The sequence below is a fragment of the Legionella navarrensis genome (assembly GCF_052527415.1).
On the sequence record NZ_JBNVZR010000022.1, the window covers coordinates 1 to 42,089 of the forward strand.

Sequence of the window (42,089 nt, forward strand, 5' to 3'; positions counted from 1 at the left end):
TGAACCTGTCCATAGCATCAGGTGCCGGCAGTCTGGTGGATAACCTGGACGGCACCTGGACCTATACGCCGGCGCTGAATGATGAGAGCAGTGTCAGCTTTGACTTTGACATCAGCGACGGCAGCGCCAGCGTTGCTTCCACAGCCAGTCTGGATATTACGCCGGTGAATGACGCACCGGTTGCCGGAACGGCTGTTGTTCTCACAGCGATAGCAGAAGACAGTGGTGCACGCCTGATCACTCAGGCTGAACTGCTGGCCAACGCCAGTGATGTGGATGCCGGCAGCAGCCTTGAGGCGCTGAATCTGTCCATAGCGTCAGGTGCCGGTAGTCTGGTGGATAATCTGGACGGCACCTGGACCTACACGCCGGCCCTGAATGATAACAGCAGCGTCAGTTTTAATTTCAATATCAGCGATGGCAGCGCCAGCGTTCCTTCCACGGCGAGCATGGATATCACCCCGGTTAATGATGCGCCCGTCGCCGGCGGGAACGTTGTTCTGAGTGCGGTACTGGAAGACAGCGGTGCACGCGTGATCACCCAGGCTCAACTGCTGGCCAATGCCAGTGACGTCGACGCCGGCACGACGCTGCAGGCGCAGAACCTCACTATCGCCTCCGGTTCTGGCAGTCTGGTCGACAATCTTAATGGCACGTGGAGCTATACCCCTGCGCCCAACGATGACAGCAGCGTCAGCTTTAATTTTAATATCAGCGATGGCAGCGCCAGCGTTGCCTCTACAGCCAGTCTGGATATTACGCCGGTTAACGACGCACCCTCTGGAACAGATAAGACACTCACCGTAATAGAAAACAGTTCCTATCAGTTCAGCGCGGCTGATTTTGGTTTTAGCGACAGCGATGCCAACAGCCTGCTGTCGGTCAGGATATCGTCTGTGCCACTGGCGGGCAATCTGGTTCTGTCCGGCTTAAATGTGACCGTAGGACAGGTTATTGCGCTGGCCAGCATTCCCAGTCTGTCGTACATACCGACTGCCAACACGACCGGTAATAATTACGCCAGCTTTACCTTCCAGGTTCGCGATAATGGTGGCACAGCGAACGGCGGTGTTGATTTGGATCCGACGCCCAATACCATGGCGATTAATGTCGAGACACGGGCAACGCTGTCGGCCGCCACTCAAATAGACACCCTCAACCCTGCCGGTGTTGCAGACAGCATTTCCCTGAATATCGATGTCAACGCCAGTACCAACTACGTACAAATCAAGTTGCCGTCCAGTTTCACTCTCAGCGCCGGCAGCTATGACAGCGTCAATGATCTGTGGACAGTTGCAACAGCCGATCTACCCGGCCTTAGCATGACCGGTGACGTCGCTGATGGACTGGTGTTTCAGTTCCAGGCCTTTAGCTCAACAACCAATTTTTCCAGTGTACAAAGCATCACGTATAGCCTGAGCAGCTCCACGGATATTGCCGATATCCAGTTAAACAGCGTCGGTACTCTGGGATTTCGTATTATAGGCGAGGCCAATACCGATCAGGCGGGATACAGCGTAGCCAATATTGGTGATATCAACGGAGATGGTATAGATGATCTGCTGCTGGGAGCGCCACAGGCGGATACGTCAAATGGTACAAACTCAGGCGCGGCGTACGTCGTTTACGGCCGCGATACAGCGTCTAATTTTGACACCATCAATTTAGGCAGTCTGGGCAGTAACGGATTTAAGATAAGTGGCCCCCCGCTGACTGTCAGCGCTTCTCAATCGGGCTACAGCGTATCGTCTGCAGGCGACATTAATAACGATGGTTATGTTGATCTGATGGTGGGCTCGCCCTTGGCAGGAGGCTCTGGAACGGCCAATACCGGAAGGGTCGCAATCATCTATGGTACGGGTTCGGGCACAGACATGGCTGATGTGGATCTGAACAACCTTGGCGCAAGCGGATTTAATATTACAAATTCCTCTATCGCCATCAGTCGTACGTACTTTGCTGGCTCCAGCCTTGCGGAGGTGGGGGATCTCAACGGTGATGGCCGCAGCGATATTGCGATTGGTGTGCAGGGTGCTTCGGGATCTGTCTCTAATACAGCCGTTGCCTATGTGGTTTATGGAACAACCGGTGTCGCGGACAGGGCCGACTTTGATTTGAGTGCTATCAGCACATCGGGTTTCCGTGTCATCATTAATGATCTGAACACAACGCCGGCGACGGTTTCGTCAGCCGGCGATATCAATGGCGACGGTCGCGCTGATCTGATCGTTGGCATCAGCTCTCTGGATAAGGCTTATGTCATTTACGGCCGTTCGTCAGGCGGCGATGTCACAGACATCAATTTGAGCAGCCTTGGAACCAGCGGGTTTGTTATCACAGGCCCTGCTGGATCGCTGACAGGTCGTTCTGTTTCGGCCATTGGTGATATCAATGGTGATGGCCTGGGCGATCTGGTGGTGGGCGCTCCCAATAATGTCACGAACAGCAATGGTGTGGCCTATGTTATTTATGGCACGGCAGGGGGCGGTGATGCAGCCGATGTTGATTTAAGCAGCATTGGCACACGCGGCTTCAAAATCACGGGTGAAACAGGACAGGCAGGCTGGTCCGTAAGCGACGCTGGCGATATAAATGGCGATGGTCTTACGGATATGCTGGTAGGGGATTATATCACTGGAAGCAGTGCAAGTGGTGCGGTCTATGTTGTTTATGGTCAGGCGTCCGGCGGCGATCTGGCCAACATCAATCTGTCCAGCCTGGGCACAGATGGATTTAAAATTTTCGGCCCGGAAAATAGTGCCTATGCCGGATGGTCGGTGTCGGCTGCGGGCGATTTGAATAACGATGGCATGGATGACCTGCTTGTGGGCGCCCCTTCTACTGGCAGCGCCGCATCTCCAGGGTCGGTCTATGTTATTTATGGCAGCAACCCAACAGGTATCCCACAACAGATTGTAAATGGTGGCAGCGGCGCTTCGATTATGACCAGCAGTGCCATGAACGACAGTCTGGTCGGCGGTAACGGAAATAACACTTATCGCTTTGATGCCGACACCATGCTTGGCCGGGATTCAATAACGGATACGGGTGGAACGGACACGCTGGATTTTTCATCCACCACAGGCCGTGGGGTAACGGTCGATCTTAGCCTGTCGACTCAGCAGAATGTCAACAGTAATCTTGATTTGACGCTGGGCAGCGCGGTGATAGAGAGGATCGTTGGCGGTAGTGGCAATGATACGCTCAGCGGAAACAGCGCTAAAAATGCCCTTATTGGTGGTGGCGGTGATGACATACTCACGGGTGGCGCCGACAGAGATACCTTCGATTACAATGCGCTGTCAGATCGCGGTACGGGAAACGAGGTTATTACCGGGTTCAATACCTCGGCCTTTATTGGTGACATTCTGGATCTGCGCGATCTCCTGAACACGTTTAGCGGCTACAATGGCAGTAATGCCTTTTCCGCAGGTTACATTGTCTTTCAGGCCAGCGGGGCCGATACCATCGTACTGGCAGATGCTGATGGCAGTGCCGGTGCGGGAGCCGCCGTGACACTGGTAACCTTGACTAATGCCACCCTGCTCTCAACAAATACGAGCAACCTGGTCACCCCCATCTTGCTGGATTTGAACGGCGACAATCAGATAAGCCAGCGCTCTCTGGCCGATAGTAATGTCTATTTTGATGTGAACGGTGATGGTCAGCTGGACAGACTGGCCTGGACAGGAGCCGCAGATGGCGTATTGATTTACGACCAGAACAGCGATGGCCTGGTCAGCAGCGTCGATGAATTTGCACTCAGCCGTTACCTGGGCGATTCTGCCACCGATCTGGAGGCCTTGAGCGTGTTCGATACGAACGGCGATGGCAGACTGGATGCCGGCGATGAGAATTTCTCAAAATTCAAGGTCTGGCAGGACAGCAACGGCAATGGTGTGAGCGATGCCGGAGAGATGAGCAGTCTGAGCCAGCGGGGTATTGCCTCCGTTAATCTGGCCAGCGACCATCAGATATATCAAAGTGGTGATACCATGATTTACGGCAGCGGCAGTTTCACCTACGTCAGTGGTGCCAGTGGCCTGCTGGTCGATGCCGGTGTGTCTTATGAGCAGCTCCCGCTCAACTCTGCCATTGCCACGCAGGCCGCCCATACCGAGACGGATGCGCTGGATCTGGTGAATCATTTACTGGGTTATGGCGCCCTGATGCCGGGCATGCTTTATGACTTGCCGGGTGTCGGGCATACGGATCTGGCTGCCTTGTTTAACCCGCTGCAAAGCATTTTTGAAACGGTTCACCATGTGATTACGCAGGCCGTGGCCGATTCTGGCAGCGGGCTGACCGAATTACAGGGAGAGGCAGTTGCTCAGGCACTGGATCATTTGCTGACCACAGTAGATCCGCAGCATTCGCTGTTTTAAAAGGTATCCGATAATTCTTTTATGAGCCATGCAAAAAATTTACTGACTTTACAGAATTTTATCGATATTGGGTCCGACGTGCTGTGTTTTTACTGTTTTGTGTTCTAGAATTATACATTATGGCTTTTTACATATAACTAATGTTGGACAATCAAATGCTGTTTGGTTCTTCACGTGAAAGCAGTCTCACTCGTGGCCACATCGCTGACGTCACGCCGTTAGTTTCACGTAATCGTGCAAAATATTACGGGGTATTGTATGGCTGATATACAAGGTGATGACAACGACAATATCATACTCGGTACTTTATTGAGTGACCGAATCATGGGCGGTCTGGGTAACGATAATATCAACGGTCGAGACAGTAACGACAGCATCAACGGCGATGAGGGTAATGATCGACTGGTTGGCGGGAGTGGAGACGATACCGTTTCAGGTGATGCCGGTAACGACAGCATCAGTGGTGGTCTTGGAAATGATACGCTGGACGGTGGTCTGGGTGACGATTGGATCAGTGGTGATGATGGGAACGACAGTATCAGCGGTGGCGATGGGCACGATCGACTCTATGGCGGCGTGGGTGATGACAGCATCAACGGCGATGTCGGCAATGACCGCATCGGCGGTGGAGCTGGTATTGATACACTGTCGGGTGGTTCTGGCAATGACATCATTGATGGTGATGATGGTAACGATCTTATTAACGGCGGAGACGGCAATGACCGTCTGGCGGGCGGCCGGGGTGATGACAGCATCAACGGTGATGCCAACAGGGACAGCATCAGTGGTGGCATTGGTAACGATACCCTGAGCGGTGGCTTGGGTGATGACTGGCTCAGTGGTGATGATGGTAACGACACCCTCAGCGGCGGCGATGGCGATGATGTCATGTACGGCGGCCTCGGCGATGACACCATTAACGGCGATGCCGGTCAGGACAGCATCAATGGCGGCGCTGGTATTGATACACTGTTCGGTGGTTCTGGCGATGACACCATCAATGGTGAGGACGATAATGACATCATCAGCGGTGGCGATGGTGTTGATCGTCTGGTCGGTGGCGCCGGCGACGACAACATCAGCGGCGATGCCGACAATGACAGCATCAGCGGCGGCATTGGAAACGATACCATCAACGGTGGTCTCGGTGATGACTGGCTCAGCGGCGATGATGGCAACGACATCATCAATGGAGGAGATGGCAATGATCGCCTCCACGGTGGTCGGGGTAATGATTCCGTCTATGGTGGTGATGGTGATGATGTCATCTATCACAACGTCAGTCAGAATGCGGGCAATATCGATGTCTATGATGGCGGAGCAGGCAATAACACGTTTATTCTCCAGGTCACCAAACAGCAGTACGCGGCCATTATCGACGCTGGTCTGACGACTGATTTTGCCAGCAATCCAGCGGGAAACAGTTTTGACTTCAACCCCTATTCCGCTGCTCTTGGCTTTGACCTGAACATCAGTGTCGCTGGTTTTGACGACCTTGTGTTCATTCAGGCGGATACCAACACCAATGACGTAGCGCCGGTTATTACTTCTCCTGATAATTTTTCTGCTCTTGAAGACATCAACGATACCACGGTAATTGGTCAGGTCACGTTTACGGACCAGGACACGGTCAACGGAACAACCACCTACCGCATCGTCAACGACGTGGATAACCTGTTTGAAATCAGTGCCAGTGGCGAAATCAGCCTGCAGGCCGGTAAACAACTGAATTTCGAATCGCAGTCCAGCCACAGTATCAGTGTCGTGGTCAACGACGGTGCCTATGATTCCGCCCCTCAGATCATCACAATTGGTGTTCAGGATGTAAACGAGGCACCCACAGCCGGAGCAGCTGTTGCGCTGAGCGCCATAGCCGAAGACAGTGGCGCACGTCTGATTACTCAGGCCGATCTGCTGGCTAATGCCGGTGATGTGGACGCCGGCAGCAGCCTGCAGGCGCTGAACCTGTCCATAGCCAGCGGCAGTGGTACGCTGGTTGATAACCTGGACGGCACCTGGACCTACACCCCCGCACTGAACGATGACAGCAGCGTCAGCTTTGGTTTTGAAATAAGTGATGGCAGTCTGAGTACCGCTACCACGGCAAGCCTCGATATCACCCCTGTTAACGACACACCTGTGGCCGGAGCCAGCGTTGTTCTGAATTCGATAGCGGAAGACAGTGGCGCACGTCTTATCACCCAGGCAGAGCTGCTGGCCAACGCCAGTGATGTGGACGCCGGCAGCAGCCTGCAGGCTTTGAATCTCTCGATAGCCTCCGGCAGCGGCAGCCTGGTCAATAATAATGATGGCACATGGAGCTACACCCCGGCGCTGAATGATAACAGCAGCGTCAGCTTTGATTTTGCAATAAGCGATGGCAGTTCAAACGTTTCCTCCCATGCCACACTGGATATTACACCGGTTAACGATACACCGGTGGCTGGAGGCCGGGTAAATCTTACGGCGATTCTTGAAGACAGCGGCTCACGGGTGATAACCCAGGCCGACCTGCTGGCGAACGCCAGTGACGTAGATTCCGGGAGTCTACAGGCTTTGAATCTGTCGATAGCTTCCGGTAGCGGTACTCTGGTGGACAACCTGAATGGTACCTGGTCGTACACCCCCGCTCTGAACGATGACAGTCGCGTCGACTTTGATTTTGACATCTCGGATGGCAATTCAAGCGTTGCGTCGACGGCGAGAATGAACATTAACTCGGTTAATGATGCGCCCTCAGGAGGCTATTTCGGGGTTATCATAGACGATATCACGACTTACAATTTTACAGGATCTGAATTTGGATTCAGCGATGTTAACGATGCGCCAGCCAATAATTTTCAGTCCGTTATAATTGTCAGCATACCTACCGCTGCAGGAACGTTATTTTTTGATGGTCAGCCGGTGGTAGCAGGTCAGGAGATCGCCGCCAGTGAGCTCAACAAACTGAGTTATACCAAGTCGTCAAATATGACCATATCCTTCGATTTTCAGGTCAGGGACGATGGTGGCACGGCCAATGGCGGTGTCGATACCGATCCGGGATTAAAAACCGTAACGTTTCTTTCGCTTGGTGGTTTTGGGTTCCCAGTGGCACTGGATTTGGACGGCAGTGGCCACATTGATGTCGTGAGTCAGGCCAGCAGTAATCTGCGTCTGGATGTGGACGGAGACGGTGTTCTTGATCAGCTCGCGTCCATCGGATCTCATGATGGTCTGCTTGTATACGACAACAATCATGATGGCCTTGTGACACAAATGGACGAAATCTCCTTTGTCGGTTACCACGAGGGCGCAAAAACAGACCTGGAAGGCTTACAGGCATTTGACAGCAATCATAATGGTCAGCTGGATGCCGGTGATGCCCGGTTTTCCAGCTTCTCAGTATGGCAGGACAGCAATGGTAACGGCGTCAGCGACGCTGGCGAGATGAAAAGTCTGTCGGCCAGTGGTATCGCTTCCATCGGCTTGAGCAGTAACCACCAGGTTCAGGCAGGCGCTGATTCGGTTATCTTCGGTGAGGGTCAGTTCAGCTACAGCAACGGAGAGACGGGGATGCTGGCCGACATGGGACTGCGCTATGCGGCAGTCGGCAGCGCACAGAGCAGTGTCAATGATCTGAGCTTTACGCCCGGTGAGCTGTTGAGCTTCCACCCGCAAGATACCCTGATGCAGGATATACTGAATACCCTGTCTGGCACGGAACATGTCGATCTGGCGGCCGTACTTAACCCTCTGCAAAGCGTTTTTGAAACTATTCAGCACGTGATTGTACAGAGCCAGGCCGATGCCAGTGGTGGAGTGGATGGAGCCCCGGGGGTAAGCGTTTCCTCGGCTCTGGATCAGTTGCTGACCACAATAGATTCTCAGCATTCGCTGTTTTAACCGGTATCGGAGTAAGCATCTTATGACTTGCTCCGAAAACTTACATTATTTACATAATTTTATCGATATTGAGCCTGGTCGCCTATATTTTTAGCGCTAATTGTCCTATGCTTATACAAAATGACTGTTATAAATAACTAATATTAAGTGATTACCTGTCATTTGATTTGTTCAAATGAAGTAATTTTCACTCACGTCCACATTGATGACGCTGCGCAGTTCATTTCAATTTATCATGCGAAATATGGCGGAGTATTGTATGGCTGATATACAAGGCGATGACAACGACAATATCATATTGGGTACTTTGCTGAATGACCGGATTCTGGGTGGTCTGGGCAATGATAATATCAACGGCAGAAGCGGTGACGATAACATCAACGGTGATGACGGCGATGATCGCCTGATTGGCGGGAGTGGAAACGACACCATTTCTGGCGATGCCGGCAATGACAGCATCAGTGGTGGTTTGGGCAATGATACTCTGAGCGGCGGTCTGGGTAACGACTGGTTAAGCGGCGATGATGATAACGACAGCATCAGCGGTGGCGATGGTAACGATCGACTCTATGGCGGCATAGGTAACGACAGCATCAGCGGTGATGCCGGTAATGACCTGATGAGTGGTGGAACCGGTATCGATATTCTGTCGGGTGGCTCTGGCGCAGACAACATCAGCGGTGATGATGGTAACGACATTATCAATGGCGGAGACGGCCTTGATCGTCTGGCTGGTGGCCGGGGTGATGACACCATTAATGGGGATGCCGACAGGGACAGCATCAGTGGTGGTATTGGGAACGATACTCTCAACGGCGGCCTGGGTGACGACTGGATCAGTGGCGATGATGGTAATGACATTATCACCGGTGGAGACGGCAATGACTTAATGTACGGCGGCCTGGGGGATGACGCGATTAATGGCGACGCTGGTAACGACCGTCTTTTTGGTGGGGCTGGTATCGATACACTGCTCGGTGGTACTGGCATTGACACCATCAATGGTGATGATGGTAACGATATTATCAGCGGCGGCGATGGTGTTGACCGTCTGCTCGGCGGCCGGGGTGACGACAGCATCAACGGCGATGCCGGCAACGACAGCATCAGTGGCGGGGCTGGAAACGATACTCTAAACGGCGGCCTGAATGATGACTGGCTCAGCGCGGAAGACGGCAGCGACATCCTCAATGGTGGGGATGGCAACGATCGACTGTTTGGCGGCGTCGGTAATGACACCGTCAAGGGCGATGCTGGCAATGATCTCATCTATCACAACGTCAGCCAGAATCTTGGTGACATCGACGCATATGATGGCGGTGCAGACAACGACACGCTGTTTCTGCAGGTCAGCAAACAGCAATACGCGGCCATTGCCAGCACCAGCCTGATTGCCGATTTTGCCAGCAATCCGGTTGCTACGCCCTTCAATTTTGGTTCTTATTCCAGCGCTCTTGGCTTTAACCTGAACATCAGTGCCGTGGGTATTGAAAATCTGGTTTTTGTTCAGGCGGCTACCAATACCAATGACGTAGCGCCGGTTATCACCTCTCCCAATAGTTTTTCTGTACTCGAAAACATCAACGATACCACGGTGATTGGTCAGGTCAGATTTACGGACCAGGACACAGTCAACGGAACAACCACCTACCGTATCGTCAACGATCCGGGTAATCTGTTTGAAATCAGCGCCAGTGGCGCAATCAGCCTGCAGGCCGGTAAACAGCTGAATTTCGAATCGCAGTCCAGTCACAGTATCAGTGTCGTGGTTAAAGACGGTGTGTATGATTCTGCTGCTCAGGTTATTACGATTGCGGTTCAGAATGTGAATGAGGCACCAACTGCTGGAGCCGGTGTCGTTCTTTCGCCGATAGCGGAAGACAGCGGCGCGCGTGTGATAACCCAGGCCCAGCTGCTGGCCAACGCCCTTGACGTGGATGCCGGCACCAGCCTGCAGGCGCTGAACCTGGCAATAACGTCAGGCGGTGGCAGTCTTGTCGATAATCTCGATGGTACCTGGACCTATACTCCGGCGCTGAATGATAACAGTGGCGTCAGCTTTGCTTTCAATATCAGTGATGGCAGCCTGAGCGTTCCCTCCACGGCCAGTCTGGACATTACCCCGGTTAATGACGCGCCGGTGGCGGGAGCTGCTATCAATCTCGGCACGATACTGGAAGACAGCGGCGCGCGTGTAATAACCCAGGCCCAGCTGCTGGCCAATGCCAGTGACGTGGACGCCGGCAGCAGCCTGCAGGCGCTGAACCTTTCCATAGCCAGCGGCGGTGGCAGTCTGGTGGATAATAACAATGGCACCTGGAGCTATACGCCCGCGCTTAATGACAGCAGCAGCGTCAGCTTTAACTTTAATATCAGTGATGGCGGCCTGAGCACGGCCTCCACGGCAAGCCTCGATATTACGCCGGTTAACGATGCACCCTCTGGAACCAATAAGACGCTGGCCATAGTAGAAAATGGCTCCTATCAGTTCAGCGCGTCTGATTTTGGTTTTAGTGACATCGATGCCAACAGTCTGCTTTCTGTCAGGATAGCCTCTGTGCCCGTGGCCGGCAGTCTGGTCCTTTCGGGTCTTAACGTAACAGCTGGGCAGACTATCGCGCTGGCGAGCATTCCCAATCTGACGTACATACCCTCTGCCAATACAATTGGTAATAATTACGCCAGCTTCACGTTTCAGGTTCGGGATAACGGCGGCACAGCCAATGGTGGTATTGATTTGGATCCGACTCCCAATACCATGACGATTGATGTCGAACCCAGGGCAACGGTATCGGCCAGCACCCAGATAGACAATCCCACGGTTGCTGGTATTGCTGACAGTATTACTTTGAACATTGATGTCAGTGCCGGTACCAGTTACGTGGAAATCAAATTACCGGCCAGTTTCAGTCTCAGCGCTGGCAGCTACAACAGCGTCAATGATAAATGGACGGTTGCAACAGCCGACCTGCCCGGACTGAGCATGACTGGCGATGCAGCCAATGGGCTTGTGTTCCAGTTTCAGGCCTTTAAATCAGCAACCAATTTTTCCAGTGTGCAAAGCATCACCTACGACATGACCGCTCCCCCTGACGTTGCCGATATTCATTTAAACGCGCTGGGCAATCAGGGATTTCTTATCGCAGGCCGGGTCAACTTTGATCAGGCAGGGTACAGCGTAGCCAATATTGGTGATATCAACGGAGATGGCCGGGACGATCTGCTGCTGGGGGCGCCTCAGAACGATGTGAAAGGTTCAGGCTCAGGTGCCGCCTATGTTGTTTATGGCCGAACGGCAGGGAATGATTTTAGTACCATCAATCTGAACAGCCTGGGCAGTGACGGTTTCCTGATAAACGGCGTAACACCCACATTTAATTTGTCTCAATCGGGTAACAGTGTGTCGTCAGCCGGCGATATTAACAATGATGGCTATGCTGACCTGATGATAGGCTCCCCCGGCGCAGGAAATTCTTTCGCAGGCTCGGTATCCATCATCTATGGTACAGGTTCGGGCGCGGATATGGCCGATATTAATCTGGACAATCTCGGGTCGAGTGGATTTCAGATTACGAACAGCTCTGGCAGTTCTACGAATGGAGCCTTTGCTGGTATGAGAGTGTCGGATGCTGGTGATATTAATGGTGATGGCCTGAGCGATTTACTGGTGGGAACAACCGGTACCACCGGCGTTGCCTACGTGGTGTATGGCAAGACCGGTGTTGCAGATATCGCCGATCTGGATTTGGCAAGCCTGGGAACCGCGGGCTTTAAGATGTCGGCCACAGGTCTTTACCCTACGAATATGGTAGGTTTCACGACGGTTTCGTCGGCCGGGGATATCAATGGTGATGGATATGCAGATCTGATCGTGGGCTTTGAGACGGCGAGTAAGGCTCAGGTCGTTTATGGCAGCTCATCAGGCGGTGACATGCCTGATATCGATCTCAATAATCTTGGAGCCGGCGGTTTTAATATTACTGATCCTTCCGGTTCGAAGCTGGGTCGTACGATGTCCTCCCTGGGAGACATCAACGGTGATGGCCTGGATGATCTGGCAATAGGCGCTCCCGTCAATTCGGGTTTGGGTAAAGCCTATGTTATTTATGGCACTGCTGGTGGCGGCGATGCCGCGGACATTGATGTCAGCAGTCTGGGAACAAGAGGTTTTGTGATAACAGGTGAGTCGTCTGGGGCCGGCTGGTCAGTCAGCGAGGCCGGTGACATTAATGGCGATGGCGTGGGTGACATCCTGGTGGGTGACTATAAAATCGACGAAAGCGGTGCATCGATTACGGCAGGCGGCGCGGTTTACGTTGTGTATGGCCGTTCATCCGGCGGCGATCTGACCGATATCAATCTGGCCAGCCTGGGTGCGAATGGATTTAAGATTTTTGGCGCGGAAACCAATGCTTATGCCGGCTGGTCGGTTTCGGCAGCGGGCGACATCAACGGCGATGGCATGGATGATTTGATTTTAGGTTCTCCCTACGCCACCAGCTCAGCAAATCCGGGAGGAGCCTACGTTATTTACGGCAGCCATCCAGCCAGTGTTCCACAGCAAATCATAAATGGTGGCAGCGGCCCAACGATTCTGACCAGCAGTGCCCTGAACGACACGCTGGTCGGCAGTACCGGTAATAACACCTATCGTTTTGATACAGATACCAGTCTTGGCTCGGACAGCATAACGGATACGGGCGGCACGGACACGCTTGATTTTTCGTCCACCACAAGCCTTGGTGTAACGGTCAATCTCGGCCTGTCGACCCTGCAGAACGTTAACAGCAATCTCAGCTTGACGCTGGGCAGCGCGGTGCTGGAGAACATCGTTGGCGGCAGTGGTAATGATACGCTGACCGGTAACACGGCCAACAACATCATCAGCGGCGGAGCCGGTGATGACACCCTGACTGGTGGCGCCGGTTCGGATACCTTCGATTACAATGCGCTGACTGACCGTGGTACGGGAAATGAGATTATCAGCGGTTTCACCGTTGGTGCCGGTGGTGACAGGCTGGATCTGCACGATCTGCTGACCACGTTCAGTGGCTACAATGGCAGCAACGCCTTTTCCGCAGGCTACGTCAGCTTTCAGGCCAGCGGTGGCAATACCATCGTACGGGTGGATGCTGATGGCAGTGCCGGTGCAGGAGCCGCTGTGACCCTGGTGACCCTGAGTAATGTTACCCTGCTCGCAACGGATACAAGCAATTTAATCACCCCCGTCATGCTGGATTTGAATGGCGATGGCAAAGTCAGCTCTCTTTCGCTTGCCGAGAGCAAGGTCTATTTCGATGTGACGGGAGATAATCAGTCAGAGCGCCTTGCCTGGGTAGCCAGACAGGATGGTGCGTTGATCTATGACCAGAACAACAATGGTGTGGTAGACAATGTGAATGAATTCGCATTCACCCGACTTGCAAGTGGGGCGGCCACAGACCTGGAGGCTCTGCGTATTTTCGACAGCAACAATAACGGCAGACTGGATGCCGGCGATGCCGAATTTTCAAAATTCAAAGTCTGGCAGGACAGCAACGACAATGGCGTGAGTGATTACGGGGAAACGCGCAGCCTGGCCGAGCGTGATATTACATCCATCAACATAGACGGCTCTGTTCAGGTATCACAAAACGGCGACATGATGATTTACGGCGAGGGCAGTTTTACCCGCGCCGGCGGCAGCTCAGGTGTGCTGGTTGATGCGGCTGTATCGTACCAGCAGACAAATTATAAAATGTCCACGACTCTGCCGACTGATCATTCGGATTCGGATGTTCAGAGCCTGATTAATCAGTTGCTGGGCCATGAAACCCATGGCGGTCTTATGCAGGTTATTCTGAACAGCCTGCCTGAGGCGGAGCATGCGGAGCTGGCAGCATTACTGAACCCTCTGCAAAGCATTTTTGACAGCGTTCAGCATGTGCTGGCACAGAGTCTGACTGACACCGGCACCGGAGCGGCCGGGGCTCAGGGCGTGAATATTTCCTCGGCTCTGGATCAGTTGCTGACCACAATAGATCCTCAGCACCCGTTATTTTAAGGGGGCCATGCTGAGTATTGTATGAACGGCAATAAGGTATTAGTGAACTGAGTTTGACTGGAGCGCCGAATGATTTAACAATGTACCTGAATTCAGGTAATAATTGCATCTGTAGGCTGGGCCTTGGCCCAACAATCAGCTTAGGCGCCAATGCCATGTTGGGCCAAGGCCCAACCTACGTCATATCAAGCGTATTGTGATGGATATTGATTCCATGTAGCCGGCATTGGAAGCACGTGTATTGTTTTCAATTATTCGGCGCTCCAGGACGTTGAATTGTCAAGAGACCTGGATGAAATACCGCTTGATTGTTTCACGTGAAAGCAGGCTCACGCATGGCCACATCGGTGACGCCGCGCTGCTGGTTCTCTTTTAATTGAATAATAATTCGCCTCAAAGACCGTCCTTTTAATGTAAATCACTGGCTATATCAACCCGAGCAACTACACTTTCAGAATAACAGCTGGAGATATCGTGTACGTTTCAGCAGAGAACAGGAAAAAGCTTACGCTATGCGCGGTGCTTATCGCACTGTCAACCATGTCGCTTGTTCTTGGTCGAACCTTATCCAACACCCTGCTGTTAACTCAATATCATCTCCGTATTCTGCCGTGGTTTTACATTGGGCAATCGGCATTCTTTATTTTGGTTATGTTCGCTATCAGTATCTGCCAAAATAAATACCCTGAGCGGTTTGCCCTCATCTATAAGACCGTGGTGTCCGCCATCCTGGTCCTGCTCATGGCTGGTCTGCATTTCCCCTTCAGCGAATTAGCCTTTATTACCGCCGTCATACTGTGGACATTCAGCGGTATCAGTTCCATCATTGCCTTGAATTATGCGTCCAGATGTTTTGATGTGCAGGAGTTCAAACAATATAACTGGGTGCTGCAGCTGACAGGTACCCTTGGTGCGGTGGGGATAGGTCTTATCATGGCGCGTATCCCCTTGAGCTATGACAGGATAGGCATTCTCAGCCTGATGCTGCTGGTCGAGCTTCTCAGTATCCTGTGCATTTTACCTCTCAGCATTTACCAGCATGGCATTACGCAAGACAGCCATAAAAGTTCTCCCGGATTGCTTGCCTCTGTCCGCCAGAATACCCTGTTCAAATACCTTGCATTGATCATGATTGCATCCGCTTTTTTGAGCGTACTCATCGATTACAATTTTAAGCTGGCTCTGGCCACAGAAATTGAAGAAAAAAATCTCACGAATACGGTCAATCTGATTTACGTGACCAGCATCGTCTGCACGCTGATGGTTCAGGTATTTCTGCAGGACAGGCTTGTGCAGAAAATGGGTAGCAAGAAGATAGTGATTTTTTTCCCTCTGGCGATGCTGATAAGCGCACTGGCTGCTGTTTTTTATCCAGGATTTACCATGATTGCGGTATTATTTATAATCAATCAGGTTGCAAGCAGTTCCGTATTCACCCTGTCAGAAGGCTTGTACATCAGTATTCTCCCGCAAGGTATTCGACATGTGGCTCATTATTATCTTGACGGAAGCATCAAATCGTTTGGCATCATGCTGGCGGGTCTGGCCGTCTTTGTTCTGGTTTATTTCGGTAACCAGCGTGCCGGACTTATATTCGTTATTGTTGCCGGTTTATATGCTGTTTATCTCTGTCGGCACGCCATCACAGCCTATACTGTCCAACTCACCGAATCCGTGTATCTGCGGCGTTTTAATCCTGATTTGATCGAGATCACGGAACGTGATGATCGGGAGATTGAACACATCTTCAGTCAGTCTCTGCAGAGCCAGAGTCTCGATGCGCAATTCTTTGCCCTGCAGCTGCTGAGCAATTACACGCACAAACGCCTGCCTGCGTCCCTCGAGACGCTGCTGCTGTTAAGCCCTAATCCCGATATCCAGAAAGGAACGGCTCGTCTGCTTGCCGCTCACCGGGATCAACGAGAGTTTGAAAAAAGTGCCAGCGAGGTCTTTATCCACTCCCACGATGACAGTGTGCGCTGGTTTCTCTGCCTGTATCTGCTCAACAGCCGACCTGACTTTCTGATGCAGTATGCCGCCGGCTCTCAACATCAGAACAGTCTGGCCTCAACCTGTATTCGAGCCTTGATTTATCTAAAGCTGGGCAATATTCAGCAGCACATCACCGCCCTGCAACAGATTCTGGCTTTGTATCAGTCTGACGACTACGCCAGGAAAAAATGGTTTCTGCGCCTGTTGCGAGAGATGCCCGATTTACATGATGATGTTTATCTCATCAAAATCATCAACGAAGGGGAGTTGTCACTGAAAGTGCTGGCTATCCAGCAGATTGGCTCCACGCCCAGCCCAGCTCTGGTTGCCTGCCTGATTGAACACATAGGTGTTCTCGGACTGCGCCATACACTCAACGATTGTCTGGTCCGTCTTGGTGATGGCATCACACCACAGATTGCCCATCGTCTGCATCACAGCCACTCGTATTCGGTCAAAACAAACTGTCTGCTGATACTGAGCCTCATCATGGGGGAAGAATCAGAACGCTGCCTGCTGGATACGCTGCGCAATACGCCGGACATGATGGTTAAAACGATTGCTGCCAAATATCTGGCTTATCATTGTGTGAAGAAAACAGCCAGCGAGCGGGTCAATGCATTTTTAAGCCAGGGAGAAATCATGCGTGAAATATCTCTGTACCAACGCCTGCATGCCTTTCTTCCGCATAATAATAATCGCGATGCCACCAATGAAATCAATGCCCGCATCGCTTTACTGAAAAAGCGGGTTCTTTTCTATTTCGCAGCCCTCAGTGGTTCGGTGAATATCTTGAACAGCGTTCCCTTGTTAAGCAACCCTCAAACCAGTAAAAATCAAAGAGCCATTGCCCTGGAGCTGATCGACAACAGCATCAGGGATCGTAAGATGGTATCGTCGCTGTTGACCCTGTTTACCGATCAAAAAATACGAACCGCCCATGACCAGCCCTGTTTTCCGGAAGATCCTCTCCTGGAAACCTGTTTACACAACATAGAGAGTCAAAATATGGAATCCATTTACCTGCTGACCAAATTACGACGGCTCGATTTATTCAAAAACCTGTCAGCCGAAACCCTGCTCACCCTTGTGAAATGCTGTGTCAGCATGGACATGATGAAGGATGAGATCATTTTCAGAGAAGGTGATCCTGGAGATGGCCTGTACCTGATTGACTCCGGCGAGGTGATTGTCAGCAAAGAGGGCAAGGTAATCTCACGCCTGACCGAAGGAGAATATTTCGGCGAAATGGCACTGCTGGACGATGCTCCCCGCTACGCGACAATCACCGCAGGCTCGGAAGGAGCTCTGATTTTCATCAGCAAACAGGACTTCGACAGCATCACTGATGAAGTCCCGGATATCATGAAAAGTATCGTCAAGCAGGTGATTCATTATTTGACAGGCGTGACAGCTGGGGACAAGGCCCGGGAATAAGCATCAAGCGAAATCCAGCCATGGTAGCCCGGATTAGCGCCAGCGTAATCCGGGAAGCAGGCTGCATCTAAGCGAACAGAATCGGCTCAGTCTGCCTGCGTTCCGCGCTTTGTGCGCGGAATCCAGCGCGGAACTCGATTCAAGTACGTCTGGATGCTGTGCATAAAGCGCAGCACGCAGGCGCCGGTTGCCCGGCTATTTATGGGCTGCTTAATGAGCCCTTAAGCAGGCTATGTTAAAATATCAGCAAAACCAAACAACCAGGCGCTCCCATGTTAGCTGTTTTTGACTTTGACAGAACCGTTACCTGTCTCCACACGTTTCGTAAGGCACAAATGTATGAAGAACCGGTCTCGCTTTTTTACCTCGAGCAGTATTTAAGAGGGAAGCAGGATGCTCTGACTAATGTAAAAAAAGGCATTTCTGATCACCTTAAACACGACGATGGCGAGCATTCCAGTGCCATTGCAACCTTCCACAATAACCATTCCATGGTAGCCGGTTATCTTTCCGTTATCTTTGACAAAAAACTGATCCTGCAGGAAACTCACTTGTCTGCAGATAAACTGATTGCCGTTGCACAATACCGGGTTGAGGGAATAGAAAAACCCTTTTTTATTTCATATATCAACGCGTGTGGGCCTCATTTTAATCCCACGCTTCACGCCCTGGGTAAAAGTAAAAACGAGCAGCTGATACACCTTCGCCAGCTGATACATACCTTAAATCCTGAGCAGGCAGAAACAGAGATAACATTTTATGATGACGACCTGAATAACTGCAGACAGGCCGTCTTACTGCCATTGACCAGGGTTTTTCATGTCGATACTGCTTTCTGTGAAACATTTGTCTGCGACCCCTGGCACGAATCACTGAAAGCTGATATGCCATCGCCTGCAGCAGCCAGTTCCAGCAATCCGCATCGATTTTTTGGCTCCTCATCCGCGTCATCACTTGAGAGCATCAAGATTATGATCAGCGAACATGAGCATGACAGGGTAGAAGACTGCGTAAGGAATCACGGTGCCAATCCGAGTTTTATAGCCGGATTTTACGCCGAAAAAGAGAATCATGAGATGGTCGAGAAATATCGGGAAAAATACCAGGCATCCGTTAATGTGATCTTACAGGCCTATGTCAATGTCGGCTGTCTTGAGAAAGTCTCTGAATATCAGCAGAGATTTAACATTCCTGACAGCGATGTTGACTTATGTTTCGCCCGAGCGGCATACAGTGTTACAGAAACGCCGCCCTCTGAACAGGCCTCAGGCTCTCATCCTGGCCTGTAACGGACGGCTTGATGTCCCGCCTTAAAGGTAACTGACTCCTGAGCGGCATCTATACGGTCTTATTTACTGTTCTGATAATTATCAAAATTCGTGAATGCCTGTTTCACTGCATCCAGGCAATTAAGAATTTTTGGCTGGCCAACATAAAGCGTCAGCAGCATTAACATCTCTATAATCTCCGCCTTGCTCACGCCCTGCCGCAAACAGTTTTCAGTATGCAGTGCCACTTCAAACTGAACTGTGTTATCGGTAATAATCGACGCCAACACCATCAGTTCTTTTTCACGCATGCTGAGCGAAGGCGTTTTTTCCTGCCAGATTTCCTGTATTCCCTGACGCACAATAATATCCGCCAAGCCGGGTGAAAAATCCTCAATTTCTTTCAGCAAATCCATCGCCTTGGGTAAATAGCGATTCTTAATCGCCTCAAGACCATTTTTATAATCGTCGTTTTTATCATCCTGTTTCAAAATAAACTCCTTAAAAGGGGACTGTCCCCATTAAATTATAATCAATGTGTATGATTTTCAACAGCCTAAGTCCCGCTCAACAGGACGAACTCATACTGCTCGACGATGCCTGCAGACTGGCCTCCAGAGATGCTGCTTTGCCAAGTACATGAATTTTATAGGGTGAGCGTTCTTTTTCGGCTTCCCATGCAATTCCATCGGAATCACGGCCAACGGGCTTATGTGTCTGCAGTAAGGTAAGGCCAGCTGCCAGGTATGTTTGTCTGTAGGAGGCCCCAGAATGAAAAAAATCGTAGAATGTAAAGCTGGTTTCCCTGCTGCCTGAAGTAAACACCTGAGCTTTTATGGGCTGATCTTCAGCAAATTTTTCTTTTCCATCCATTTGTATGTGTGGTGTATTTTCATCAAAATCATTATTAAATGTATACCATTTATTGGAGCGTAGGTAGGCCTGTTTTGAGCAGTTGGTAATGATTGCAACACCGGATGCAGATAATACCGACTGAATAGTCTGCAAAATCATGGCCATGTCGCGCTGTTCGACTTCAACCAAAACAAAATTACAGATAACGAGATCAAATTCTTCGCAAAAATCGAGTTTTTGGCCAGGTGTTATCGTAGAAAATACAGCATGTGGCAAACGCTTTTGCGCCTGTTTAATATTTTCGGCATTGATATCTACGCCAAATACATCGATCTTATGACCGGAACGGGTAACTGCTTTTTCGATCAACGCCGTTGACAGGCCGGCCCCACAACCAAAATCCAGTATTTTGTACGCCTCTTTGGGGGTTTTGAAAAATAAATGTTCTTCCAGTAATTGGGGAAGATCCCGGTAAGCCAGGTAGAGCGTGGCGTCCAAATCCAGCAGGCTGTGCGTTTCAGCATCGCTGTTATAATTTGACTGGTTTTTTTGTGCATGAGATTTTATAGAAAACATACAGGCTCCTGAAAAAAAAGAGGATACTTTTTATCTTAATTCTGAACGTGGTTTATTTTTTAGTTTCCGCATAATTTAATACAGCATCGGTTACAAGAGAAGGACAATATTTACCGTCCTTTTAAAATATGATGAGGCTGCATGTGCTTAATGTTATACCAAAAAAACGAGCATACCGGAGCGGATTTTTTAAAATCATGGATGTCACCACTATGCATACAAGCGGATTTGCTGCTATCAGCAGTGCAAGATGCAGTGTGGGTGAATTAATCAATCCAGGAATTATCAAACCAATCAGATCAATGAATCCAATAATGCCTATGTAGAATAATGCCCATGTATTTTTCCTGGTAATGAAGAAAAGATTGGCTTCTTTAAGGACGAGAATTACTGCGATACAGGTAAATCCTAATGCGAAACCCGTCAGGTGCGTCAGGAGGGCGTAGCTGTGTCTGGCCACGATCCCTGCGAGATCGAATTTTGTAAAAAATACCGATATCAATATCAAACAGATAAGTACAATTATCAAAGATACCAGTCTAATGCCGATACCTCGGGTCTGTTTTTTTGTCTTCACAAAAAACTCCTTTTACCATTTCCCAGTTGTGATATAGTCCTGTTTTATAAGGGGTGATGCGAAATTTGTTGCATATATGCAACGGAATCTACTCTTGTTATAAATTTTTGTCAATCTTGTGAGTTGGTATATTTGTGACCTCGGATATTTCAAGTAATACAATTAATCTCGTGCTGAACGAGTTAATCAAAATAAAGTCGAAGCGTGATGGTGTTAAGTTCACCAGTTCAAAATTGGCTCATGAGCTTGATTTGCCACGATCATCAATAAGTAGACTGATGCATCCAGATAAAGATAAGAGAATGACTAATCCAACAATAGGGACGCTGATTAAGATAGTCGATTTTTTTAAAGCGGATGGTATTCCTGTATCTATTGATGATTTTGTTGGTACCAGAAAAACAATAGTTAATGTCCAGGAACAGGCACTTGAGCCATTGACGCACACCAAAACCGTGCCAGTGTGTAATTGGTATGGTGGACAGGAGCAATCCGATATTAGAATAAATGTGTGCGAAAATGAGCAAAATATAAATCTTATTGCTTTCATTGCAGAAGAGGATTTCAAGCCGATTTTTAAAAAGGGATCTGTCTTTATAGTTAATAAAGACGTTCGTCCAGAAAATGATAATATTGTAGGGATAAAGCTTGAAGTTGACGGTAAAATATTAATAAAAAAACTACATAAAAATAATAATAGATTATTCGTATCCAGATTTGAGAATGATCTTGAAGAAATTGAGCTTTCACCCGAACAATACTACGATATAATCGGCGTGGTTGTTCAAATAATTGCAAAAACCTGAAGTATTCATCTGTACGGAATATTATGAACTCACTATTTAAAGTCTTTCTAATAAAAATTGATGCTTTTTTTTGCTCTTATCTTGGTTTAAGCAGGACCTACTCTCGGCCAGAAAAAGTTGCTTTCATTTCTGATTCATTGTTTATCACAAACACTGAATCGAATAAAAGACATTTGCATACGATACCCTTCAAAGAAATGAATTTGTCGGAATATTCTGACGAAGATAAAGATAAATTAGGCAAGGCAATTGGTAAGTCGATCGCGACTAATCTGATTGTTAAATTTCAATAAAAAGAATGATCAATACACTATGAATCAAAATCAGCCTGTCCAGCATTATCCTAAATATTTGTGGTTTTTGGTATTGTCATTTTCAATGGTAGTAGCGATATCCAATTGGTACGATGCTCGTTTAATCAATTTATTTAGTATTACGGTAACACCAGGCTCGCTGTTATTTCCTGCTACATTTTTACTCTCCGATATTATAACGGATGTTTATGGATACAAGCACGCTCGCAGAGCTATCTGGGTTGCGCTTTTTTTTAATGTCATCTTTATACTATATGGTAAAATACTAACGCTGATGCCTAGCCCGGATTTCCCTAATAACAATGAGGCTCTGGATAAGTTAATCAATATGAATTTTTGGATTATTGTTGCCTCGTTTATCAGTTATATTGTTGCTGAGCCATTAAACTCGTATTTGGTGGCTAAATTGAAAATAAAAATGCAGGGTAAATACACGGGTTTTCGATTTATTGCATCAACCATTATTGCTTCATCAATTGATACACCTTTATTTGTTCTTATTGCCTTTCATAAAACCCTGACTTTTGAAACTATGAGCACCATGATAGTGTCAGTCTGGTTTATAAAATGCCTTGTTGAAATCGGCCTTTTGCCTTTTTCAATCAAGCTGACACAAATAATCAAAGACAAAGAAAAAATTAATATTTACGATATCAATACAGATTTTGCTCCATTCAGTATTGATGTTACTTATTCAGCCGAAAACAACAAATATGAAGGGTTATCATGAAAAAAGCTGTAATACTACTTTCTGGAGGGCTTGACTCCACAACCTGTCTGGCTCTGGCCGCTTCGGAAGGTTATGAGTGTTATGCCCTGAGTTTTGACTATGGGCAGAAACATAATGCCGAGCTTAATGCTGCAAAAAAACTGGCGCAGATATTTCAGGTCAGACGGCATGAAATTATCAAACTGTCGATTGGGAGTCTGGGAGGCTCGGCCTTGACCGATGACAGCATCGACGTGCAGGATTACAGTGGCGCCAGCGAGATTCCATTAACCTACGTGCCGGCCAGAAACACCATTATGCTGTCCATTGCCCTCGGCTGGGCTGAGCTGCTGGATGCAGACAGGATTTATATTGGTGTCAGTTCGGTCGATTACTCTGGCTATCCCGATTGTCGTCCTGAGTACATTGAAGCGTTTCGCACCATGGCCAATCTGGCAACGAAACGGGGTGTGGAAGGGCATCCATTTGAAATCGTGGCGCCGCTGATGTATTTGACCAAAGCGGAAACTCTGCGTCTGGGATTATCGCTTGGCGTTGATTACTCGGAGACAGTATCCTGTTACAAGGCAACGGACGATGGGCTGGCCTGCGGGCGATGCGACAGCTGTTATTTAAGAAAAAAGGGATTTCTGGACGCTGAAACAGCGGATCCCACACGTTATGCAGGTGGTTAAAACTGACATGTTATTGATGCGTACTCGCTTGAAATTATTTATGCTTTCCTTTTTGTTATACCTGCACAAATTATTGTGAATTACATAAGGAAAAAAGAATGTATTGACGCATATGATTACGGGGGTTCATATAATCCCTTTAAAATATTTTCTAATGGAAATGATGATGAAAACCGGTATTTTAGGAGCCATGCTTGAAGAGATCGTGTTGATTAAGGAATTAATGGAAATAACGCACGAGGTTGAGATTGCTGGAAGAGTATATTACGAAGGTTCAATATGCGGTAATGATGTTGTATTGACGTTTTCACGTTGGGGCAAGGTGGCTTCAGCATCAACGGTTACTACATTGATAAACAAATTTGAAATTGATTCAATTTTATTTATGGGTGTTGCCGGCGCTGTAAGCCAGGATTTAAACATAGGAGATGTGGTTGTTGCGAGTGGTCTTTACCAGCATGATATGGATGCACGGCCTATTTTTGATCAGTTTCAAATTCCTTTAACAACAACGATTTTATTTAAACCAGCAGAACAGGATATTTGCCGAGCTAAAGCAGCAGCTGAGATTTTTTTACAGAAAATATCTGACAAAGTTCCAGATGGACTTTTGATAAAATATGCTATTTCAGATCCCAAGGTACATACTGGTCTTATTGCTTCAGGTGATCAATTTGTTTCGGACCCAATTAGACACGTTAATTTGTCTATGAACGTGAATAATCAAAAGACCTTAGCTGTTGAGATGGAAGGTGCAGCCATCGCGCAAATATGTTCTGAATATGATTTACCATTTATTGTGATTCGAACAATATCTGATAAAGCTGATCACAGCGCTGTCCTTGATTTTCAATCTTTTATTCGAGATGTTGCAAGTCATTATTCTGTAGGGATAGTGCAGTCTTTTTTTAGTTAAGCAAACAATTATAAATAAACAATAGGTTGTCATCATGCTTTCCCACCCAGATAAAAAAAAGAATCCCGTCTCACCAATTAAAATCGACTGCGCTGTCTTTTCGGCTATGCCGGAAGAGTTATCTGAGCTGGAGCGTGTGTTTTCGTCCTGTCCTGTTGTCTGTCACGAGCATCAGAATTTAATTTTTAGGATTTATGATATCAATGGTTTCCGGCTGCTGTTGACGCCGACAGGGATTGGTACTGTGTTTGCCGGCAGTATTATCACGCTGGTTCATAGTCTGTTTCGTATGGACTGTATGTTATTCATAGGTACTGCCGGAGCGATTCATGATGCCTTGAAAATCCGGGATATTATTCTGGTGGAATCGGCTTTTGAAGCGGAATCACAGAGCATGTTTTCTGCATTAAAAGATACGCCATTTGAAAGCTGCCTGACTCATCCGCTGACAAAAGAAGCATTGCGTCCGGTTTATGCTGCTGATCCCGATCTAATCGCGTTGGCTGAATCATCCATCGATTTGCCGATTATCCGAGGACCTGTTGTCAGTTCAAACTCCTTTCCGTCGCCCAAAGAGCTGTTCCCTGATCTTAAAAAAGATGGCGTGCTCTCCATTGATATGGAAACCTCCGCTTTTTATCAAATGGCATGGCTGTTGGGCATACCGTCCCTTGCCGTTCGTGCCGTCAGTAACCAGCTGGATCATCAGGGCGACGATGAACACGTTGCGGAGTCTGATGTTGCCGGCAGCATCCGGGTTGCCAGTGAATACGTAATAAAGCTGATACACGTACTGGCAAAACAACATCCAAATGAGCAGAATGTAAGTAGTTCGATTTCTTCAGTAACTGTTTGACTATTCCGAGAAGGATTATCATGAAAAACGCCGTAATATTACTATCTGGAGGGCTTGACTCCACAACCTGTCTGGCTCTGGCCGCTTCGGAAGGTTATGAGTGTTATGCCCTGAGTTTTGACTATGGGCAGAAACATAATGCCGAATGCAGGTGGTTAAAACTGACATGAAAGAATCATCAGGGAATTTTGTCGTTAAAGTCCATGATCTGATTGATCTGGTCGTTGCCCCCAAACAGAATCCATTTTCGGATTACGAACCGGAGTGCAACGGCCAGGCTTCTTTGCCGCGGGCTATTCTCAGATGGGAATCGGCCGGTAGCCGCGATTTTTCAACGATTGACATTCATCTGCCCAGCAAAAAAGCCAGGGAAGCTGACACAGACCATGTCAGTAACATGTTTTATCATTACATGACAAACCGGGTGGAAGAAAATAACGATAAAATGTTTTTACTGCGCCGAAATCTGTCGCATGCCTTTCGTAATGCCTTGATTTTCCTGACTTTCTGCATGGGTCTGGTTACGCTTCTCAACAGTTCGTCCTTTGCATCGGGTATGCCCGTTTTTCGCAGCGTGCTGACAGAAGGCCTCACGGTTATCGGCTGGGTTGCATTATGGCGTCCGGTTGAGCTGCTTATCAATGACCTTGGATTGTTGCGGAAAGAGCGGTTTATATTTCAAAAACTGTTGAAATCAAAAATAAGAATCATCCCTGACGATTCGTTTTAATGTGAGTTTTTCGTTCGGGATGACGTGCTTCCTTGGGAGCGTCAGCGAAGCAATGATGGCAAAAAATAGCTCGCTTATGTTATCCCCTCGCCCGTGCCCTGGATGGTAAAAATATGCTATAACGTATCATCAGAGCAACTCGTCTTCAGGAAGAATTGACATGTCAGAGCCTTTAACATACCCGGTTGTTATCGTTGGCGCAGGGCCTGTTGGATTGAGCATGGCCATTGGCCTGGCGCGCCAGGGCATTGCGTCTCTGCTGCTTGAAAAGCATCCCTCCACCACCAGCCATCCCAAAGCGCGAGGGGTTAATATTCGTACGATGGAAATTTTTCGAGGCTGGGGCATGGAGGCGGCTTTGCGATCGCATCAGCTGCCGCGCGAGGCGCATCGGTTTATCTGGCTGGATTCCCTGCAGGGAGAAGAAATTACCCGCATCAATGCCGAAGCCAGGCCACAAACGCTAAGCCCCACCTCAACCGCCTTGATTTCTCAGGACTGGGTGGAGCATGAACTGCTGCAGGCTGTGCAAGGCTACCCGCTCATTGACTGCCGTTTCAGTACACGTGTTCAAACCATCAGACAAGATAGCAACAGGGTCGATGTCACCCTCGAAGAGGTGATGACGGGCACCCAGTCCAGGGTGTATGCCAATTACCTGGTTGCAGCCGATGGTGCGTCCAGCCCAATACGTCAGGAACTGGGTGTTGGTATGGATGGACGCGACAATATGGGCGAATTCTGCAATATTTATTGTGAAATGGATTTGTCCCGCTACCTGGCGGATCGCCCGGCAGTGGGGTATATCTTTACCAAAGAAGATTACACGGGGACCTTTTTGCTGGCGAAGGACGGCCAGAAAAAATGGCTGGTTGGCGTGCGCTACGATGTGATACCGGGCATGTGCCGGGAAACCTTTACGGATGATTTTTGTCTCGATTTCGTTGCTGGTTTGATTGGTGACCCAGATATTCGCGTTTCACTGATCAATAAGGCATTCTGGAGTATGGCGGCTCTGGTGGCCACAACCTATCGCTGTAAGCGCGTCCTCTTTGCTGGCGACGCTGCCCACAGGCTGCCACCAACCGGTGGTTTGGGCATGAACACGGGTATACAGGATGCACATAACCTGGCCTGGAAGCTGGCGGCGGTGATCAAGGGCCAGGCCAGTCCGGATTTGCTGGATACGTATTATCAGGAGCGCGCACCTGTTGCTGAAGCCAATATCGCCTGGAGCGTCAAGAACGCCGAGCGATTCAACACGATTTTTACCGCTCTGTATGAAAAGAACTACGATGTCATGACTCGTGCACTGGAAGAGCAGCATGAGCATTTAAATCAGATTGGTCTCGATATTGGTTTTTGCTACGCCGAAGGAGCGTTGCTGCCGGAGCAGGGCGGGCAGCCCACGGCCTCGGCTGAGTGCTATACACCATCGACACGACCTGGCTGCCGGGCGCCACACTATCCTTTGCTGCGGTTCGATAAGCCGATATCCACACTGGATCTCTTTGACCAGACCTTTGTCCTGCTCAGCAGCGATACCTGCCAGGCCTGGCGGGATGCGGCGCAATACTGCCACGATTTCCCTCTGGTCAGCTATCAGGTGGGCGCTGCCGGGGAGTTGCAGGATCCGGCGGGAGAGTGGCAAAAAGTCTATCAGATATCACCCGAGGGTGCGGTGCTGGTGCGTCCAGACGGTCATGTGGCCTGGCGCTCGTTTGGTATGCCGATTAATCCCGGGCAGTCCTTGAAGCAGGCCCTGGAGGCCTCGCTGAGGAAATCGCGCTCGCAGGATTAGCAGAAGAACCCATCCGTCAGGTCTGGGTTCCCTTCTCCGGCGGTTTGATACGGTACAAAATACAATAAAACGCGGGGACCAGAAACATTGTGAGTATGGCTCCAAAGGCCAGTCCAAACATGATGGTCACCGCAAGAGAAACCCAGAATATATCCTGCAGTAAGGGAATTACTCCCAGAATCGTCGTGGCAGAGGAGTTAACCACCGGCCTCAAGCGACTCACCGCCGCTGAAAATACGGATTGATACATCGTCATGCCCGCCAGCTGATTGGCCTTGACCTGATCCAGCAGTACAACGGAGTTTTTAATCATCATCCCGGACAGACTCATGGCCCCCAGCAGCGCAATAAATCCAAAGGGAGCCTGGGTTATGATAAGACCTGTCGTAATACCAATCATGACAAACGGAATAACCCCCAGAATGATGAGCAGAGGGCGGTAAGAATTAAATAACAGAACAATCATGATAAGCATCACCAGCACGGCAGGAAACAGACCCGGTATGAGTGCCTGCTGCGATTCCCTGCTGCTTTTGTATTCTCCATCCCAGGTTAATGTATAACCGGGAGGTAATTTGATTTTTTCAAATTCTGGCAGAATGGCGTCTCTGAGCGTATTGGCTGTTACGGAAAGGGGAGAGGCCTGAACGGTGATGGCCCGCTTACGATCCCAGCGCCAGATAATGGGATTAACCCACTGCAGACGGATGCCATCCAGCACTTGTATGGCCGGGATGGTATTTCTGTTCAGCAGTGAACTCACCTGAATCAGCGCCAAATCTACGGCCGCTTTTACCCTGTCGTTCTGCGGCTGGCGCATAATGATGGGTATCAGACTGTCTCCTTCCCGGTATAATCCAAGCTGGACGCCGTCATAAGCGCGGCGAAAGGCCTGTGCCAGGTCGGGTCGGCTAATGCCTGCCCAGCGCCCCCGCTCTTCCTGATAGTCCGGCGTAATCTGTAACACAGGCTCGCGCCAGTCGGAGCGTACATCAGTGGCATTGGGATTATTGCGAAGAATCGCCATGCCCTGTTCGGCAAGATCACGCAAAACCTCTGGGCTGGCATTGGCAGGGCCGCTGAAGCGGGCAGATATTTTCCAGTTATTAAACGCACCAACTGAGTATTTGCGGGCGCGAACCATGGCAGAGGGAAACTGCGTTTTACTCCACGCAGGAATGGTGTCAATCAGGCGATCGATATCCGATAAATTTCTGGTGTTAACAACCAGTTGCGCAAACGAAGAGTAAGGAAACTCGGATTCGACAGGCAGATAGAAACGCGGAGGACCCTGCCCAATAAAGGTGCTGACACTGGTAACGCCGGGATCCTTCAGCAGTTTTTGTTCCAGAATTTCAAGATCTTTCGACACCTGCTGGATTCGAGTGGCCTCTGGTGCCCAATAGTCAATCGTCAGCTGCAGACGTGATGAATCCGGGAAAAACATAATGGGTACAAAACGGAAGCCATAAAATGAAAACGCGAGCAATACAAACATGATCACGGAGAAGGCATAGCGATAGTGTATGGCTCGGGACAGCAGACCCTTAAACACCCGGTAAAAACGCCCATTGTAAGCTGTTTTCCCGTTCTCCGTCTTTTCAGGATTTGGAATAAAGGCCAGGCACATCAAGGGCGTTATCGTCTGTGAGAGAATCCAGCTCAGCAGAGACGCCGTTATAACAACGGTAAATAAACTGCCAGCGTATTCCCCGGTATCATTGGTTGAGGCAAAAATGGGATAAAAGGCCATCGAGGCCACAATGGTGGACGCAAACAGAGGCCAGGCGGAATGTTGTGCTGAGTCAATGGCTGCCTGCTCTCTGGGTTCGCCCTGGGTGATTCGGGTTATAAACCCATCAACAACGACAATCGAATTATCAACAGCGCCGCCCATCGCGATAATGAGCGCCCCGAGAGACACACGCTGCAAATCTATGCCCAGTATCTTCATCACAATAAAGGTGCCCAGGATGGCTAAAATCAATCCTGAGATACCAATAATGAGTCCGGAGCGTATGCCCATGGTCAGTGTTAATACCGCCAGTACGATGACGATGGCTTCCAGCAGGTTGATCATAAAAGAATTGATCGACTCCGCAACAATATCGGATTGCCATGAGATTTTCTGCACGTCGATCCCATGGGGCAGACCGGCGCGGAGTTCATTCAGGCGCCTGGTTATGTCACGTCCGACCTTGACGGAATTAACGCCAGCCAGGGGGGCGATGGCTATGCCGATGGCGGGCCGGCCGGAATAACGCATAATTTGCTGCGGGGGATCCTGATAGCCTTCCCATACGGTAGCAAAATCACGGATTCTTAACAGCTCAGAATTATTTTTTGGGCCCAGACCTGCGACCAGGGGCGTGATGGTCAAATTACCAATGGCTTCGGCTGAATGAAATTCTCCGGTTGGTGCGATGCGCAGCCTTTGTTGCTGGTGATCTGCCGATCCGGCATCGACCACCTGGTTTTGCAGGCTGAGGGTTCGTTGCAGATCGGCGGGCGAGACACCCATTTCAGCATATTGCGTGTTGTTGATATCCAGATAAATTCGCTTTTGCTGAACGCCCCATAAATCAACCCGGGCAACACCTGGAACAACGCTTAATTCCTTTTGCAGCTCCTTGGTGTAATGCTCCAGTTCCTTGTAGGTAAACCCGTCCGAACTGACCGCTAACAGAAACCCAAATACGTTGCCAAAATCGTCTCCCACCACAGGAGCGCTGACGCCCGGAGGAAGCTGGGGGCTGGCGTCCTGAACCTTATTGCGCAGGCTGTTCCACACCTGAGGCAGACGGTCAGACCAGTATTCGCTTTTAATATTGATTTTTATAATGGACAGGCCGGGGCGCGATATGGAGGAAATGTCTTTTACTTCCGACAGTTCCTGAATTTTTTTCTCAATGGGATCGGTAACTTCCAGCTCAACCTGCTCCGCACTGGCGCCTGGATAGGCCGTGGTGACAATGGCCGTTTTGACAGTAAACTCCGGATCCTCCAGTTGTCCCAGCGTTAAAAAGCTGAAACAGCCGGCGACAAACAGCATAAAGACCAGAAAACAGCTGGTCTGCTTTTTTTGAACAGCCAGTTTTGCCAGATTCAACATAAGTTCACTCGCTCTGGTTATTCAACAGTGTAACGACATCTCCTTCCCGCAGAGAATGAACTCCGGCAACCACCACCAGGTCGCCGGTTTTAAGACCGCTGATAATGGAAATTCCAGAGGTAACGAGTTCGCCAATAACAACCTGCTGTCGGTGAACCGTGTTGGTTTTTACGTCCACTATCCAGACGTAGGTGTTTTTATCGGGGCCGGGAGAAAAAACAGCGGAATCGGGAAGGGAAATCACTTGTTTACCGTCATTTTCTGGCAAAGCCGTGCTGATGAGGGCATTGCCAGCCATACCTGGCAGTATTTTGATGTCACCGGGCTGATCCATGGACAGGGTAACGGGAAATGTCCGGGTTTCGGTTGAGGCCTCATTGCCGATTTCCTTGATTTTTGCCTGTAATGACAACGCTGGAAAGGCATCAAAGCGCACGCTGATCTCTCTTACGTGAGGAATCATGCTGATCATGGTTTCCGGGATTTGCACCACCATTTCTATATGCGAGGTATCCAGCAGGCGGGCAATGGGTTGATTGGCCGTAACGGTTTGATGATTTTTAACGGAGATGCTGGCGATGCGGCCCGCGAAAGGTGCTCGAATAACGGCGTCCCCCAGCGTTTTTTCAGCCAGATCGACATTGGCTCTGGCCACGGTGGCTTTTGTTTTCAACAGTTCAAAATCAGCCGTAGAGATATGGCCGCCCCGGGATAACTGCTGGGCTCGTCTGTAGTTCTGCTCATCACGCCTTGCCTCGGCCTGGGCCGATTTTAGTCGGGCCTCAAATTCACGTGAGTCGAGCCTTGCAATCAGTTGACCCCGCTTAACCTGATCCCCTACGTTGATGGGGCGCTCTATCAGGCGTCCACCCACTTTAAATGATAAGTCAATTTCCTGAACCGCCTGAGCGCGACCAGGAAATGGCCGCTGGGTGGTATTGGCCTGCACACCAATGAGCTGCGTTTTTACGGGTCTTATCACGGGGGGCTTTACGCTGCTTCTGTCCTCACAGGCGGTAAGAAAGCAGGCTGGAACAGCGAATGCCAGCACCTGAAACAACAGACGTGCTTTTTTCATAAAAATCCCTTTTTTTTGGCTCATTCCCATGACGAGCCCTGTCAATAATCATTAGAATAGCGAAAATCCAGGCATGCATCCATGTCTGCGTAAGACTAAATATGTTGTCCCTGCCTTCGCAGGGACCACCGTCATCAAAAACCGCCTGGCGTGACCGCTATCAGGCCCGGCTCTACAGCAGCTGATTCACGTCTGGCAGCATACTGATCTTCAATGAACGACGTGCGTCGCGCCAGAGAGCCGTTACGATTCTCCGGGTCAATACGCTTTAACTCAACCAGCAGTTGCTCCATCGTCGTGATATTATCGACAGACTGTGGATTGTTGATACGGCGTACCAGGGCGGCCACCTCGCGCGTTTTAGACCGGCCCGCATGGCAGGTGAAAAACAGAAACAGAGGGTTATTGCCTTTGGCATAATCGTTCAGCAGAGCTTTGGCCTGCAGTAATTCATCCTGATGGCTATGGGTGCGGTAGATGCCCTGATAGGAGGCCGGAAACTGGAGCCTGCGTTGATCTAAAAACGCACGTCGAGTGGATTCAATGAGGCCTTGATGATGCTTCTGCCCTTCTGGAAAAGTAATGTTTATATTTTTTACTGTCAGAGGCAGATGCCCGGCAATGTGTGCAATCTGCTGGGCTGTTTTAGCCGTGTAATGCGTTATAAGGGTATTATGCCAGTTATCGTTCAGGGTCACAGTACGTACGGTGGGCGGCAGGTGAGAAAGAATGCGAATCAGCCTGTTGTCATCGCGGGGAAAATCTAAACAGCCGCTTAAATCAACGGTGTCAATATGAGGCGGGATGGAGCGCAGCAGTGTTTTTAGCTTTTCATCATCAAACGCTCTTATAATGAAACGCACTTCGCTTAAATCAAGCACGCTGGCGCTGTCAAATACGTTCCTGATGCGTCCTGTTGCAGTAACAAAATTTTCGCCCTCTAATGGCCGGTACAGAGTATTGCGATATGCTGTACCAAATGCATTGTTTAATGCTGTTATGAAGTCTTCTCTGAACGCGGCACTTTTAAGATCTTCATTCTGTTCGCTTTCTGCTGCCTGGCAGGCCGCGGCAAGAATTTCGCTGGCTCTTGAGCGAAGATTGCGGGGAAATATACTCAGGTACCGGCTCTCATAACTGGGCTCTGGGCTGACGCTGGCATTCTGTGTATTATAATGCTTTACGCCATAAAACCAGGCATTATTGAAATGCTCTTGAGTAAACACAAAAACCTCTTCATTTTCTGTTACATCAGCGTCCTGTTCTAAATCTACGTTTGATAAATCTGAATCCGAATCATTCCTGGTAAACATAATAATCCTCTCATATCAGGCATTAAAGCTAAGCAATATAATACCCTGATAACCTTAAGAGAATATTATGTCCAAAATGATCTGTTTTTGATTTTCTTTGTACCGGACAAAACTCCGGTCTGTATGTGGCTATGATCAAATAGCAGACACGTAGCCCGGATTAGCGCCAGCGTAATCCGGGAAACAGGACACAAACATTGAACCGATCCAGGATGACCATGGCGTCCCGGATTACGCTGGCGCTAATCCGGGCTACAAAAAATCCTGATTCAAAACCAGCCTTTTTCACATAAATAACGCGTGAGGAATAGAGTCGATGGCGGTGTGAGCTGTTTTTGGGAAATCATCTGTCTGATTTCTTCGCTGTGATACCAGCCGATGATTCGTCCCTCATCGCACAGGCGGGGTTCTCCACTGGTCCGTACATCAAACACATGCCAGCTGTGAATATCGGCTCCACGACGACAGGGGTCTTCAAGGTGAAAGGATTCCGTTGGCCAGAGTGGATTCATCGACAGGATTTTCAGGCCGGTTTCCTCCCTGACTTCCCGTTTCAGGTTGTCATCTATGTTCAGGCCGGACTCCACATGCCCAGCCGGTATCGTGTATAAAAAAGGAAATTTTCGACGCAGGAACAATAAGATGAAGCACTCATTCTGACGCCTGCGGCTGATGATGGCTCCGGCGCTGTCGTGCACCAGTTCACCATCGCTGATGCGGTAACGGGTTTTGTCATCAAAAATAAATGCCCGTGACGAAAGATGAGCCGGATTGTCAAGGCAGACGAAATATTCGCCATCCCGGTTTTCATCAACACGCACCTCCCCACCACAGGCAATGCAATACATGCCCCGTGGTCTGGGATTTTTGTTCAGCAGTATCTGCAGCAGCGCGTTATTTTTCATTCTGGGCCAGAATTTTTTTCAACATCACTCGAGTTATAGCATAGACGGCCGGCAGGCCTTCTTCCAGGCTTAATTTGGTCGCCAGCGTTTCTGTTTCATTCAGCGGTCTGTCCGAAATGTAGTAGGCGAAACGTAAAATCACGTCGTCATCAATGAGTTTTTGTGCTTTGGCGCGATTAATTTCCTGAAGAAAATATCCGCCCTCCATTTCCATTCCGGTTATTTTCCAGAAATGCCGGTAATACCACAGCATGTCAGCGTTTTGCATTAAGGTGCCGAGAACTGTCAGCATGGGGCCGATATGCATAGGCCGTTGCCAGCCCAGCCCGGTAAAATCCTGCGGGCTTATATCCGCCCTGGGCGTAGGGTAAACGAAGTCGTTTTCCTGAATGATAAAGTGATCCGGAATGATAAGCTCGCCACGGTTGCCGACCACACTGCCGGTTTTACCCAGAATCGACAGGCTCTTGATTTTGCGACCAAACAGCAAAATCAAATTGCGGATAATCGGCTCGGCCTGCTTCCCATGGGCATAATCAATATTGATAAGAATGGCCTGTTTCTGTTTTGCAACCGGTGTGAGATGCGGATCAATGTGAGAGGATAATTTGCTTAAATCAACCAGACTGACGTTGATGCCGGTAAAACCTGGATTTTCCAGATGGAAAATACCATGAGCCTGTTCAAAGGCCTCGCGCTGCTGAACCAGCTCCGCGTTTTCCTCTGGAAATCTGCGAATGCCGGCATAAAGCCTGTCTGTTTCGTCATACAGCTCTGGGTATTTTGACCGGTCAACCAGCTTCGCTGCCTTTTGGTGTACCCAGGGCGACAGACAGTTTAATACGGAGTGTGTGTTACTGGATATGATGTGAACGTTCAGCTCGTTGTTGCTTAGAAAGTCGGGTATCTGCTGAATCAGGGATTCGCGAATCTCCTTGATCCAGATCTCCGACAGATCCAGGTTATAGCGCACGAGCGAAAATATTTCCTGTACCTGCAGCTCGCCTTCCTGTGCGTATATTTCAAAAAGTCTGTCCAGCCAGTCGTCTTGATAAATCGCTTTTAATTTTTCTGTTTCTTCATCTGAAAAGGGAAGGCTGGGTGTTTTGACTGCGCGTCGGTTTTCCTTCCGGTTCTGGCGGTAATAATGATGGGTTAAAAACTCGATGGCGGATGGTTTTTCAAGGAGGCGGGCGCGGATTTTTTTTGACTCAATGACGTAGGTGCACAATTTGGTTATAAAATCGATGTAATCCGTTACGTCATCCCGCAATACGGTAAAGATACGCCCGGGAAGCGTTTCATAAAAAAAACGCTTGCTTGATGAGCGTTTGTTTAACGGTTTGTTTGGATGATCTTTCTGATGTAAAACAGGTGAATCCAGTGCCAGAACCAAATGACTGGTTGATGTTAATTTGAATGGCAATCGCGCCATAACATAATCCAGAGCAAAAAAATCAATCTCCTGTTTCTGACAGTTTTTATGTAAGACAGGCGACAGTTTTTTATAGCTTTCAAGAAGATCAACCACGCGCAGTTTGGTTGCGATTTTCTTTTGTCTGATCAGATTTAAAAATTCATCATAGGGTTCAAATATTTTCTGCTTGTTGCGTAGAGACGATGCAAAGGCGTAGCAAAAGCTCAGATTGCTGGCGATTAACTCCATGATAAGCTCGCGGCTGACAATCAGGCACTCAACCCCTTTGTCTGCCCGAATGGTAGCCCGTCGGGAATGGAAAAAAAATACTGAGCGCTCGCCAAAATAAGAGGGGGCGTCAATGTTGCCTATCACCTCGTTATGGACGATGACGTTTACTCGGCCATTTAGCAGTAAAAACAGACGGTCCAGATTTTCTGTGGATTCTGCCGCACAGATGACCGTCATTTTTCGATATCTGGCATAGCTCGATTCCTGAAGAATTCGCTCTATTTCCGTATCGGTCAGGTACGAAAATGGAAGTATTTGACGGATGAGATTTGCGTGTCTGTTCATAAAAATGAATCCTTGCCATCGGCTTTTATTATCTTTTGCCTCGTTAAGTATAGACCTTGAGCGTGATTACATGCTTTTTTTCCAGTCATACGTTATAATTTGCGCCTTAATCCGCAAGGAATATTGTTCGTTTGTTTTGAGGTAATCACGTGAGTCATAAACCGCGTAAGCGTTTTGGTCAGAATTTTTTGCAAAGCCAGCCCATCATTGGCCAAATCCTGTCGGCACTGAATCTACAGGCCAACGACAACGTGGTCGAAATTGGTCCGGGAATGGGGGCGTTGACCAGGCCTTTGCTGCAGCGTTTAAACAGGCTGGTCGCCATTGAAATAGACCGGGATCTGCAGGCGTATCTGACAGAACAGTTTGGCGCACAGGGCCGACTTGAACTGATAGCCGCTGATGCTCTGACCATCGATTACAGCCAGTGGGGCACGGGGCTGCGCGTTATCGGTAATCTGCCCTATAATATTTCTACCCCATTGATGCTGCGTCTGCTGTCTTACGCAAACGGCATTGTGGATATGCACTTTATGCTGCAGAAAGAAGTGGTGCTGCGCCTGGCCGGCCAGCCTGGCTCGCGCGATTACGGTCGTTTGAGCGTGATAACGCAATACCATTGTGACGTGGAGCCGCTGTTTGATGTTCCACCAGAAGCGTTTTATCCGCCGCCCAGAGTGGAGTCGGCTGTTGTGCGCCTGACGCCGCATGTCAGTCCGGTGTATCCACCCGTGCCCATGGATGTGTTTCAGGCGGTGGTGGCCAGGTCGTTTTCCATGCGCCGTAAAACGCTGGCCAATAATTTAAAACCTGCCATTCAGGCCGCCCAGCTCGAATCACTGGGTATTGACCCCGGTTTAAGGCCGGAGCAGCTGTCGGTTATGGATTATGTGACCTTATCCAACTTTGTGGCAGACAGGCGTATAATACTGGCGTAAAACCAGCGCCATCAATTCCGGAGACTATTTTGTTTCACCGTTATGGAAAAAAAAGCGTTCCCACCGCGGGAGCTCTGCCCAAAGACGCAACACGCATGGCCAGCGCCGAGCAATTGCTTGCCGACGATAAACGCCGTGCGCTGATGCTGCAGATTGAAGAGGCCTGCGTTATGGAGGCAGAGCGTTTCGAAAGCCTGTGTCGTGCGCTTGTTCACAATCTTGTGCATTACTGTCAGCAGCTGCCTGAGGCCTCAAACAGCTATTATTCTCAGGCCGGCGGTCTGCTCGATTATGCGTTAAACCGTACCGATGCCGCGCTGAATCTGTTCCGTAACTACATGATCAGAGACGAAAATGCCGGGTATTCAGAAGAGCAGAAACTCTGGCAGTACGCCTTGCTGTCCGCGGCACTGCTGCAGGGTATTGGCAAGCTGATGATTGCCTATAAAGTGGAATTGTTTGATTCAACGGGGCAATGCACGGGTACATGGAATCCTTTGCTGGAAAATCTGTCGCTCGGCGGCAGTTACTACAGTTACAGCTTTGAAAAAGAATCCGATCACAGTTTTCGCTGCCGACTGAATATTCTGCTTGCCCGGACTATTATGCCGGTGGCTGGTTTTTCCTGGATAGCATCCGATCAGCAGGTTCTGGCTGTCTGGCTGGCTCTGCTGAACGAAGATCCTTATTCTGCCAGAACACTGGGTGCCATTTTGATTCAGGCCGATGCCGTGGCCATACAGCGCTCCTTAAGTCAGATGGCAATGAAAGGCTACGGCGCACGTGGCGGACGATATGGCCGGGCGGGTGCCTTCGTGGGAGGCGCTGCCGAGTCCGTCAACGACATCGAGCAGCAAATCGGTGCTGAGTTTATTCAGTGGATGAACAGTCAACTGGCTTCTGGAGCTCTGGTCATTAATAAAGCCCCTTTGCTGATGGTGCCCGGGGGTATGCTGTTAACCAGTGATTTATTCAAGCTGTTTGCAGCAGAACATCCTGAGCTGAGCAACTGGCAGGCAGTAAGAAATGCCTTTTTGTCTCTGGGGCTGCACAAGAGTGGCCCGGATGGCGATGTAACATCGCGTTTTGAACAGACGAGCAATCAGCAAATGCACACCGGGATCGTCTTTTCCGGCTACGCAGTGGCGCTGCCTGCCCAGATGCAGGTGCATAACATGCACACCGGCAGGCAAATCGCCATGTCGGGCACCGATGTGATTCACATGGCGCAGTTCAATAATTACTTTACCCGACAGCAACAGGTTCAGGCCGCCACTGCTTTGCAGGCAATCAATGCAGCGGGACAGTGGCAGGCGGTCAGCGCGCCCGTATCCGAGATGGCGCCGTCTATACCCGGAGTAACGCGCGGTGTCTGATTACGCCATTGGTGATGTGCAGGGCTGTCATGAGCCTCTCATGCGTCTGCTGGATCATATCCAGTTTGATGACAAACGCGACAGACTCTGGTTTGTTGGTGACTTGATCAACCGTGGGCCGCAATCGCTTGAGGTTCTGCGTTTTGTCAGGGCGCTGCCCATTCCGGCGCGCATCACACTGGGTAATCATGATCTGCATTTGCTGGGCAAACTCTTTACCGAATCAACCCGGGCCAATGCCTGCGACACCATGCAGCCAATACTCGATGCCGACGACGCCCTCGAACTCGGGCACTGGCTGCGCAGGCAGTCCATTCTCTATCACGATACCGGCCTGAACATCGTGATGTGTCATGCCGGCATTGCACCGGTCTGGGATTTGCCGCAGGCCGAGGCCTGCGCCAGAGAGCTTGAACAGGCTCTGTCAGGTGAGGCGTTTCAGGATTATCTCTGCCATATGTATGGCAACGAGCCGAGCTGCTGGTCACCCGATCTGACCGGTTTTGAAAGGCTGCGCGTGATCACCAACTATTTTACCCGTATGCGTTTTTGCGATCGGCACGGGCGTTTACTACTGGGCTACAAAGGTACTCTGGCTCAGGCGCCTCAGGAACATTACCCCTGGTATGCCGTACCTGGGCGAAAGGCCATTGCGGCGGATATCGTGTTCGGCCACTGGGCCGCCTTACAGGGGCATTCGCCCTCGAAGCGTATCCATGCCATCGACACGGGTTGTTTATGGGGCGGACAATTAACCGCCCTGCGCCTGCAGGACAGGCAACGGTTTTCTGTTCCAGGTTTATTAAAATTAAAATAAAGAGGATGAATATATGACCAATACGCGTATAGAGTCGGACAGCATGGGCGACATTGCCGTCCCGGCCGATAAATACTGGGGCGCACAAACGCAGCGTTCCCTGCATCATTTCAACATTGGTACTGATATCATGCCACGGGAAGTGACCCATGCTTTCGGTATTCTCAAAAAGGCTGCTGCGCTGACCAATCTGGATCTGGGCAAACTTTCTAAAGACAAGGCGGATTTGATTATCCGTGCTGCAGACGAAGTCAGTGCCGGTAAACTCGACGATCATTTTCCTCTGCACGTATGGCAGACCGGCAGCGGTACGCAATCGAACATGAATGCCAACGAAGTGATTTCCAACCGCGCCATTGAACTGGCTGGTGGAGTTATGGGCAGCAAAAGTCCGATTCACCCAAACGACATGGTGAACATGTCGCAGTCATCGAACGACACCTTCCCAACGGCCATGCACATAGCTGCCGCCATGGCGCTGCACAGCCGGCTGTTGCCCGCTGTCCGCGAACTGCGTGATGCCCTCGCGCTCAAAATGAATGACTTTAAAGACATCGTGAAAATTGGCCGTACGCATCTGCAGGACGCGGTTCCCATGACGCTGGGGCAGGAGTTTTCCGGTTACGTTGCACAGCTTGATGCCTGCATCCGGCGTATCGAGCAGGTCATGCCTGAGCTGTACGAGCTGGCTCTGGGGGGAACGGCTGTAGGTACCGGGTTGAATACGCACCCGCAGTTTGCAGAAAAAGCAGCCGCGCATATTGCTGCATTGACTGATCTGCCCTTTATTTCCGCTCCAAACAAATTTGCCGCTCTGGCGTCGCATGAAGCACTGGTGATGGCACATGGCAGCATGAAAACGCTGGCCTGCGCTCTGATGAAAATTGCCAACGACGTCCGCTGGCTTGGGTCAGGTCCACGCTGCGGTATTGGCGAATTGATTCTACCGGAAAACGAGCCAGGCTCATCCATCATGCCGGGCAAGGTCAATCCGACGCAGTGTGAGGCCATGACCATGGTGTGCGCTCAGGTACTGGGCAACGACACCACCGTAGGCATTGCCGACAGCCAGGGTAACTTTGAATTAAACGTATTCAAGCCGGTTATCATTTTCAACGTCCTGCACTCCCTCAATTTACTGGCTGACTCCTGCCGTTCATTCCGTGAGTTCTGTGTGGAAGGCCTTGAGGCAAACCGCAGTACGATCGATTATTACCTGCACCATTCACTGATGCTGGTAACGGCTCTGAATCAGCATATTGGCTACGACAAAGCGGCCAAAATTGCAAAAACAGCTCACCACGAAAACACCTCACTGCAGGAAGCCGCAGTGAAGCTGGGTTATTTGACGGCGGAAGAATTTAACCGTTACGTCAGACCAGAAGACATGGTCTATCCAAAATAGAGTATGGATAGCACAGACAGGGCGGGCAGAGAGCGTAAGTGATGTGCCCACCCGTCTGCAGGCGCTTACCTCGATAACAGGCCCGTCACATTATTGGTAAACACCCACGACACACCACGGTTTAACTCCCGGTAAAGGCTGAATTTCGAATCAACAAAGCCCACGCCGGTGAGTTGTCCTGCCTGCTGCAGACGCCTCATCCGGGCATTGGTCAGCAGCAGATAATGCCCCAAAACACCGCCATAGGATTTTTCGAGACTCAGCCGACAGAAATGTCCTGCATTGCTGACACTGGGTACCAACAGCTGGATGCGTCGTGAAAAGGCCGTCAGGGGCGCAAAAACAGGCTCATCGATGCTGAGCAGGTGATAATCCTGCCCGGGCATTAACGGAAGCAGGCTGTTGACCAGAGCCTTTTCGGCATGAAAAGGGGCCTTCAGCTCCACAAACAAATGCATCCTGCGGCCAAACTGCGCCACGACCTCGTCCAGACTGGGAATCTGTGGAACCAGCGCGCGCAGTTCTTCAAAACGCAATTCGCTAATGTTACGTTTTATGCCCCACAAACGCCTTAAACTGTCATCGTGGTTAACCACCAGTACCTCATCGGCGGTTGTTCGGATATCCAGCTCAATTCCCCAGCAACCCAGATCCAGCGCGCGCTGGAAGGCGGCCAGCGTGTTCTCGGTAATGCCCTGCCGCTGACAGTGCGCACCTCGATGAGCAATGATTTTATATGCCGCCAGGCGCGCGGGGTCAGGTTTTTTACGCGGAACGCAGGCAAACAGCCGGTTGACCAAATGGTCGGCATAGTCAATCAAACTCACAAATTCATCCTCAACAATCCTCTCGTTGGACAAGAATTACGATTTTTTTCAGATAATGTCAAATAATCGTTGACAGCAAACGGTAATTTCAGTAACTTACGCACCTATGCCGAGGTGGTGGAATTGGTAGACACGCTAGCTTCAGGTGCTAGTGGGGGTGACCCCGTGGAGGTTCGAGTCCTCTTCTCGGTACCATTCAACGAACATTCAACAGTTCGTAATGGTTCAAGCGGCATACAACACACTGATTTTATTGAAATAACAATACCGTATTCTTCCCAGAAATATCACACTTATCAGCTGATTCTCCTGCTTTAAAATTTTTCCTGGCACCCACGTACCGCAGACAGTCCCCGATCATTGTTTGTCGTTCCCGCCTTCGCGGGAAAGACAGATTCTAAAACCGGTACACGTCAAAATTAAATGGAAATGGCGCTGGTGCCTTATCAATATTCAATCCTGGGGTAGGGTGGGCAAAGG

25 protein-coding genes, 1 tRNA gene and 1 pseudogene are annotated in these 42,089 nt (G+C 49.7%); 18 read left to right on the plus strand and 9 right to left on the minus strand.

Annotated elements, in window-relative coordinates; genetic code table 11:
- The 5 genes from ACQUTA_RS11425 to ACQUTA_RS11445 form a co-directional block, all read left to right on the plus strand.
- Positions 1 to 4,385 (plus strand): beta strand repeat-containing protein (locus ACQUTA_RS11425; protein WP_444988384.1); only part of this gene is annotated, 4,385 nt, incomplete at its 5' end.
- Positions 4,386 to 4,643: 258 nt separating this feature from the next.
- A complete protein-coding gene (locus ACQUTA_RS11430) occupies positions 4,644 to 8,270 on the plus strand; it encodes a cadherin-like domain-containing protein (RefSeq protein ID WP_444988385.1) in 3,627 nt (1,208 codons plus the stop codon).
- A 259-nt stretch (positions 8,271 to 8,529) separates the two neighbouring features.
- Positions 8,530 to 14,313, plus strand: a complete 5,784-nt coding sequence (locus ACQUTA_RS11435) for a beta strand repeat-containing protein (RefSeq protein ID WP_444988386.1) — start codon at positions 8,530 to 8,532, stop codon at positions 14,311 to 14,313.
- Between the two features lie 474 nt (positions 14,314 to 14,787).
- A complete protein-coding gene (locus ACQUTA_RS11440) occupies positions 14,788 to 17,742 on the plus strand; it encodes a cyclic nucleotide-binding domain-containing protein (protein ID WP_444988387.1) in 2,955 nt (984 codons plus the stop codon).
- A gap of 272 nt (positions 17,743 to 18,014) precedes the next feature.
- Positions 18,015 to 19,031, plus strand: a complete 1,017-nt coding sequence (locus tag ACQUTA_RS11445) for a hypothetical protein (protein ID WP_444988388.1) — start codon at positions 18,015 to 18,017, stop codon at positions 19,029 to 19,031.
- 59 nt (positions 19,032 to 19,090) lie between these two features.
- Here ACQUTA_RS11445 and ACQUTA_RS11450 read toward each other — a convergent pair whose 3' ends face one another.
- The 3 genes from ACQUTA_RS11450 to ACQUTA_RS11460 all read right to left on the minus strand — a co-directional run bounded on the left by ACQUTA_RS11450 (position 19,091) and on the right by ACQUTA_RS11460 (position 21,018).
- Entirely contained in the window at positions 19,091 to 19,501 is a 411-nt protein-coding gene (locus tag ACQUTA_RS11450) for a carboxymuconolactone decarboxylase family protein (protein ID WP_444988389.1), read from the minus strand.
- A 76-nt stretch (positions 19,502 to 19,577) separates the two neighbouring features.
- A complete protein-coding gene (locus ACQUTA_RS11455) occupies positions 19,578 to 20,441 on the minus strand; it encodes a class I SAM-dependent methyltransferase (RefSeq protein WP_444988390.1) in 864 nt (287 codons plus the stop codon).
- Between the two features lie 121 nt (positions 20,442 to 20,562).
- Complete coding sequence (locus tag ACQUTA_RS11460) at positions 20,563 to 21,018, minus strand: hypothetical protein (protein WP_444988391.1); 456 nt, start codon at positions 21,016 to 21,018, stop codon at positions 20,563 to 20,565.
- 278 nt (positions 21,019 to 21,296) lie between these two features.
- Here ACQUTA_RS11460 and ACQUTA_RS11465 point away from each other — a divergent pair, with 278 nt between their 5' ends.
- The 8 genes and pseudogenes from ACQUTA_RS11465 (at position 21,297) to ACQUTA_RS11500 (ending at position 27,845) form a co-directional block, all read left to right on the plus strand.
- Positions 21,297 to 21,824: a S24 family peptidase gene (locus ACQUTA_RS11465; RefSeq protein ID WP_444988392.1), complete on the plus strand. Its 528-nt coding sequence runs from the start codon at positions 21,297 to 21,299 to the stop codon at positions 21,822 to 21,824.
- Between the two features lie 312 nt (positions 21,825 to 22,136).
- Positions 22,137 to 22,868 carry a queuosine precursor transporter gene (locus ACQUTA_RS11470; protein WP_444988393.1) on the plus strand — a complete coding sequence of 244 codons (732 nt, stop codon included), beginning with the start codon at positions 22,137 to 22,139 and terminating at the stop codon, positions 22,866 to 22,868.
- Positions 22,865 to 23,542, plus strand: a complete 678-nt coding sequence (gene queC / locus ACQUTA_RS11475; protein ID WP_444988394.1) for a 7-cyano-7-deazaguanine synthase QueC — start codon at positions 22,865 to 22,867, stop codon at positions 23,540 to 23,542. Before ACQUTA_RS11470 ends, queC begins: the two co-directional genes overlap by 4 nt.
- Before the next feature lie 112 nt (positions 23,543 to 23,654).
- A complete protein-coding gene (locus ACQUTA_RS11480) occupies positions 23,655 to 24,458 on the plus strand; it encodes a 5'-methylthioadenosine/adenosylhomocysteine nucleosidase (RefSeq protein WP_444988408.1) in 804 nt (267 codons plus the stop codon).
- Positions 24,459 to 24,492: 34 nt separating this feature from the next.
- Positions 24,493 to 25,314, plus strand: coding sequence for a 5'-methylthioadenosine/S-adenosylhomocysteine nucleosidase (locus ACQUTA_RS11485; RefSeq protein WP_444988395.1), 822 nt, complete (start codon positions 24,493 to 24,495; stop codon positions 25,312 to 25,314).
- 20 nt (positions 25,315 to 25,334) lie between these two features.
- Positions 25,335 to 25,460 (plus strand): annotated as a pseudogene (locus ACQUTA_RS11490) (7-cyano-7-deazaguanine synthase); the annotation flags it as partial.
- 20 nt (positions 25,461 to 25,480) lie between these two features.
- On the plus strand, positions 25,481 to 26,044 hold the full coding sequence (locus tag ACQUTA_RS11495; protein ID WP_444988396.1) for a hypothetical protein: 564 nt from the start codon (positions 25,481 to 25,483) through the stop codon (positions 26,042 to 26,044).
- Positions 26,045 to 26,204: 160 nt separating this feature from the next.
- Positions 26,205 to 27,845, plus strand: coding sequence for an FAD-dependent monooxygenase (locus ACQUTA_RS11500; protein WP_444988397.1), 1,641 nt, complete (start codon positions 26,205 to 26,207; stop codon positions 27,843 to 27,845).
- 16 nt (positions 27,846 to 27,861) lie between these two features.
- Here ACQUTA_RS11500 and ACQUTA_RS11505 read toward each other — a convergent pair whose 3' ends face one another.
- The 5 genes from ACQUTA_RS11505 to ACQUTA_RS11525 all read right to left on the minus strand — a co-directional run bounded on the left by ACQUTA_RS11505 (position 27,862) and on the right by ACQUTA_RS11525 (position 36,246).
- Positions 27,862 to 30,957 carry an efflux RND transporter permease subunit gene (locus ACQUTA_RS11505; RefSeq protein ID WP_444988398.1) on the minus strand — a complete coding sequence of 1,032 codons (3,096 nt, stop codon included), beginning with the start codon at positions 30,955 to 30,957 and terminating at the stop codon, positions 27,862 to 27,864.
- Positions 30,958 to 30,961: 4 nt separating this feature from the next.
- Entirely contained in the window at positions 30,962 to 32,035 is a 1,074-nt protein-coding gene (locus ACQUTA_RS11510) for an efflux RND transporter periplasmic adaptor subunit (RefSeq protein ID WP_444988399.1), read from the minus strand.
- Positions 32,036 to 32,169: 134 nt separating this feature from the next.
- A complete protein-coding gene (locus tag ACQUTA_RS11515) occupies positions 32,170 to 33,348 on the minus strand; it encodes a DUF5617 domain-containing protein (protein WP_444988400.1) in 1,179 nt (392 codons plus the stop codon).
- 269 nt (positions 33,349 to 33,617) lie between these two features.
- Positions 33,618 to 34,253, minus strand: coding sequence for an NUDIX hydrolase (locus ACQUTA_RS11520; RefSeq protein WP_444988401.1), 636 nt, complete (start codon positions 34,251 to 34,253; stop codon positions 33,618 to 33,620).
- A complete protein-coding gene (locus tag ACQUTA_RS11525) occupies positions 34,243 to 36,246 on the minus strand; it encodes a cyclic nucleotide-binding domain-containing protein (protein WP_444988402.1) in 2,004 nt (667 codons plus the stop codon). The genes ACQUTA_RS11520 and ACQUTA_RS11525 overlap by 11 nt, the downstream gene beginning before the upstream one ends.
- A 149-nt stretch (positions 36,247 to 36,395) precedes the next feature.
- Between ACQUTA_RS11525 and rsmA the strand changes: the two genes are divergently transcribed.
- Genes rsmA through fumC form a run of 4 tightly spaced genes read left to right on the plus strand, consistent with a single transcriptional unit; the run spans position 36,396 to position 40,782 of the window.
- Positions 36,396 to 37,184, plus strand: a complete 789-nt coding sequence (gene rsmA, locus ACQUTA_RS11530; RefSeq protein ID WP_444988403.1) for a 16S rRNA (adenine(1518)-N(6)/adenine(1519)-N(6))-dimethyltransferase RsmA — start codon at positions 36,396 to 36,398, stop codon at positions 37,182 to 37,184.
- A 29-nt stretch (positions 37,185 to 37,213) separates the two neighbouring features.
- The gene (locus tag ACQUTA_RS11535) at positions 37,214 to 38,560 is read left to right on the plus strand and encodes a TraI domain-containing protein (RefSeq protein ID WP_444988404.1); all 1,347 of its coding nucleotides are present in this window, start codon (positions 37,214 to 37,216) and stop codon (positions 38,558 to 38,560) included.
- A complete protein-coding gene (locus ACQUTA_RS11540; protein WP_444988405.1) occupies positions 38,553 to 39,377 on the plus strand; it encodes a symmetrical bis(5'-nucleosyl)-tetraphosphatase in 825 nt (274 codons plus the stop codon). The genes ACQUTA_RS11535 and ACQUTA_RS11540 overlap by 8 nt, the downstream gene beginning before the upstream one ends.
- A 13-nt stretch (positions 39,378 to 39,390) precedes the next feature.
- Entirely contained in the window at positions 39,391 to 40,782 is a 1,392-nt protein-coding gene (gene fumC / locus ACQUTA_RS11545; protein ID WP_444988406.1) for a class II fumarate hydratase, read from the plus strand.
- Between the two features lie 65 nt (positions 40,783 to 40,847).
- Here fumC and ACQUTA_RS11550 read toward each other — a convergent pair whose 3' ends face one another.
- Positions 40,848 to 41,609: a glycerophosphodiester phosphodiesterase gene (locus ACQUTA_RS11550; RefSeq protein WP_444988407.1), complete on the minus strand. Its 762-nt coding sequence runs from the start codon at positions 41,607 to 41,609 to the stop codon at positions 40,848 to 40,850.
- Between the two features lie 108 nt (positions 41,610 to 41,717).
- Here ACQUTA_RS11550 and ACQUTA_RS11555 point away from each other — a divergent pair.
- Positions 41,718 to 41,804 (plus strand) — tRNA-Leu (locus tag ACQUTA_RS11555).
- Positions 41,805 to 42,089: the final 285 nt, after the last annotated feature.

Excerpts from the sequence above, each read along its gene's own strand:
- ACQUTA_RS11430 (WP_444988385.1), top strand. The coding sequence starts at position 4,644 with ATGGCTGATATACAAGGTGATGACAACGACAATATCATACTCGGTACT.
- ACQUTA_RS11435 (WP_444988386.1), top strand. The coding sequence starts at position 8,530 with ATGGCTGATATACAAGGCGATGACAACGACAATATCATATTGGGTACT.
- ACQUTA_RS11445 (WP_444988388.1), top strand. The coding sequence starts at position 18,015 with ATGTTAGCTGTTTTTGACTTTGACAGAACCGTTACCTGTCTCCACACG.
- ACQUTA_RS11455 (WP_444988390.1), bottom strand. The coding sequence starts at position 20,441 with ATGTTTTCTATAAAATCTCATGCACAAAAAAACCAGTCAAATTATAAC.
- ACQUTA_RS11465 (WP_444988392.1), top strand. The coding sequence starts at position 21,297 with ATGCATCCAGATAAAGATAAGAGAATGACTAATCCAACAATAGGGACG.
- ACQUTA_RS11470 (WP_444988393.1), top strand. The coding sequence starts at position 22,137 with ATGAATCAAAATCAGCCTGTCCAGCATTATCCTAAATATTTGTGGTTT.
- queC (WP_444988394.1), top strand. The coding sequence starts at position 22,865 with ATGAAAAAAGCTGTAATACTACTTTCTGGAGGGCTTGACTCCACAACC.
- ACQUTA_RS11480 (WP_444988408.1), top strand. The coding sequence starts at position 23,655 with ATGATTACGGGGGTTCATATAATCCCTTTAAAATATTTTCTAATGGAA.
- ACQUTA_RS11485 (WP_444988395.1), top strand. The coding sequence starts at position 24,493 with ATGCTTTCCCACCCAGATAAAAAAAAGAATCCCGTCTCACCAATTAAA.
- ACQUTA_RS11495 (WP_444988396.1), top strand. The coding sequence starts at position 25,481 with ATGAAAGAATCATCAGGGAATTTTGTCGTTAAAGTCCATGATCTGATT.
- ACQUTA_RS11500 (WP_444988397.1), top strand. The coding sequence starts at position 26,205 with ATGTCAGAGCCTTTAACATACCCGGTTGTTATCGTTGGCGCAGGGCCT.
- ACQUTA_RS11505 (WP_444988398.1), bottom strand. The coding sequence starts at position 30,957 with ATGTTGAATCTGGCAAAACTGGCTGTTCAAAAAAAGCAGACCAGCTGT.
- ACQUTA_RS11510 (WP_444988399.1), bottom strand. The coding sequence starts at position 32,035 with ATGAAAAAAGCACGTCTGTTGTTTCAGGTGCTGGCATTCGCTGTTCCA.
- ACQUTA_RS11515 (WP_444988400.1), bottom strand. The coding sequence starts at position 33,348 with ATGTTTACCAGGAATGATTCGGATTCAGATTTATCAAACGTAGATTTA.
- ACQUTA_RS11520 (WP_444988401.1), bottom strand. The coding sequence starts at position 34,253 with ATGAAAAATAACGCGCTGCTGCAGATACTGCTGAACAAAAATCCCAGA.
- ACQUTA_RS11525 (WP_444988402.1), bottom strand. The coding sequence starts at position 36,246 with ATGAACAGACACGCAAATCTCATCCGTCAAATACTTCCATTTTCGTAC.
- fumC (WP_444988406.1), top strand. The coding sequence starts at position 39,391 with ATGACCAATACGCGTATAGAGTCGGACAGCATGGGCGACATTGCCGTC.